At 67.1% G+C, this 55,401-nt stretch carries 53 protein-coding genes and 3 pseudogenes (2 of these 56 cut by a window edge); 34 read left to right on the top strand and 22 right to left on the bottom strand.

Annotated elements, in window-relative coordinates; all coding sequences use genetic code 11:
- Positions 1-476, top strand: partial view of an NADPH-dependent 7-cyano-7-deazaguanine reductase QueF gene (queF, locus tag SK095_RS06680; protein WP_320548350.1) — the 3' portion only. It extends 355 nt beyond the left edge of the window; only the last 476 of its 831 coding nucleotides appear in the window; the start codon falls outside the window, past its left edge; its stop codon occupies positions 474-476.
- A 54-nt stretch (positions 477-530) separates the two neighbouring features.
- On the opposite strand, the gene SK095_RS06675 is transcribed toward queF, so the two are convergent.
- Entirely contained in the window at positions 531-797 is a 267-nt protein-coding gene (locus SK095_RS06675) for a DUF4404 family protein (protein WP_320548349.1), read from the bottom strand.
- Between the two features lie 208 nt (positions 798-1,005).
- Here SK095_RS06675 and SK095_RS06670 point away from each other — a divergent pair, with 208 nt between their 5' ends.
- From SK095_RS06670 to rssC, 3 genes are all read left to right on the top strand, one after another.
- On the top strand, positions 1,006-1,707 hold the full coding sequence (locus SK095_RS06670) for a VacJ family lipoprotein (RefSeq protein ID WP_136490057.1): 702 nt from the start codon (positions 1,006-1,008) through the stop codon (positions 1,705-1,707).
- 191 nt (positions 1,708-1,898) lie between these two features.
- Entirely contained in the window at positions 1,899-3,089 is a 1,191-nt protein-coding gene (gene rssB / locus SK095_RS06665; protein ID WP_136490058.1) for a two-component system response regulator RssB, read from the top strand.
- A complete protein-coding gene (gene rssC, locus SK095_RS06660; protein ID WP_136490059.1) occupies positions 3,086-3,568 on the top strand; it encodes an anti-sigma factor antagonist RssC in 483 nt (160 codons plus the stop codon). The genes rssB and rssC overlap by 4 nt, the downstream gene beginning before the upstream one ends.
- Before the next feature lie 59 nt (positions 3,569-3,627).
- Here rssC and tal read toward each other — a convergent pair whose 3' ends face one another.
- From tal to SK095_RS06645, 3 genes and pseudogenes are all read right to left on the bottom strand, one after another.
- Positions 3,628-4,557, bottom strand: a complete 930-nt coding sequence (gene tal / locus SK095_RS06655; protein WP_320548348.1) for a transaldolase — start codon at positions 4,555-4,557, stop codon at positions 3,628-3,630.
- 118 nt (positions 4,558-4,675) lie between these two features.
- Complete coding sequence (dusA, locus tag SK095_RS06650) at positions 4,676-5,680, bottom strand: tRNA dihydrouridine(20/20a) synthase DusA (RefSeq protein ID WP_320548347.1); 1,005 nt, start codon at positions 5,678-5,680, stop codon at positions 4,676-4,678.
- A 312-nt stretch (positions 5,681-5,992) separates the two neighbouring features.
- Positions 5,993-6,474 (bottom strand): annotated as a pseudogene (locus SK095_RS06645) (redoxin domain-containing protein); the annotation flags it as partial.
- A 119-nt stretch (positions 6,475-6,593) separates the two neighbouring features.
- On the opposite strand from SK095_RS06645, the gene SK095_RS06640 reads away from it, so the two are divergent.
- A complete protein-coding gene (locus tag SK095_RS06640) occupies positions 6,594-7,592 on the top strand; it encodes a sulfate ABC transporter substrate-binding protein (protein ID WP_320548346.1) in 999 nt (332 codons plus the stop codon).
- Positions 7,593-7,759: 167 nt separating this feature from the next.
- On the opposite strand, the gene SK095_RS06635 is transcribed toward SK095_RS06640, so the two are convergent.
- From SK095_RS06635 to SK095_RS06620, 4 genes and pseudogenes are all read right to left on the bottom strand, one after another.
- Positions 7,760-9,082 carry an OprD family porin gene (locus SK095_RS06635; protein ID WP_320548345.1) on the bottom strand — a complete coding sequence of 441 codons (1,323 nt, stop codon included), beginning with the start codon at positions 9,080-9,082 and terminating at the stop codon, positions 7,760-7,762.
- A 271-nt stretch (positions 9,083-9,353) separates the two neighbouring features.
- Positions 9,354-9,461, bottom strand: a pseudogene (locus SK095_RS06630) (nitrate ABC transporter); the annotation flags it as partial.
- Positions 9,462-9,629: 168 nt separating this feature from the next.
- On the bottom strand, positions 9,630-10,364 hold the full coding sequence (locus tag SK095_RS06625) for a sulfite exporter TauE/SafE family protein (RefSeq protein ID WP_320548344.1): 735 nt from the start codon (positions 10,362-10,364) through the stop codon (positions 9,630-9,632).
- 180 nt (positions 10,365-10,544) lie between these two features.
- Positions 10,545-11,621, bottom strand: coding sequence for an ABC transporter substrate-binding protein (locus SK095_RS06620; protein ID WP_320548343.1), 1,077 nt, complete (start codon positions 11,619-11,621; stop codon positions 10,545-10,547).
- Positions 11,622-12,008: 387 nt separating this feature from the next.
- Between SK095_RS06620 and SK095_RS06615 the strand changes: the two genes are divergently transcribed.
- Entirely contained in the window at positions 12,009-13,370 is a 1,362-nt protein-coding gene (locus tag SK095_RS06615) for an LLM class flavin-dependent oxidoreductase (RefSeq protein ID WP_320548342.1), read from the top strand.
- Positions 13,371-13,429: 59 nt separating this feature from the next.
- Complete coding sequence (locus SK095_RS06610) at positions 13,430-14,383, top strand: TauD/TfdA dioxygenase family protein (RefSeq protein WP_320548341.1); 954 nt, start codon at positions 13,430-13,432, stop codon at positions 14,381-14,383.
- Between the two features lie 39 nt (positions 14,384-14,422).
- Here SK095_RS06610 and SK095_RS06605 read toward each other — a convergent pair whose 3' ends face one another.
- Complete coding sequence (locus SK095_RS06605) at positions 14,423-15,529, bottom strand: sigma-54 dependent transcriptional regulator (protein ID WP_320548340.1); 1,107 nt, start codon at positions 15,527-15,529, stop codon at positions 14,423-14,425.
- 316 nt (positions 15,530-15,845) lie between these two features.
- Between SK095_RS06605 and SK095_RS06600 the strand changes: the two genes are divergently transcribed.
- From SK095_RS06600 to SK095_RS06550, 11 genes are all read left to right on the top strand, one after another.
- Complete coding sequence (locus tag SK095_RS06600; protein ID WP_320548339.1) at positions 15,846-16,760, top strand: TauD/TfdA family dioxygenase; 915 nt, start codon at positions 15,846-15,848, stop codon at positions 16,758-16,760.
- A 148-nt stretch (positions 16,761-16,908) separates the two neighbouring features.
- Positions 16,909-17,529 (top strand): glutathione S-transferase C-terminal domain-containing protein, encoded by a 621-nt coding sequence (locus tag SK095_RS06595; protein ID WP_320548338.1) that lies wholly within the window; start codon positions 16,909-16,911, stop codon positions 17,527-17,529.
- A gap of 86 nt (positions 17,530-17,615) precedes the next feature.
- Positions 17,616-18,656: an NADP(H)-dependent aldo-keto reductase gene (locus tag SK095_RS06590; protein ID WP_320548337.1), complete on the top strand. Its 1,041-nt coding sequence runs from the start codon at positions 17,616-17,618 to the stop codon at positions 18,654-18,656.
- A gap of 259 nt (positions 18,657-18,915) precedes the next feature.
- A complete protein-coding gene (locus SK095_RS06585; protein ID WP_320548336.1) occupies positions 18,916-19,812 on the top strand; it encodes a TauD/TfdA family dioxygenase in 897 nt (298 codons plus the stop codon).
- Positions 19,813-19,904: 92 nt separating this feature from the next.
- Positions 19,905-20,948, top strand: coding sequence for an ABC transporter substrate-binding protein (locus SK095_RS06580; RefSeq protein ID WP_320548335.1), 1,044 nt, complete (start codon positions 19,905-19,907; stop codon positions 20,946-20,948).
- Between the two features lie 4 nt (positions 20,949-20,952).
- Positions 20,953-21,816: an ABC transporter ATP-binding protein gene (locus SK095_RS06575; RefSeq protein WP_320548334.1), complete on the top strand. Its 864-nt coding sequence runs from the start codon at positions 20,953-20,955 to the stop codon at positions 21,814-21,816.
- Positions 21,817-21,848: 32 nt separating this feature from the next.
- Positions 21,849-22,721 (top strand): ABC transporter permease, encoded by an 873-nt coding sequence (locus SK095_RS06570; protein WP_320548333.1) that lies wholly within the window; start codon positions 21,849-21,851, stop codon positions 22,719-22,721.
- 46 nt (positions 22,722-22,767) lie between these two features.
- Positions 22,768-23,526: an SDR family NAD(P)-dependent oxidoreductase gene (locus tag SK095_RS06565; RefSeq protein WP_320548332.1), complete on the top strand. Its 759-nt coding sequence runs from the start codon at positions 22,768-22,770 to the stop codon at positions 23,524-23,526.
- 77 nt (positions 23,527-23,603) lie between these two features.
- The gene (locus SK095_RS06560; protein WP_320548331.1) at positions 23,604-24,575 is read left to right on the top strand and encodes a D-glycerate dehydrogenase; all 972 of its coding nucleotides are present in this window, start codon (positions 23,604-23,606) and stop codon (positions 24,573-24,575) included.
- A 938-nt stretch (positions 24,576-25,513) separates the two neighbouring features.
- The gene (locus SK095_RS06555) at positions 25,514-25,858 is read left to right on the top strand and encodes a hypothetical protein (RefSeq protein ID WP_320548330.1); all 345 of its coding nucleotides are present in this window, start codon (positions 25,514-25,516) and stop codon (positions 25,856-25,858) included.
- A 94-nt stretch (positions 25,859-25,952) separates the two neighbouring features.
- The gene (locus tag SK095_RS06550) at positions 25,953-26,750 is read left to right on the top strand and encodes a toll/interleukin-1 receptor domain-containing protein (protein ID WP_320548329.1); all 798 of its coding nucleotides are present in this window, start codon (positions 25,953-25,955) and stop codon (positions 26,748-26,750) included.
- A gap of 266 nt (positions 26,751-27,016) precedes the next feature.
- Here the strand turns inward: SK095_RS06550 and SK095_RS06545 are convergent.
- The 9 genes and pseudogenes from SK095_RS06545 to SK095_RS06505 form a co-directional block, all read right to left on the bottom strand.
- Positions 27,017-27,256: pseudogene (locus SK095_RS06545) on the bottom strand (IS110 family transposase); the annotation flags it as partial.
- Positions 27,257-27,307: 51 nt separating this feature from the next.
- Positions 27,308-27,901, bottom strand: coding sequence for a nitroreductase family protein (locus SK095_RS06540; protein ID WP_320548328.1), 594 nt, complete (start codon positions 27,899-27,901; stop codon positions 27,308-27,310).
- A 118-nt stretch (positions 27,902-28,019) separates the two neighbouring features.
- The gene (locus SK095_RS06535; protein WP_320548327.1) at positions 28,020-29,411 is read right to left on the bottom strand and encodes an LLM class flavin-dependent oxidoreductase; all 1,392 of its coding nucleotides are present in this window, start codon (positions 29,409-29,411) and stop codon (positions 28,020-28,022) included.
- Between the two features lie 2 nt (positions 29,412-29,413).
- The gene (locus tag SK095_RS06530; protein ID WP_320548326.1) at positions 29,414-30,643 is read right to left on the bottom strand and encodes an SfnB family sulfur acquisition oxidoreductase; all 1,230 of its coding nucleotides are present in this window, start codon (positions 30,641-30,643) and stop codon (positions 29,414-29,416) included.
- Positions 30,644-30,653: 10 nt separating this feature from the next.
- A complete protein-coding gene (locus SK095_RS06525) occupies positions 30,654-31,928 on the bottom strand; it encodes an SfnB family sulfur acquisition oxidoreductase (protein WP_320548325.1) in 1,275 nt (424 codons plus the stop codon).
- A gap of 52 nt (positions 31,929-31,980) precedes the next feature.
- On the bottom strand, positions 31,981-32,634 hold the full coding sequence (locus SK095_RS06520) for a methionine ABC transporter permease (protein WP_320548324.1): 654 nt from the start codon (positions 32,632-32,634) through the stop codon (positions 31,981-31,983).
- Positions 32,618-33,694: a methionine ABC transporter ATP-binding protein gene (locus tag SK095_RS06515; protein ID WP_320548323.1), complete on the bottom strand. Its 1,077-nt coding sequence runs from the start codon at positions 33,692-33,694 to the stop codon at positions 32,618-32,620. Before SK095_RS06515 ends, SK095_RS06520 begins: the two co-directional genes overlap by 17 nt.
- Before the next feature lie 4 nt (positions 33,695-33,698).
- A complete protein-coding gene (locus SK095_RS06510; RefSeq protein WP_320548322.1) occupies positions 33,699-34,532 on the bottom strand; it encodes a MetQ/NlpA family ABC transporter substrate-binding protein in 834 nt (277 codons plus the stop codon).
- Positions 34,487-34,939, bottom strand: a complete 453-nt coding sequence (locus SK095_RS06505; protein ID WP_320548321.1) for a hypothetical protein — start codon at positions 34,937-34,939, stop codon at positions 34,487-34,489. Before SK095_RS06505 ends, SK095_RS06510 begins: the two co-directional genes overlap by 46 nt.
- A 51-nt stretch (positions 34,940-34,990) precedes the next feature.
- Here SK095_RS06505 and SK095_RS06500 point away from each other — a divergent pair, with 51 nt between their 5' ends.
- From SK095_RS06500 to chrA, 10 genes are all read left to right on the top strand, one after another.
- Positions 34,991-36,028, top strand: a complete 1,038-nt coding sequence (locus SK095_RS06500) for an ABC transporter substrate-binding protein (protein WP_320548320.1) — start codon at positions 34,991-34,993, stop codon at positions 36,026-36,028.
- A gap of 10 nt (positions 36,029-36,038) precedes the next feature.
- Entirely contained in the window at positions 36,039-36,902 is an 864-nt protein-coding gene (locus tag SK095_RS06495; protein ID WP_320548319.1) for an ABC transporter ATP-binding protein, read from the top strand.
- 2 nt (positions 36,903-36,904) lie between these two features.
- A complete protein-coding gene (locus SK095_RS06490; protein WP_320548318.1) occupies positions 36,905-37,684 on the top strand; it encodes an ABC transporter permease in 780 nt (259 codons plus the stop codon).
- Entirely contained in the window at positions 37,677-38,615 is a 939-nt protein-coding gene (locus tag SK095_RS06485) for a transporter substrate-binding domain-containing protein (RefSeq protein WP_320548317.1), read from the top strand. Before SK095_RS06490 ends, SK095_RS06485 begins: the two co-directional genes overlap by 8 nt.
- Before the next feature lie 52 nt (positions 38,616-38,667).
- Positions 38,668-39,819 (top strand): acyl-CoA dehydrogenase family protein, encoded by a 1,152-nt coding sequence (locus tag SK095_RS06480; RefSeq protein ID WP_320548316.1) that lies wholly within the window; start codon positions 38,668-38,670, stop codon positions 39,817-39,819.
- 33 nt (positions 39,820-39,852) lie between these two features.
- A complete protein-coding gene (locus tag SK095_RS06475) occupies positions 39,853-41,106 on the top strand; it encodes an acyl-CoA dehydrogenase family protein (protein WP_320548315.1) in 1,254 nt (417 codons plus the stop codon).
- A gap of 126 nt (positions 41,107-41,232) precedes the next feature.
- Positions 41,233-42,012 (top strand): ABC transporter ATP-binding protein, encoded by a 780-nt coding sequence (locus SK095_RS06470; RefSeq protein ID WP_320548314.1) that lies wholly within the window; start codon positions 41,233-41,235, stop codon positions 42,010-42,012.
- 177 nt (positions 42,013-42,189) lie between these two features.
- Positions 42,190-43,431, top strand: a complete 1,242-nt coding sequence (locus tag SK095_RS06465) for a bifunctional 3,4-dihydroxy-2-butanone-4-phosphate synthase/GTP cyclohydrolase II (protein ID WP_320548313.1) — start codon at positions 42,190-42,192, stop codon at positions 43,429-43,431.
- Positions 43,432-43,526: 95 nt separating this feature from the next.
- Positions 43,527-44,465 carry a chromate resistance protein ChrB domain-containing protein gene (locus SK095_RS06460; protein WP_320548312.1) on the top strand — a complete coding sequence of 313 codons (939 nt, stop codon included), beginning with the start codon at positions 43,527-43,529 and terminating at the stop codon, positions 44,463-44,465.
- Positions 44,462-45,823, top strand: a complete 1,362-nt coding sequence (chrA, locus tag SK095_RS06455) for a chromate efflux transporter (RefSeq protein WP_320548311.1) — start codon at positions 44,462-44,464, stop codon at positions 45,821-45,823. Before SK095_RS06460 ends, chrA begins: the two co-directional genes overlap by 4 nt.
- 100 nt (positions 45,824-45,923) lie before the next feature.
- Here chrA and SK095_RS06450 read toward each other — a convergent pair whose 3' ends face one another.
- From SK095_RS06450 to SK095_RS06435, 4 genes are all read right to left on the bottom strand, one after another.
- Entirely contained in the window at positions 45,924-47,165 is a 1,242-nt protein-coding gene (locus tag SK095_RS06450; RefSeq protein WP_320548310.1) for an SfnB family sulfur acquisition oxidoreductase, read from the bottom strand.
- Positions 47,166-47,202: 37 nt separating this feature from the next.
- Complete coding sequence (locus tag SK095_RS06445; RefSeq protein ID WP_320548309.1) at positions 47,203-47,808, bottom strand: OmpW/AlkL family protein; 606 nt, start codon at positions 47,806-47,808, stop codon at positions 47,203-47,205.
- 300 nt (positions 47,809-48,108) lie between these two features.
- The gene (locus tag SK095_RS06440) at positions 48,109-48,255 is read right to left on the bottom strand and encodes a hypothetical protein (protein WP_320548308.1); all 147 of its coding nucleotides are present in this window, start codon (positions 48,253-48,255) and stop codon (positions 48,109-48,111) included.
- Between the two features lie 14 nt (positions 48,256-48,269).
- The gene (locus tag SK095_RS06435) at positions 48,270-49,511 is read right to left on the bottom strand and encodes an acyl-CoA dehydrogenase family protein (protein WP_320548307.1); all 1,242 of its coding nucleotides are present in this window, start codon (positions 49,509-49,511) and stop codon (positions 48,270-48,272) included.
- Positions 49,512-49,915: 404 nt separating this feature from the next.
- Between SK095_RS06435 and msuE the strand changes: the two genes are divergently transcribed.
- From msuE to SK095_RS06405, 6 genes are all read left to right on the top strand, one after another.
- The gene (msuE, locus tag SK095_RS06430; RefSeq protein ID WP_320548306.1) at positions 49,916-50,482 is read left to right on the top strand and encodes an FMN reductase; all 567 of its coding nucleotides are present in this window, start codon (positions 49,916-49,918) and stop codon (positions 50,480-50,482) included.
- Between the two features lie 41 nt (positions 50,483-50,523).
- Positions 50,524-51,612: a dimethylsulfone monooxygenase SfnG gene (sfnG, locus tag SK095_RS06425; protein WP_320548305.1), complete on the top strand. Its 1,089-nt coding sequence runs from the start codon at positions 50,524-50,526 to the stop codon at positions 51,610-51,612.
- 10 nt (positions 51,613-51,622) lie between these two features.
- Entirely contained in the window at positions 51,623-52,780 is a 1,158-nt protein-coding gene (locus SK095_RS06420; RefSeq protein WP_320548304.1) for an AMP-binding protein, read from the top strand.
- Between the two features lie 15 nt (positions 52,781-52,795).
- Positions 52,796-53,566, top strand: coding sequence for an ABC transporter ATP-binding protein (locus SK095_RS06415; RefSeq protein WP_320548303.1), 771 nt, complete (start codon positions 52,796-52,798; stop codon positions 53,564-53,566).
- 169 nt (positions 53,567-53,735) lie between these two features.
- Positions 53,736-54,617 (top strand): branched-chain amino acid ABC transporter permease, encoded by an 882-nt coding sequence (locus tag SK095_RS06410; RefSeq protein WP_320548302.1) that lies wholly within the window; start codon positions 53,736-53,738, stop codon positions 54,615-54,617.
- A 12-nt stretch (positions 54,618-54,629) separates the two neighbouring features.
- On the top strand, positions 54,630-55,401 hold the 5' portion of the coding sequence (locus tag SK095_RS06405) for a branched-chain amino acid ABC transporter permease (RefSeq protein WP_320548301.1). The gene runs 296 nt beyond the window's last position; only the first 772 of its 1,068 coding nucleotides appear in the window; the start codon lies at positions 54,630-54,632; its stop codon lies off the right edge, out of view.

Below are 55,401 nucleotides of genomic sequence, written 5' to 3'. Positions count from 1 at the left end.
GCGCATCGGTGGCGGTGCGCGTGCGCACGCTGGACGAGGTGGCGGAGGAGGGCGTGGCACGCCCCGCCGGCGAATGCCTCGACGAGCTGGACGTGGCCATCGACTGCTACGGCCCGCCGGATGCCGGACTGCTGGCCTGCGATCGTGCGCAGGTGGTCAGCGAGACGCTGTACAGCCACCTGCTCAAGTCCAACTGCCCGGTCACCGGCCAGCCTGATTGGGGCACGGTGGTGATCGACTATCGCGGTCCGGCACTGGATCGCGCCGCGCTGCTGGCCTACGTGGTGTCGCTGCGCATGCACGGCGATTTCCACGAGCAATGCGTCGAGCGCATCTACCTCGACCTCAAGGCACTGCTCGCGCCAGAGCATCTCTGCGTGCATGCCCGCTACGTACGCCGCGGCGGCCTGGACATCAACCCCTACCGCAGCACCCATCCGGTCAATCCTGACAACCGCCGGCTGGTGCGCCAGTAGCCGGACAGGCGAAAGCCGACCGGTACGAGTCGGCCTCGTCGTCCTGTCGCCGGCTCAGATGCCCATGTTGGCCAGGGTCTGCAGGATCGAGCGCAGGCTGCCGGCCAGGGTGGGATGGCTGGCCTCGAAGCGCTCCACCGCCAGGTTGACCCCGTCCACCAGGCTGGCGTCCGGCTCGCTGGCGATCTCGCGAGCCAGCTGCACTTCGATTTCGCTCATCAGCTCGATCAGTGCGGCCCTGTCCTCATCGTTCAGAGGCGGATCTTCGGCCAGATGGTCGCGCAGGTCTTGCAGTTGCTGCTGGAGTTGGCGTGCGGGCATGACGTGGTTCCTTTTGCGGTGGAGGGGTGGCGACACTGCGGCCGCCCCCGTGTTTTCAAGACTAACCCACCGCGCGAGCTCGTGGGTGATCGGCGTCAAGCGCCGCGGGTCGGCAGTGGCTGCAAGAAATCGCGGCAGGCGTATACTGCGCGGATAGTAAGTGGCCGGCCAAGAGGGCTGGTCGTGTGGAAGCACGAGGAGAAGGTACATGCGCGATCGTTGCGCTCGTTGGCTGAGTCGTTCGGCCGGTCTGCTGGCTGTGGCCGGCCTGGCGCTGCTGCCTGCCGTCACCCAGGCCAGCGAGGAAGATCCCTGGGAGGCTTTCAACCGCCCGGTCTTCGTGTTCAACGATACCCTCGACATCTGGGCGCTCAAGCCGCTGGCGCGGGGCTACCAGGCCGTGACGCCGCAGTTTCTCGAGGACGGTATCGGCAACGTGTTCGCCAACCTCGGCGAGGTCGGCAACTTCGCCAACAACAGCCTGCAGGGCAAGTTCCACGCTGCTGGTGTCGACACCGCGCGTTTCCTGATCAATACCACCGTCGGCGTGGGTGGCTTCTTCGACGTGGCCCGCCACGCCGGCCTGCTGCGCAACGACGAGGACTTCGGCCAGACCCTGGGTGCCTGGGGCGTTTCCTCCGGCCCCTATCTGGTGCTGCCGTTCTTCGGCCCGAGCTCGCCGCGCGATGCTTCCGGGCTGGCGGTGGACAGCCTGCACTCGTTCTATCGGGCCATCGACCATGTGCCGACGCGCAACACCACCCGTGCCGTCGACGTGGTGGATACCCGCGCCGAGCTGCTGTCGGCCGAGAAGGTCGTCACCGGCGACAAGTACGTGTTCATTCGCAACGCCTACCTGCAGAACCGCGAGTTCAAGGTCCAGGATGGCCAGGTCGAGGACGACTTCTGAACCTGGCTGCCTGACGGGAGCTGTCGCCGTGCGGCATCGGGCCGCTGCAAGCAGCCATGTCGGCAGCCGGCCCCCGGCTTGAACCCCGCAGCCGATGCGAGTAGTGTCGCGCCATAGATCGGCGGCCCCGGCCGCCGCTGTGATCAAACCGAGTTTCGAGCCGCCCGCGGCGCCGTTTGCCTGGATGATTCATGCACACAATCAGTGCCAAGCTGCTGGTCATTGATGACGACGACGAGGTTCGTGCCAGCCTGCACAGCTACCTCGAGGATGCCGGATTCTGTGTACTGCAGGCTGCCACTGGCAGTGCCGGTCTGCAGTTGCTCGAACTCGAGCGCCCCGATCTGGTGATATGCGACCTGGCCACGCCGCAGCTCGACGGGCTGGAAATGATCCGCCAGATCGCCGAGCGCGACTGCGAGGTGCCGGTCATCGTCATTTCCGCCGCCGGGGTGATGAGCGACGCTCTCGAGGCCCTGCGCCGCGGCGCGGCCGACTATCTGGTCAAGCCGCTGGACGATCTGGTCATGCTCGAGCATTCGGTGCGCCGCGCGCTCGACCGCGCGCGCCTGCGCCAGGAGAATCGCCGCTACCGCGAGCGTCTGGAGGCTACCAACCGCGAGCTGCAGGCCAGCCTGAGTCTTCTCCAGGAGGACCAGAACGCCGGGCGCCACGTGCAGATGAACATGCTGCCGGTGACGCCCTGGGAGGCCGGCGAATTCCACTTCGCCCACCAGATCATCCCGTCGCTCTACCTGTCCGGCGACTTCGTCGACTACTTTCGGGTCGATGAACGGCGGATCGGCTTCTATCTGGCCGACGTCTCCGGGCATGGCGCCTCCTCGGCCTTCGTCACCGTGCTGCTCAAGTTCATGACCACGCGCCTGCTCTACGAGTCGCGCCGTCACCGCAACCGTCCGCTGCCCGAGTTCCGTCCTTCCGACGTGCTCGGCCACATCAACCGCGGTTTGATCAACTGCAAGCTGGGCAAGCACGTGACCATGCTCGGCGGGGTGATCGACGAAAGCACCAACACCCTGACCTACAGCGTCGGTGGCCACCTGCCGCTGCCGGTGCTCTACTGCGATGGTCAGGCGCGCTACCTGGAAGGGCGAGGCCTGCCGGTCGGCCTGTTCGAGGAGGCCACCTTCGAGGATCGCGAGCTGCAGCTGCCCGAGCGCTTCAGCCTGACCCTGTTCTCCGATGGCATCCTCGATCTGCTGCCGGGCGACACGCTCAAGGCCAAGGAAGCCATCCTGCCGCTGATGGTCGGCCAGGCCGGCGGCAGTCTGGAAGGGCTGCGCCAGGTGTTCGGGCTGGCCAACCTCGGCGAGATGCCGGATGATATCGCCTTGCTGGTGCTGAGCAGGAAGTTTGCATGAGTACGGGTAAGATCCAGTTTGCCGAGCAGGATGGCACCTTCGTTCTCAAGTTTGTCGGTGAAGTGCGTCTGACCCTGTGCTCGGCGCTGGATGCGACCATCGAGAAGATTTTCGGGGCGCGCAATTTCTCGTCGATCGTCATCGATCTGACGGAAACCTCGAGCATCGACAGCACCACCCTCGGCCTGCTGGCCAAGCTGTCGATCCTCTCGCGGCAGAAGGTCGGCCTGCTGCCGGCGCTGGTGACCACCAATCCGGACATCACCCGCCTGCTCGAGTCCATGGGCTTCGACCAGGTGTTCAACATCCTCGGTACCCCGGTGCCCTGCCCGGACTGCCTGAGCGACCTGCCGGCGCAGGATGTTTCCGAGGAGCTGGTCAAGGCCAAGGTGCTCGAAGCACACCGCATCCTCATGGGGCTCAACGAGCACAACCGCGAGGCCTTCCGCGACCTGGTGACGGCGCTGGAGCGACACTGATCCGGCCGTGAATGAAAAAGCCGACCTGAACAGGTCGGCTTTTTTCGTTGCAGGGGGACTCAGGCCTTGCTGGCCAGCAGCGCCTCCAGCTTCTCCTGGTCGCGGGCGAACAGGCGGATGCCCTCGGCCAGCTTCTCGGTGGCCATGGCGTCCTCGTTCATCTTCCAGCGGAAGGCGCGCTCGTCGAGGCTCTCGCGGGCTTCGCCTGCGGCGCCCTCGGCGCAGAGATGGCGGGGCAGTTCGCCCTGGTCGTCGGCCAGCTGCTGCATCAGCTCGGGGCTGATGGTCAGGCGGTCGCAGCCGGCCAGCTGCTCGATCTGGCCGATGTTGCGGAAGCTGGCGCCCATCACCACGGTCGCGTAGCCATTGGCCTTGTAGTAGTTGTAGATGCGCGTCACCGAGCGCACGCCGGGATCCTCGGCGCCGACGAAATCGCGGCCCTCGGCCTTCTTGTACCAGTCGTAGATGCGGCCGACGAAGGGCGAGATGAGGAACACCCCGGCATCGGCGCAGGCCTGGGCCTGAGCGAAGGAGAACAGCAGGGTCAGGTTGGTCTGGATGCCCTCGCGCTCGAGCTGCTCGGCGGCGCGGATGCCTTCCCAGGTCGAGGCGACCTTGATCAGCACTCGTTCGCGGCCGATGCCGGCGGTCTCGTACAGGCCGATCAGGCGCCTGGCGCGCTCGATGGTGGCGGCGCTGTCGAAGGACAGCCGCGAATCCACCTCGGTGGATACCCGGCCGGGGATGATCTGCAGGATCTCGCTGCCCACCGCCACCGCAAAGCGGTCGCAGGCCAGGCCCAGGTCCTGCCCGGCGCCGGCGATGGCCGTCTTGAGCTGACCCTCGTAGCGGGGCAGGGCGGCGGCCTTGAGCAGCAGCGACGGGTTGGTGGTGGCGTCCACCGGCTGCAGGCGGGCGATGGCGTCGAAGTCGCCGGTATCGGCGACCACGGTGGTGTACTGCTTGAGTTGCTCCAGCTTGGATGACATCAGACGAAACCCTGTCGTTACAGATCATCCGACATTAACCGAGCTGAGCCCCTGTGCTCAACGCCATTTCGGTGACGCCGGGCAAGGCGCAGGCGTATTTTCGCCGGTGCGCAGTTGGTCAGTGGCTGCCGAGCAATTCGATGGCGTGGTCGAAGACCCCGAGCGGATCGTCGCTCTTGTGCACGTCCACCGACAGCACCTGGCGGAAACGCCGCGCCCCCGGGAAGCCCTGGGCCAGGCCGAGCACGTGGCGGGTGATGTGGTGCATGGCGCCGCCCGCGGCCATGTGCCGCTCGATGTAGGGGCGCAGCTGGCGCAGCACCTCGCCGCGGCTGGGCACCGGGCGTTCGATGCCGAACAGCTGCTGGTCGACGCGAGCCAGCAGGTAGGGGTTGTGGTAGGCCTCGCGGCCGAGCATCACGCCGTCGAAGGTCTGCAGATGGGTCTGGCACTCCTCCAGCGTCTTGATCCCGCCGTTGAGGACGAACTCCAGGTCGGGGAAGTCGCGCTTGAGCTGCGCCGCCACTTCGTAGCGCAGCGGCGGCACCTCGCGGTTCTCCTTGGGCGACAGGCCCTCGAGGATGGCGATGCGCGCATGCACGGTGAAGCTGCGGCAGCCGGCCTCGGCCACCTGGCCGACGAAATCGCACAGCTCGGCATAGCTGTCGCGGCCGTTGATGCCGATGCGGTGCTTGACCGTCACCGGGATGCTCACCGCATCCAGCATGGCCTTCACGCAGTCGGCGACCAGCGCCGGATGGCCCATCAGGCAGGCGCCGATCATGTTGTGCTGCACCCGGTCGCTCGGGCAGCCGACGTTGAGGTTCACCTCGTCGTAGCCCCATTCCTCGGCCAGCCTGGCACAGGCCGCCAGCTCGACCGGCACGCTGCCGCCGAGCTGCAGCGCCAGTGGATGCTCGCTCTGGTCGTAGCCGAGGAAGCGCTGGCGATCACCATGCAGCAGCGCGCCAGTGGTGACCATCTCGGTGTAGAGCAGAGTGTTCCGGGAGAGCAGGCGCAGGAAGTAGCGGCAGTGGCGGTCGGTCCAGTCCATCATCGGCGCAACGGAAAAGCGGCGGGACGGCTCGGGGCGCGTGGTTACTGGGTTAGAGCTTGATTTCATCGGGGTCTCAGTGGTGCGCGTTTCCGGGTTTTTTCGGGTGTTTCCGGGCATTTTTCAAATTTCAAAGATCGGTGGTAAAAATTACCACCTCGAAAATCAGATTTACCACCGACCTCAAGTGCTTACCACCATGGCCACCATCCGTACCCGGAAGAACAAGGACGGCTCTGTGATGTACACCGCGCAGTTTAGTGGTCCGTTGGCGGACGAGTGAGGACTTTTACTGCCCCTTCCCGTATGGGCGGGGCGGAAAAGAGGGGGCTGCTCAGCCAAGCAGGCCCCAAACCCCATGCGTGGCTTAAGGGCTGAAACTCAGCGGTTCGGCTGCGGGGTCAGGCGCAGATAGGGCTTGACCGCGCGGTAGCATTTCGGGAGCGCTGGCGGATCTCTTCCTCGTCCTTGAGCGAGGGCACGATCACCCCCTCGTCGCCGTCCTGCCAGTTGGCCGGGGTAGCAACCTTGTGGTTGTCGGTCAGCTGCAGCGAATCGATCACCCGCAGGACCTCGTGGAAGTCGCGCCTGGTGCTGGCCGGGTAGGTGATGATCAGGCGCACCTTCTTGCCCGGGTCGATGATGAACAGCGAGCGCACTGTTAGGGTGTCGCTGGCATTCGGGTGTATCAGGTCGTAGAGGTCGGACACTTTGCGGTCGGCGTCGGCGAGGATCGGGAAATTGACCTGGGTGTCCTGGGTCTCCTCGATGTCCTCGATCCACTTCAGATGCGAGTCCGCCGGGTCGACCGACAGGGCGATGGCCTTGACACCGCGCTGGGCGAATTCGTGCTTGAGCTTGGCTCAGTGCTCGCTCTGTTTATTCTCGAAATGACTATCTCAGTAACCAAATATTCTTTTATGGAATAAAAGGGATTTCCTATAGTCCAGCTTTCTTGTGTCCAGACTCCAGGGATTGCCCGATGAAGCGACTGCTTACTTCTTCCCTGCTGGCGGCCAGCGTGGCGCTGGCCTCCGGCGCCGCCCAGGCCGCCAGCCTGCTCAACGTCTCCTACGACGTGATGCGCGACTTCTACAAGGAGTACAACGTCGCCTTCCAGAAGCACTGGCAGGCTGCGGGCAACCCGCCGCTGCAGATCCAGATGTCCCATGGCGGCTCCAGCAAGCAGGCGCGCGCGGTGATCGACGGCCTGCCTGCCGACGTGATCACCATGAACATGGCCACCGACATCAACGCCCTGCACGACCACGGCCAGCTGCTGCCGCAGGACTGGGCCGCACGTTTGCCGGACCACAGCGCACCCTTCACCTCGGCCACCGTGTTCATCGTCCGCAAGGGCAACCCCAAGGGCCTGCAGGACTGGCCGGACCTGCTCAAGGACGGCGTCGAGGTAGTGGTGCCCAACCCGAAGACCTCGGGCAACGGCCGCTACACCTATCTGTCGGCCTGGGGCTATGTGCTCAAGAAGGGCGGCGACGAGGCCGCGGCGCGCGATTTCGTCGGCAAGCTGTTCAAGCAGGCGCCGGTGCTGGATACCGGCGGCCGCGCGGCGACCACCACCTTCATGCAGAACCAGATTGGCGACGTGCTGGTGACCTTCGAGAACGAGGCGGAGATGATCGCCCGCGAGTTCGGTCGCGGCGAGTTCGAGGTGGTCTACCCGAGCGTGTCGGTGCAGGCCGAGCCGCCGGTGGCGGTGGTCGACAAGGTGGTCGACAGGAAGGGCACCCGCGCCGAGGCCGAGGCCTACCTGAAGTACCTGTGGTCGGACGAAGGCCAGCGCATCGCCGCCGCCAACTACCTGCGCCCGCGCAACCCGGCGATCCTCAAGGAGTTCGCCGACCGTTTCCCGCAGGTCGAGCTGCTCGATGCGGTGCAGACCTTCGGCGAGTGGCCGCAGATCCAGAAGATCCACTTCAACGATGGTGGCGTGTTCGACCAGGCCTACGGCGCGCAGTAAGGCAGCAGCAAGGCAAGCAGCCCGGCGGGGTCACCCGGCCGGGCTTTTTGTTGTCTGCATGGCCGGGTGGAGCCCTGCTTCCCGGGCACGATAAAAAGCCCTGCGGCAGCGCTCGCAGGGCTTTCGGTGTGCGACGGGGCGGCAGTTGCCTGCCGCCCGCAAGCGCATTACAGCAGCGGCAGGGTGTAGCTGACGATCAGGCGATTCTCGTCGAGGTCGGTGCTGTCGTTGCCGCGCAGCGAGGCGTTGCGCCAGGTGAAGCCCAGGCCCTTGAGTGCGCCGTCCTGCAGGACGTAGTCGAGGCGCAGGTCGCGTTCCCACTCCTTGTTGTCACCGCTGGCCGCGTCGATGTTGTCGCCGCTCAGGTACAACGCGCTGGCCTTGAGGCCCGGGACGCCGAGCTTGGCGAAGTCGTAGGCGTAACCGGCCAGCCAGGTGCGCTCGCCGGCGCTGGCGAACTTGTTGATCTGCACGTCGGTGATCAGGTAGCTGGAGGAGCCGTCGCCCTGGTTGAGGAACGGGAAGTCGCTGTTGCCGTCGACCTGCTGGTAGCCCGCGCTCAGCGCATGTCCGCCCAGGGTGTAGGTGAACAGGGCGCTCCAGGTCTGGTTGTCGACCTCACCGCGGTTGGCGTCGCCGGCCTTCCAGAAACCGTTGCTGCTATAGCCATCCAGGCGCCCGGCGGTGCTGGCGTTCTTGCCGTCGGAGCTGCTGTCGAAGTAGCGCAGGTCGGTCTTCAGCGCACCGACCGGTAGTGCCCAATTGTGCACCAGGCCGAGGAAGTGCTGATCGTAGAAGTTCTCGAGATTGCCGAAGTAGTACTGCGCGGTCAGATCCTTGGTCAGCTTGTAGTCGCCGCCGGCGTAGTAGAACTTGTTCGAGTCGGCGTCGTTGGTGGCGCCGGCAATGCGCAGGCCGGTGCTGTCGGTGGAGCTGCGGCCTTTCGCATGCTCCAGCTGGCCGGCGGTCAGGGTCAGACCGTCGATCTCGCCGGAGGTGATCTGGCCGCCCTCGAACAGTTGCGGCAGCAGGCGACCGTCGTTGAAGTTCACCACCGGCAGCTTGGGCTGCAGGGTGCCGAGGCGCAGTTCGGTGTTGGACACCTTGGCCTTGGCGGTCAGGCCGGCCTTGCTGTACTCGTCCACCGCGCTGCCGTCACTCTCAAGGGGGAACAGCTGCCCCGGACGGCGATCGCGCCCGGCCTTGTTATCACGGCCACCGGAGTCCAGCTTGACGCCGAGCAGGCCCACGGCGTCGACGCCGAAGCCCACGGTGCCTTCGGTGTAGCCGGAGGCATAGTTGAAGATGAAGCCCTGGCCCCACTCGCTGGCCTCGCTGTTGTTGTTGGCGGTGTTCTTGTCGTTGCGGTCGTAATAGAAGTTGCGCAGGGTCAGGCTGGCCTTGCTGTCTTCGACAAAGGCGGCCTGGGCGGTGCTGGTCAGAGCCAGGGTGCCGGCGATGACCGCGAGGGCCAGGGGGGACTTGTTCATTGCGTGATTCTCCGTGAGTACATGGCTGCACAGCGGCGGGTTTTGGCGTGCTTCCCGTCGGGGGGGCGCACGGCAAGATGACCGCTATATGTCAGGCGGAGAGGGTATGACAGGATTTATAAATCAAAAAAGAATAATTAATTATTTTTAAATTCTATCCTGGAATATGACATGCAGCATGTCACTCGTGTTGCAAGCACCGGAAAGAGCCGATCCAGACACTCAGGCAGGCCGGCAGCGCATTTGTCGCACACTGCCTGCTTTCGGTCAGAACCGCGGCAGGCAGGTCGCCCTGCCAGGCGAAGTCGAGCGGCTTGTTGTCCAGCGCCTCGTTGAATGCCGGGCCGGCGCCCTTGAAGTAGGCCCACTCGACCTTGATGCCATCGGCTTCCAGCTCCTTCTAAACAAGCCGGGAGGCGCCCAGCTGCAGCGCTTCGCCTCTGCTGTTGCAGGAGCCGCTGCGCAGGCAAGCGGCGAGGCGGGCAGGGCCTCGGAGAGGGATCGCACAGCGCTGCGGACGATCTGTGGAAAAGGCCACAGTGGTGATTCAGGCGAGGCTGGACAGGCTGAGCACCAGCCCCGAGGCCAGCAGCAGCCACAGCACCAGATAGCGGAACTGCTGGTCGTTGACCCGACCGTACAGGCGCAGGCCCAGCCTAGTGCCCAGCAAGGTCGCGGGCAGGCAGAGCAGGCTCAGTTCCCAGACACGCGGCGTCAGCAGGCCCTGGCTGGCGTAGATACCCAGGGCGATGCTCAGCACGATCAGGTTGTAGGGCTGATAGATCCCGCGCTGGCGGTCGGCGCTCCAGCCGCGCAGGCCGCACCAGATGCTCATCAGCACGCCCGACAGGCCGGCGATGCCGCCCAGCACGCCGCCGCTGGTGCCGACCAGGCCGTCGGCCAGCCGGCCGCCCCAGTGGCTCACGGTTGGCAACTGGCGCAGGGTGAGCATCAGGCCGGTATAGCCGACCAGGAAGAGGCCGAGGGCGGACTTGAGCGTCTGCGCATCGATGATCTTCAGCGCCAGCACACCGGCGGGCACGCCCAGCAGGCCGCCGAGCAGGAACGGCCAGGCCAGCGTCCAGCTGACGGCACGGCGCACCCTGCACAGCGATTGCAGCTGGCCGACCACCGAGCAGATCACCACCAGCGCGGCGGCAATGGCGGGGTCCACGACATACAGCCAGAACCCCAGGGCGGTCAGGGCGGTGCCGAAGCCGGCCAGGCCGGTGACGACGCCGCCGCTCAAGGCGCCGGCCACGATGATCGCTTCGGTAAGCATGTTGTTGTGGTCTCCGTGAACGCAGTAGGCCGGCCGTTGCCGCCGGCTGCGCAGGTAATCGCCGCGAGGGGCGGAGGAATGACAAACGCTCCGGGACCTCCGGGCGATGGCCCGGGCGGTTCTCCAGAGCGTGGTTGTGAAGGGGGCGCAGGTATGCTCACCTGCGCTGGGGGCGGGGAATCAGCGACTGACCACGCGGTTGTCGGCGTCGTACAGCGGCCACAGCGCCTGCAGGCCGAGCCGTTCGATGGCGCGCTCGACGTACTTGGGCTCGACCCACTGCTCGACGTCGACGTCGTTGCGGATCAGGCCGAGTTCCTTGGATTCCTTGACCGTGGTGCGGTAACGGTCGATGAAGAACTGGTCGATGCGTGGCGAGTAGCGGCGAGCGAACGACTGGCCCTCCTGCTCGGCGCGCAGCGAGGACTCGGCGGTGCCGGAGTTGGCCCACAGCTTGTAGACCGCGTCCTGGTTGCCATCCTGGGTGGCCCAGGCGGCGGTCTTGACCAGCGCGTCGGCCACCTTCTGCACCAGCTCCGGGTGCTGGCGCTCGAACTCGCCGCGCACCAGTACGTGGGCTTGGCGGGTCAGCTTGGCGTCGGCGGCGCGGGAGTCGTAGATGATCCGGCCGACCCCGGAGGCCTGCAGGTCGAAGGCCGTCTGGTGGAACCAGGCGCCGTCGATGTCCTTGGAGGCCAGCGCGGCGGACATGGTGGCGAAGTCCATGTTGACGTGGCGGAAGTCACGCTCGCGGAAACCCTCGTGCTGCAGGGCGCGGAGGATCGCCAGGTGCAGGTTGGTGCCCTTGAACAGCGCCACCTTCTTGCCCTTGAGATCGGCCAGGGTCTTGACCGGCGAGTCGGCGGGGACCACCAGATAGGTGGAGCTGAGCAGGCTGTCGGTGGCGATCAGCCGGGTATCCAGGCCGCCGGCCTTGCCGACCACCGCCGGCAGGTCGCCCTGGGTGGCGAAGTCCAGCTGCTGGTTGGCCAGCGCCTCGTTGACCGCCGGGCCGGCGCCCTTGAAGTAGTGCCATTCGACCTTGATGTCGTGGCCTTCGAGTTCCTTCTGGATGGCCTTGCGCTGGTCGGCCAGGCCGGCGATACCGCCGTTGGAGTAGGGCACGCCGCCCTTGCCGACCTGGGCTACGCCGAAGCGGATGACCGTGGGTTCTTCAGCGGCCAGCAGGGCCGTGCTCGGCAACAGGCTGCCGCTCAGCAGGCCGAACAACGTGGCGGCCAACAGTTTCTTCTTCATCGCAATTTCCTTTTCAGAGGCACACAGGGCTGGAGCAGGCGGGCTGCCCGTTAAATACGGAAAAGCAATTGATGTGCCTTTTTTGAAAATAAAAATGCATATGTATATGCGCGGCAGCCGTCGCCAGCCAAGGTGTGGTCTGACGGGCGGAGCAGCCGCTGGCGTATGTGTGAAACGCCGAGTCCGGACGCGGAAGGTGCTGCGGGATACGCCACAGTCCTGCAGCGCTTTGCCGAAAAAACGACAGTTGCACCGGATGGGCTGGCGCGCTTGGGCGGGGAGAGTGGCGGGCGGCAAGGCTTGGTGGACGTTGGCATGGCGGCTGCAAAGGGCTGAGTCAACCACGAGGCGGCAGGCAAGCCGCCCGATCTGCCAAGAGGAATCCCCATGAGTCAGCGCCAACTAGCCCTGAACGCCTTCATCCTGCCCACCGGCCACCACATCGCCGCCTGGCGGCGCGCCGACGTGCCCGAGCACGCCAACCACGACTTCGCCGAGTACGTGCGGGTGGCCAAGGCCGCCGAGGCGGCCAAGTTCGACGCGGTGTTCGTCTCCGATTCGGTGGCGGCGGCCTCGGGCAACGGCGGCAGCAGCCTGGAGGAGCTGGCGCTGACCGCCCGCGGCACCCGCCTGGAGCCGTTCACCCTGCTTTCGGCGCTTGCCGCAGTGACCGAGCGCATCGGCCTGATCGGCACGGTGAGCACCACCTACAACGAGCCCTACCACCTGGCGCGCAAGTTCGCCTCGCTGGACTGGATTTCCGGTGGGCGCGCCGGCTGGAACCTGGTGACTTCCTCGGCGCCCGCCGAGGCGCTCAACTTCAACCAGGAGGCGCTGCCCGAGCACGGCGAGCGCTACCGGCGCGCCGAGGAGTTCCTCTCCGTGGCACAGGGGCTGTGGGACAGCTGGGAGGACGATGCCTTCGTCCACGACAAGGCCAGCGGCCAGTTCTTCGACCCGGCCAAGCTGCACGTGCTCAACCACCAGGGCCCGTACTACAAGGTCAAGGGCCCGCTGAACGTGGCGCGCTCGCCGCAGGGCTATCCGGTGCTGGTGCAGGCCGGCTCCTCCGAGCCGGGCAGGGAGATCGCCGCGCGCAGCGCCGAGGCGATCTTCACCGCCCACCAGACCCTGGAGAGCGCCCAGGCCTTCTACGCCGACGTGAAGGGACGCCTGGCCAAGTACGGCCGCAGCCCGGATGAGCTGAAGATCCTGCCGGGCATCTTCCCGGTGGTCGGCCGCACCGAGGAGGAGGCGCAGGCCAAGTACCGCGAGCTGCAGGAGCTGATCGACCCGCGGGTCGGCGTCAACCTGCTCAGCGCGCTGATCGGCGCCGACCTGTCCGGCCACGACATCGACGGCCCGCTGCCGCCCCTGGCGGTCACCAACCAGAACCAGAGCCGCCAGGCGCTGGTGCAGGAGCTGGCCCAGCGCGAGAAGCTGAGCATCCGCGAGCTGTACCTGCGCATCGCCGGCGCCCGCGGCCACTGGACGGTGGTGGGCAGCGCCGAGCAGATCGCCGACCAGATCCAGCTGTGGTTCGAGAACGGCGCCGCCGACGGCTTCAACGTGCTGGCGCCCTGGCTGCCGGGCGGGCTGGACGAGTTCATCGAGCTGGTGGTGCCGGAGCTGCGCCGCCGCGGTCTGTTCCGCGAGGAATACAGCGGCAGCACCCTGCGCGAGCACTTCGGCCTGGCCCGGCCGGACAACCAGTACGTGGTGCAGCGCCAGCAGCGCGCCGCGGGCTGAGGCGCTTTCCCATCCTCCGGGCGGCCGCACCAGCGGCTGCCCCAGCACAGGAGCCGCCCATGCCAGCCAGCCAACTGCGTCACCCCGAAGTCCCTTCCGCGGCAGGGCTGTCGGTCACCCCGCTGTCCATCCACATCGGCGCACGCATCGACGGCGTCGACCTCAAGCGCCCGCTGTCCGCCGCGCAGCGCGAGGCGATCCACGCCGCGCTGCTGCGCTGGAAGGTGCTGTTCTTCCACGACCAGCACCTCGACCACGCCCAGCAGGTGGCCCTCGGCCGCCAGTTCGGCGAGCTGACCATCGGCCATCCGGTATTCGGCTACGTCGAGGGCCATCCCGAGGTCTATTCGGTCGGCCGCGACCGTTTCACCAGCCGTTTCAGTGAGGAACGACTGGTGCGGCCATGGAGCGGCTGGCACACCGACGTCACCGCGGCGGTCAACCCGCCGGCGGCGGCGATCCTGCGCGGGGTGGACATCCCGCCTTACGGCGGCGACACCCAGTGGACCAACCTGGTGGCCGCCTACCAGGGGCTGTCGCCGACCCTGCGCGCCTTCGTCGACACCCTGCGCGGCGAGCACCGCTTCACCCCGCCGGAAGGGAGCGTGGCGCGCCAGGGCTTCATCGACCCGCTGGCGGCGACCCCGCTGGTCAGCGAGCACCCGCTGGTGCGCGTGCATCCGCTGACCGGCGAAAAGGCGCTGTTCGTCAGCCCGGCCTTCCTCAAGCGCATCGTCGGCCTGAGCCTGCGCGAGAGCGAGCAACTGCTGGCTCTGCTGTTCGAGCACGCCATCCGTCCCGAGTACACGGTGCGCTTCAAGTGGCAGGCGGGCGACGTGGCGTTCTGGGACAACCGCGCCACCGCCCACCTGCCGCCAGAGGACATCTATGCCAGCGACTTCGCCCGCCAGCTGTACCGCGTCACCCTGGTCGGCGAGGTGCCGGTCGGCCCGGACGGACGTGAGTCGACCGCCATCGAGGGCCGGCCGGTGCTGGCGCATACGCGGGAGTAGAGGAAATCAAGAACCCCGCCGGCAACGACGGGGGCTCGCTCAGCCGGCGTTGCTGTAGCGCGCGCCGGTCGGCGGCGGCAGCAGATCGTAACGTTTCATCAGGGTGCGCAGCGCATGGCGGCTGATGCCCAGGCGGTCGGCGCTGTGCACCTGGTTGAAGTGGTGGCGGGCGAGGGTGGTCTCCACCAGCAGCTCCTCCCAGCGCGCCAGCAGCTCCGGGTGCTCGTGGTCGAGCAGCTCCTGCAGCTGCTGGCGGATGCCCTGCCAGAGCGGGTCGGTCGGCGCGCCCGCATTGTTAGGCGGCGCACCAGCGGTCGTGGTCGGAGCCGGGGCAGGCGCAGCCCGGCGGCTGAATTGCAGGTGGCGTCCCTCGATCAGCGGCCCGCCGGCCAGCAGGGCGGCGGACAGCAGGGTGTTCTCCAGCTCGCGGATGTTGCCGGGCCAGCTGTGCGCCAGCAGGCGCTGCACGGCGTCGGCGTTCAGCTCGGGCAGCGGGCGGGCGTGTTCGCGGGCGAACTGGCCGAGGAAGTGCCGGGCCAGCGGCAGGATGTCGCCGGGGCGGTCGCGCAGCGGCGGGATGCGCAGGGTGACAATATTCAGCCGGTAGTAGAGATCTTCGCGGAAGCGCCCGGCGGTGATCGCCGACTGCAGGTCGACGTGGGTGGCGGTGACGATGCGCACGTCGATGGGAATCGGCTTGCGTCCGCCGACGCGCACCACCTCGCGCTCCTGCAGCACGCGCAGCAGCTTGACCTGCAGCGCCAGCGGCAGGTCGCCGATCTCGTCGAGGAACAGGGTGCCGCCCTGGGCGGCCTCGAACCAGCCCTCGCGGCGGCCGTTGGCGCCGGTGAAGGCGCCGGCCTCGTGGCCGAAGAATTCGCTCTCGGCCAGGCTTTCGTTGATCGCCGCGCCGTTCACCGCCACGAACGGCCCCTTGCGGCCGCTGCGCTTGTGCAGGTGACGGGCCAGCAGTTCCTTGCCGGTGCCGGTTTCGCCGTGGATCAGCACGGGCACGGGGCTGGCGGCGACCAGCTCGGCCTGTTCCAGCAGTTGCTGGGAGCGGATGTCGGCGAACAGCAGCGCCTTGGCCCGGATTTCCTCGCGGCTGTTCTCATGGGGAGCCAGAGTCAGGACGGGTGCGTTCATGGCGGCCTCGCTTGCTACGGGTTCTCGATCCGGCAGGACTGTAGCGGCACATGCTTATATTTAAAAATAATCGAATTTACTTTAGATATTCTTTTTTTGTTTTTATCCGGGCGATCAGGGCGGCTGCTGGAAAATCGGCAGAACGCGGATTTCTCTGCGCAAAATCCAACATCTATACGTCATCGCTGGGCAAAACACGCGAAATTGCGGGATTTGATGGGTTGGCACGCTTGCTGCAATCGCTCTGGCAGCGCCGCAACGGGCGGCGACTGGATTGCCAACGAGATCGGCGGCATCACCGCCAGGGATAACCGACATGAGCCTGAACATCCAACCCATCACCGGCCGCATCGGCGCCACCGTCAGCGGCGTGCGCGTGACCGACCTCAGCGACGCGCAGTTCGCCGAGCTGAATCAGGCGCTGCTCAAGCACAAAGCGCTGTTCTTCCCCGAGCAGCACCTCAGTGATGCCGAGCAGGAAGCCTTCGCCAGCCGTTTCGGCGACCTGGTGGTTCACCCGACCACGCCGTCCGAGGCCAACACTGCCGGCATCCTCGAGGTCGACTCCGAGCGTTCGCGCGCCAACTCCTGGCATACCGACATCAGCTTCGTGGTCGACTACCCGAAGATCACCTTCCTGCGCGGCGAGGTGATTCCCGAGTTCGGCGGCGACACCGTGTTTGCCAACACCGCCAGCGCCTACCAGGACCTGCCCGAACCGCTCCAGCAGCTGGCCGACCGCCTTTGGGTGCGCCACACCAATGACTACGACTACGCCGCGCCCAAGCAGATCGAGGCGGTGGTCAACAAGCGCTTCCGCGAGCAGTTCACCTCCACCGTCTACGAGAGCGAGCACCCGCTGGTGCGCGTGCATCCGGAAACCGGCGAGAAGGCGCTGCTGCTCGGCCACTTCGCCGACCGCATCGTCGGCCTCAACTCGCGCGACTCGCGCGCGCTGCTCGACCTGTTCCAGGCGCACATCGTCAAGCTGGAGAACATCGTGCGCTGGCGCTGGAGCCAGGGCGACCTGGCGGTGTGGGACAACCGCGCCACCCAGCACATCGCCGTCGACGACTATGGCAGCGCCCGCCGCATCGTGCGCCGCAGCACCGTGCACGGCGAGATCCCGGTCTCGGTGAGCGGCGAAACCAGCCGCGCCATCAAACCCAGCGCCGACACCCGCACGCCGCTGACCGAGGCCGACAAGCTGGCGCTAAAGCAGGCCAGCTGAGTTCGCCGCCCCCCTGAAATGAGACAGGCGCAGGGAAGCGCCGAGGCAGGAAGCCCAGCGTGCCGGCGGGCATCAGGAAGATCCCCGCCGCACATCCATTCCCGGATACCCCGCAGCCTGTGCGGGCGTCCCTTCCATGAGGTATTCGATGAGCGTTCTTTACGTTGCCCCCGGCGCCTGTTCGCTGGCCGCCCACAGCCTGGTCCACGAGCTGGAGCTGCCGATCCAGGTCGAGGTGGTCGCCCTGCGCACCCCCGATTCGCCGATCCACCGCATCAACCCGCTGGGCCGGGTGCCGGCGCTGTCGCTGGACGACGGCACGCTGATCACCGAGAACAGCGCGATCCTGCCGTATCTGGCCGACCTCAAGCCCGAGGCCGGGCTGTTCGCCCCGGCCGGTAGCGCCGAGCGTGCGCAGATCCAGAGCTGGATCGGCTACCTGACCTCCGAGGTGCACGTCGGCGGCTTCCGCCCGCTCAACCGTCCGGAGCGCTACTCGGCCGACGAGGCGGCCCATCCAGGCATCCGCGCCCAGGCTGCCGAGCAGCTGCACCAGGCGCTGGCGCATGTCGATCGCCACCTTGAAGGCCGCCAGTGGCTGGTGGGCGAGCGCTACAGCATCGCCGACGCCTACCTCGGCGTGTTCGCCGGCTGGCTGCCGCGTCTCGGCGAGCGCTTCGCCGATCTGGCCAACCTGGCCCGCGCCCGCGAGGCGTTCCAGTCCCGCCTGGCCACGCAGCAGGCGCTGGCGGCCGAAGGCCAGCGCTAGCCGCCGCGCTGACCCGCGGTCCTCACCCATCCAGCCCGCCGTCACCCCTGTGGCGGCGTTTTTGCTTTTTTCTGCAGGAGATACCGATGATTTACCGCCCACTCGGCAAAACCGACATCCAGGTCAGCGCATTGGCGCTCGGCAGCATGACCTGGGGCGAGCAGAACAGCGAAGCCGAGGGCTTCGCGCAGATCGACCGCGCGCGGGCCGCCGGGATCAACTTCATCGACACCGCGGAGATGTATCCGGTACCGCCGAAGGCGGAAACCGCCGGCGCCACCGAGACCATCATCGGCAACTACTTCAGGCGCCACGGCGGGCGCAGCGACTGGATCGTCGCCAGCAAGGCGGCCGCGCCGGGCAACGGCATCACTCACATCCGCGGCGGGCGCAACCACTTCGACCGCGCCAACCTGGTCGCTGCGGTGGAGGGCAGCCTCAAGCGCCTGCACACCGACTACATCGACCTCTACCAGCTGCACTGGCCGGATCGGCAGACCAACTTCTTCGGCCAGCTCGGCTACCAGCATGACCCCGACGCGCACCTCACCCCCATCGAGGAGACCCTCGAAGTGCTCGACGAGCTGGTCAGGAGCGGCAAGATCCGCCACATCGGCCTGTCCAACGAGACGCCCTGGGGCGTGCACCGCTTCCTGCAGCTGGCCGAGACCCGCGGCTGGCCGCGCCCGGTGTCGATCCAGAACCCCTACAACCTGGTCAACCGCAGCTTCGAGGTGGGCCTGGCGGAAATCGCCATCCGCGAGCAGGTCGGCCTGCTCGCCTACTCGCCGCTGGCCTTCGGCCTGCTGTCCGGCAAGTACGAGAACGGCGACCAGCCGGAGCGGGCGCGGCTGACCCTGTTCGAGCGCTTCCAGCGCTACAACAGCCCGCAGACGCGCAGCGCCGCCAGCGCCTACATCGCCCTGGCCCGCGAGCACGGCGTCGACCCGGCGCAGCTGGCGCTGGCCTGGGTGACCAGCCGGCCATTCGTGACCAGCAACATCATCGGCGCCACCAGCCTCGAGCAGCTGGACAGCAACCTGGCGAGCCTCGAGCTCAAGCTCACTGACGAGCTGCTGGCCGGCATCGAGCGCATCCATACCGAACAGCCCAACCCTGCGCCCTGAGTGATCGCACTTGGCAGCGTCGCCCGGCGCTGCCTCGGCAAGCCCATTGCAGAGCCTCCGCGGGCGGGTTTCGAGCGACAGGAACGGCCATATGCTTAATCGTAAAAGTTATTTAATTTAATTTTTATATTCCCATATAGTCATTTTGCCGCGTACTTATAGGCCAACCGTTGAGCCGCGCATGAATCGGATGGACGCACCACCCGCGTCCCGAATCGAACCCCGCGTTACCCACGCGACCATGCGAATGGAGTCCCTCATGTCTGCGGCCGAAGCCCTGCTGTCCGTTTCCGAAGTCCCCTCCCAGTCCTTCGACGTGCGTCCGCTGGATGCGCCCCTCGGCGCCGAGATCCTCGGCCTCGACCTGTCCCGTCCGCTCAATGCGCAGGACTTCGCCCGGGTCCACCGTGCCCACCTCGATCACGGTCTGTTGGTGTTCCGCGACCAGCACATCACGCCCGAGCAGCACATCGCCTTCAGCCGCCGTTTCGGTGAGTTGCAGATCCATGTGCTCAAGCAGTTCCTGCTCGCCGGCCATCCGGAGATCTTCATCATCTCCAACATCGTCGAGAACGGTCAGCCGATCGGCCTGGGCGATGCCGGCAAGTTCTGGCACTCGGATCTGTCCTACAAGGAGCTGCCCAGTCTCGGCTCGATGCTCTATGCCCAGGAGCTGCCGGAGGAGGGCGGCGACACCCTGTTCGCCAGCCAGCAGCTGGCCTGGGAAACCCTGCCGGCCGAGCTGCGCCAGGCCATCGAAGGCAAGCGCGCCGCGCATTCCTACACCGCGCGCTATGCCGACGAGGTGTTCGCCGGCATCCAGCGCCCGACGCTGACCGCCGCGCAGATCGCCGAGGTCAAGGCGGTGGTCCATCCGGTGGTGCGCACCCACCCGGAAACCGGGCGCAAGGGACTGTTCGTCAACGAGAACTTCACCACCCATATCCTCGACATTCCCGAGGACGAGAGCCGGCAGATCCTCGCCGAGCTGTTCGCCCACAGCGCGCGCCCCGAGTTCGTCTATCGCCACCAGTGGCAGCCCCACGACCTGCTGTTCTGGGACAACCGTGCGCTGATCCACCTGGCCACCGGCTGCCCATCGCACCTGCGCAGGCGCATGCACCGCACCACCATCCAGGGCGACGCGCCGTTCTGATTTCCCGTTTCCAGTGCAGTTCTGCCATAGCCGCCGTGCCCGCCGGGTACGGCCGTGGCTGCACGCATTCGCCATCTTTCAAGGAGTTCGCCATGACCCACAAGAAACGCTTCCCCGGCCTGTCCCGTTTCGGCCGCCTGGCCGGCGGTGTCGGCCTGTCCCTGAGCCTGCTGGCCGGCAGCCTGGCGGTCCCGACCGCCGCCCACGCTGAGGGCGAGATCCGCATCGCCGAGCAGTTCGGCATCGTCTACCTGCTGCTCAACGTGGTGCGCGACCAGCAACTGATCGAGAAGCACGGCAAGGAGGCCGGCCTCGACATCAAGGTCGACTGGACCCAGCTGTCCGGCGGCGCGGCGGTCAACGACGCGCTGCTGTCCGGCTCCATCGACATCGCCGGCGCCGGCATCGGCCCGCTGCTGACCGTATGGGACCGCACCCACGGCAAGCAGAACGTCAAGGGCGTGGCTTCGCTGGGCAACTTCCCGTACTACCTGCTGAGCAACAACCCCAAGGTCAAGACCATCGCCGACTTCACTGACAAGGACCGCATCGCCGTGCCGGCGGTAGGCGTCTCGATCCAGTCGCGCTTCCTGCAGTACGCCGCCGCCAAGCAGTGGGGCGACAAGGAATACAACCGCCTGGACAAGTACACCGTCGCGCTGCCGCACCCGGAGGCCACCTCGGCGCTGACCAGCGGCGCAACCGAGCTGACCGGGCATTTCTCCAACCCGCCGTTCCAGAACCAGGCGCTGGACAACCCCAACGTGCACGTGGTGCTCGACACCTACCAGCTGCTCGGCCCGAACTCGCCGGTGGTGCTGTACACCACCGAGAAGTTCCGCGAGGAAAACCCGAAGACCTACCAGGCCTTCGTCGCCGCGCTGGCCGAGGCCGCCGAGTTCGCCCAGAACGACAAGGCCGCGGCCGCCGACACCTACATCCGCGTGACCAAGGCCAACATCAGCAAGGAAGCCCTGCTGAAGATCATCGACAACGAGCAGTTCCAGTTCAGCGTGACGCCGACCGGCACCTTCCAGCTGGCCGAGTTCCTGCACCGCGTCGGCGCCCTGAAGAACAAGCCGGCCTCCTGGCAGGACTACTTCTTCGCCGATCCGCGCCTGGGCCAGGGGAGCTGATGCGATGAACGCTCCGTTGCCAGGCCACACGGTCAGCAATCTGGACTCCGCGGCGCCCGTGCGGGCGCTGCTGGAGGTGGACAAGGTCAGCCTCGAATACCGCACCCCGCAGCGCGTGGTGCGCGCCACCCACGAGGTCAGCTTCGCGGTCGACCCGGCCGACCGCTTCGTCCTGCTCGGCCCGTCCGGCTGCGGCAAGTCGACCCTGCTCAAGGCGGCGGCCGGTTTCATCGCCCCGAGTGCCGGCGAGATCCGTCTCGACGGCGTGCCGGTCAGCGAGCCGGGCCCGGACCGCATCGTGGTGTTCCAGGAGTTCGACCAGCTGCCGCCGTGGAAGACGGTCAAACAGAACGTGATGTTCCCGCTGCTGGCCTCGCGCACCCTCGGCCGCCAGGAGGCCGAGCAGCGCGCCCTGCACTACCTGGACAAGGTCGGCCTGGCGGCCTTCGCCGACGCCTACCCGCACACCCTGTCCGGCGGCATGAAGGCGCGGGTGGCGATCGCCCGCGCCCTGGCCATGCAGCCGAAGATCCTGCTGATGGACGAGCCGTTCGCCGCGCTCGACGCGCTGACCCGGCGCAAGATGCAGGAGGAGCTGCTGGCGCTGTGGGAGGAGGTGCGCTTCACCCTGCTGTTCGTCACCCACTCCATCGAGGAGGCGCTGGTGGTCGGCAACCGCATCCTGCTGCTGTCGCCGCACCCGGGGCGGGTGCGCGCCGAGGTGCACAGCCACCAGTTCGGCCTGCACAGCCTGGGCGGCGTGGCCTTCCAGCAGACCGCGCAGCGTATCCATCGCCTGCTGTTCGACGAGCAGCCGGATCAGGTGCCGCTGGATCTGCGCTTCCAGGACATCCGTCTGTCCTGCTGACTTCTCGCACCCTCCGTTACAGGAAATCCGCCATGAGCCTTCCATCATCGCCGGTGCGCCGGGAAGAATACGAAATCGACCTGCCGCCGCTGACCGACGCGCCGCTGGAGCGCGAGCTGCCGCTGGCCACCCGCCTGTGGCAACAGGGCTGGCTGCGCAAGGGCCTGATCCTGCTGCTGCTCGCGCTGGTCTGGGAGCTGGCCGCGCGTTACCAGGGCAACGACCTGCTGCTGCCGAGCTTCCTGCAGACCGCCCGCGCCTTCGCCGAGGGCGTCGCCAGCGGCGAGCTGCTGGAAAAGGTGGCCATCTCGCTGGGCGTGCTGCTCAAGGGCTACCTGCTCGGCATCGTGCTGGCCTTCGCCCTCACCACCCTGGCGGTGTCGACCCAACTGGGCCGCGACCTGCTGTCCACCCTGACCGCGATGTTCAACCCGCTGCCGGCCATCGCCCTGCTGCCGCTGGCGCTGCTCTGGTTCGGCCTGGGCGAGGGCAGCCTGATCTTCGTGCTGGTGCACTCGGTGCTGTGGGCGCTGGCGCTCAACACCTACGCCGGCTTTCTCGGCGTCGCCGAATCCCAGCGCATGGCCGGGCGCAACTACGGCCTGCGCGGCCTGCGCTTCGTCGCCCTGATCCTGATCCCGGCGGCGCTGCCGTCGATTCTCTCCGGCCTCAAGGTCGGCTGGGCCTTCGCCTGGCGCACCCTGATCGCCGCCGAGCTGGTGTTCGGCGCCAGCTCCGGGCAGGGTGGCCTCGGTTGGTACATCTTCCAGAACCGCAACGAGCTGTACACCGACAAGGTGTTCGCCGGCCTGGCCGTGGTCATCCTGATCGGCCTGCTGGTGGAGAACCTGGTGTTCAGTCTTATCGAGCGGGTTACCGTCAAGCGCTGGGGCATGCAGCGCTGACAACCCGCGCCGTTCAATTCATGTAGTCGCAACAGGAGCTTTGCAGATGGGCAAGATCGTCTTCATCACCGGCGCCACCTCCGGTTTCGGCCGCGCCGCGGCGCGGCGTTTCGCTGCCGACGGCTGGGCGCTGGTGCTCACCGGGCGCCGCCTGGAACGCCTGCAGGCATTGCAGGACGAGCTGGCCCGCCAGGTGCCGGTGCACATCGCCGCGCTGGACGTGCGCGACGCCGAGGCGGTGCAGCAGGTGGTCTCCGGGCTGCCGGAAGGCTTCCGCCAGGTGCACGCGCTGATCAACAACGCCGGCCTGGCGCTTGCGCCGCAGGCCGCGCAGAGCGTCGATCTGGCCGACTGGCACACCATGATCGACACCAACATCAAGGGCCTGGTCAACGTCACCCACGCGCTGCTGCCGACCCTGATCGCCAGCGGCCGCGGCGCCAGCATCGTCAACCTCGGCTCGGTCGCCGGCCAGTGGCCCTACCCGGGCAGCCACGTCTACGGCGGGACCAAGGCCTTCGTCCAGCAGTTCAGCTACAACCTGCGCTGCGACCTGCAGGGCACCGGCGTGCGGGTCACCGACATCGCCCCGGGCATGGCCGAAACCGAGTTCACCCTGGTGCGCACCAAGGGCGACCAGGCGGCCTCGGATCGCCTGTACCGAGGCACCGAGCCGCTGTCCGCCGAGGACATCGCCGAGCAGATCTTCTACGTCGCGACCCTGCCGGAGCACATCAACATCAACCGCCTGGAGGTCATGCCGACCCGCCAGGCCTGGTCGCCGTTCGCCGTGGATCGCGACTGATAGTCCGGTTGCCCGGCCGCCGTGGCCGGGCAACCCTTGCTGCCTTCCCATTCACGGATCAGCCGCGCAGGAGCGCCATGAAAAAGAACGTCTTCGTCTTCAGCCGCCTCAGCCCCGAGCATCAGCAGCGCCTGCGGCAGAACTTCAACGTCACTGTGCTCGACCCGGCCGGCGACATCGACGCCCAGTATGCCGCGGCGCTGCCCGAAGCCCACGGCCTGCTCGGCGTCGGCCGGCCGTTCGGCCGCGCCCAGCTGGCACAGGCCGAGCAGCTGGAAGTCATCTCGACCATCTCGGTGGGCTACGACAACTACGACCTCGCCTATCTGAACGAGCGCGGCATCCTGCTCGCCAACACCCCGGACGTGCTCACCGAAACCACCGCCGACCTCGGCTTCACCCTGCTGATGGCGGCGGCGCGGCGGGTGCCGGAGCTGGACGCCTGGGTCAAGGCCGGCCACTGGCAGGCGCCGGTGGGACCGGCGCAGTTCGGCTGCGACGTGCACGGCAAGACCCTGGGCATCCTGGGCCTCGGCAACATCGGCGCGGCCATCGCCCGACGCGGCCGCTTCGGTTTCAACATGGAGGTGCTGTACAGCGGCAACAGCCGCAAGCCGCAACTGGAACAGGAACTGGACGCGCGCTACTGCGGCTTCGACGAGCTGCTCGGCGCGGCCGACTTCGTGGTGCTGGTGGTGCCGCTCAGCGAGCAGACCCGCCACCTGATCGGCCGCCGCGAGCTGGCGCTGATGAAGCCGGGCGCCATCCTGGTCAACGTCGCCCGCGGCCCGGTGGTGGACGAGGCGGCGCTGATCGAGGCGCTGCAGAACGGCCAGCTGCGCGCCGCCGGCCTCGACGTCTACGAGAAGGAACCGCTGCGCCAGTCGCCGCTGTTCGCCCTGCCCAACGTGGTGACCCTGCCGCACGTGGGCTCGGCGACCCACGAGACGCGCCAGGCGATGGCCGAGCTGGCGCTGGACAACCTGGAACGCGCGCTGCTCGGCGGCACGCCGCGGCACGTGGTCAATCCGCAGGTGCGGGTAGGGTAGGGCGCTTTCGTCCCCGTCCCCGCCCGTGGCCATGGGCGGGGACTTCCTCGGGTTGTACTGATCTCGTCCCCCGCGCTACTCTCGACGCCTGCCATCGGCATATACAAAGGGACTTGGCGCCATGGTGCATAACCTGCCTTCACCACCATCACTCTTGTCAAAGCTGCGTCTCAGAGCGGTTTTCCGTTTCTCTGGCGGAGTTTTATCCACCAGTCCCGCTCGGGGTGTTATGCACCAGTTGGTGCCTATTTATAGTTATTCAACAATATCCACCATTGGCTCACGGAAACTGTAAATGACAAGGAATCCGGCTGGACGAAAAGCGAAAAATCAGCTAATACGCTGTAGGCGCTCCTGGCGGGGCATAACGAAGTTAATGCCCCGCCAGGAGCGCCTACAGCGGTGGAAAAGCCGTTTTTCGATTTTCCGTTCGCCCGAGCATCCATTGCATTTACAGCTCTGCTTCGCAGAGCGGTGTGTATTGTCGAATAACTACTCGCCGGAGCACACACCCACGCTGCGCGTGGGCGGTGCTCAGCTCGAACCTTGTTAGAGCGCACATGCCTGAACAACGAAATCATTGCTCATACTGCAACGTGGTTAACAAGGTTTGTTTTTGGGGGCCGCGCCCTGAAGCCACCTGGAAACGACCTGTTCTTATTTTGTGCGCTCTGCCATTCGCCTTCGGTATCCCTGCTTTGTTGTGGCATTTCTGGGGCCGTCCTGACAGCGTATTGCTTTGGTTATTGGGCATCCCATTATTCCTGCTCGCCATCCTCGGCCTGCTTGTTGGTGTTAATGGGTGCAGTGCTTGTGTCTCTCGGCTTTTCGGGGAGCTCTAACATGGCGCTCAACCTCGCTCCCTTCGGTCGCTGGACTCGCCAAAGCTGCGCTTTGGCGAGCCGGTTAGCTCTACGTTATGCATTAAAGGACAACACATGATTCCCATTCAGGAAATTCAGATTTCAACCAGTGGCAATGCGTTGCACACAATCCACATTATTCAGCCCAGCCAAAGCACAACCTTTGGTGCGGAAGTGATCGTTTACGATCCTCAGTTCAATACCAGCTACTCATCGCTAGTGCCAATTAGTGGGAGCTTTCCCACTGCATCGGATGCTTTTGAGGCTGCGTTCAAATGGGTCAATGGTTGGCTTCAGGCAAAGAGCCAGACAGCATCTAAAATCAACAATCCGTGCAATTGCGAGTTCTTGTCTGCAACTGACCAAGAGTCTATCATCCGGCAGTGCGGTATTCAGATAACTGTTGAAGTTAATGCATAACAAGTCCGTCAACCGGGCCGTCAAAAAGCTGCGCTTTTTGTCGTCCGGTTACGTCCAGCGTTATGGGTACGCGTACATACGGAGTTCGCAAATTATGAGCCAGGCACTACTATTCCTTTCTCATATCCATGAAGAAAAAGACCTTGCTGCAATTATAAAGTCAGCCATAGAAAACGAGTTCGCTGGATTTGTTGAGGTTTTTGTATCCTCTGACGGAGTAAGCATCCCTGCAGGCGCAAATTTTTTAAAAAGAATAGAAGACGGATTGGTAAATTGTATAGGCGCACTATATTTAATAAGTCCAAACTCAATAAATCGCAACTGGATAAATTTTGAGCTTGGTGCGATATGGATAAGAAACGCAATCAGTATTCGCGCCTCAGAGCCTGAAATTCCATTACTACCTCTATGCCACTCGGGTATTGCGCCAAGCGAATTACCTCAGCCCGCCAATAATCTCAATGCAATAATTGCCAGCCAATCGTCTCAATTGGAGTTCGCATTCCGATCAATTCAAAGCGCGGTTGGCGGCAAAGGCACACTTCGAACAGACTTTGATTCTTTAGCGCAAGAAGTCATACAGTTCGAACGAAAGTATACGCTGATCAAGAGCATCGGGGAGGTACTGAGGTTATTAGAATTAAACAACGAGGAATTCAAGAGCTTCTGCCTGCAGGAGCCACGACATCCAATCGTAACGATTGCCCCAAGCTATGTATCAGCTGAAACCATAAAGGCACTAAAAATATATGAAAGCAAGCTTAATGGCTCCTTCTCCATTGCCGTAAACGCCGAGTCGGGGCTGGCTTTTAACAAAGAGACTGGCGAGACAGGACAGCAGGCTACAATTACTTTAAATAGAGCAGCCGTTATTGAAGCAATGTCCCCATAACAAATGGTATGTGGACTCTCCCCGCAAGTAGTGAGCAACCCTGTTCCAACCCTGTCGTCAGTGCGGTTGCATTCGTATATCCGGCCTTCGCTGGGCGTTACCGTCCGGGCCACGCTGTAGTTCGCGCAACGGGGCCAAGCGTTCAATCGATCACGGGGATCATGATTGTTATCGGCCTTGTTCCGTTGCAGGACTCGCCTGTTCCGACAGTGTCGCTGTTCACCACAACCACAAGAAAACCTGCTCCTGCCTACTCCGGCCCGCCGTCAGGCGGGCTTGCTGCTCTGCCAGTCGCCGCAGAAGCGCCGCTCGTGACACCACACTGCCCAGCAGATCCGTACCAGCTTGTTTGCCAGCGCCACCGCGGCCTTGTTGTGGCCGATCCGCGCGGCGGTTTCCACCGCCCAGCGTTGCAGGCGGGTCAGGCGTTCCGGCGTATTGGCCTGGCAACGCTGCGCCGCCAGCAGGGCCGCTCGCGCGCCGTGGATCAGCAGGGTGCATACGTGGCGAAGACACGCAATCGAGGTCTTCGCCCCTGTACTTTCCGGGTCAGGGCTTTACCAGCCGAACTCGCCCTCGGCAGCGATGGCCTCCAGCGCCAGGCGCGGGCTGGGTGTCTCGCGGGCCTGCAGGGCCTCGGGCAGGCTGGTGGCGTCGCCGCGCTTGCCGACGGCGACCATGGCCTGGACCTCGTAGCCGTCCGGGATCTTCAGCTCGCGGCGCGCCAGTTCCTTGTCGAAGCCGGTCATGGCGTGGGTGTGCCAGCCGGCCAGGTGCGCCTGCAGGGCGAAGAAGCCCCAGGCCGCGCCGGTGTCGAAGGCGTGCGAGGGGGCGGGTTGTTCCTCGCTCTTGCCCGGCGGCACGAAGGTGGTTTTCGAGACGATCACCAGCAGCGCCGAGGCGTGCTGCGCCCAGCCGCGGTTGAACTCGATCAGCAAGCTCAGGTAGCGCTGCCAGTCGGCGCTGTCGCGGCGCGCGTAGAGGAAGCGCCAGGGCTGCGAGTTGTAGGCCGAGGGCGCCCAGCGCGCGGCCTCGATGAAGCCGAGCAGGGTGGCCTCGGGGATGCTCTCGCCGGTGAAGGCGCGTGGCGACCAGCGTTCGAGGAACTGGGCATCGACGGCGTGGGTAGCGACGCGGGGGTTATTGCTCATGGGGTCTCCTTGGTGGGTTAAGCCCGGATCGTACAGGGGGCCTGGGTGTGTTGCCTTTATCGGCGCGTCGTGCCCATGGCAATCGCCGGAACGCCCGAGTTCCTCAGGGTACGCCGCTTCATGCCGGTTCTCCCTGGCGGAGCGGGGTGGCGGACGGGACATGGCGTTGAGCGGCCGCCGGGTGGCGCGCCGGCAGGCGGTCGCCTTCGCCGAACAGCTTGTGGCGCAGGCTGCCCTCGGCGTAGGCGGTCTTGTACGAGCCGCGGCTCTGCAGCTCGGGGATCACCAGGTCGATGAAGTCCTCGTAGCTTTCCGGGGTGACGGTGCGCGACAGGTTGAAGCCGTCGACGCCGACGTCGTTGGCCCAGGATTCCAGCTCGTCGGCGACGTAGTTGGCGTCGCCGACCAGGGTCGGGTAGCGGCTGCCGAGGCGGAAGCGTTCGAGCAGCTTGCGCCGGGTCAGGGCGTTGGCCTGGGCGGTCTGCGCCGCCGACTCGATGGCGTTGCCGCCGCGGTAGTCGATCGGCTCGTCGAGGCCGTAGCGGGCGAAGTCGACGTTGACGCTGCTGGCGAAGTGGGCGAGGCCGGCTTCGGCGCTGGCGTAGTGCCAGTAGTCGTCGAACTTCTCCTGCGCCTCGCGCCGGGTCTGGCCGACCACCGCGGCGATGCCGACGAAGATCTTCAGGTCCTCCGGCCGGCGTCCGGCGGCCACCGCCTGGGCGCGCAGCTCCTGCACCACCTTGCGGGTGGCGGCCTTGTCCTGGGCGCTGATGAAGATCGCCTCGGCATGCCGGGCGGCGAACTGCTGGCCGCGCGGCGAGGTGCCGGCCTGGAACAGCAGCGGCGTGCGCTGGATTGACGGCTCGCACAGGTGGTAGCCGTCGAGCTGGTAGTACGGCCCCTGGTGCCGGATGCGGTGCACTTTCGCCGGGTCGGCGAACACCCGCGCGGCCTTGTCGCGGCGCACCGCGCCGTCCTCCCAGCTGCCTTCCCAGAGCTTGTAGACCAGCTCCAGGTAGTCTTCGGCGCGCTCGTAGCGCTGGTCGTGGGCGGTCAGGCCGTCCAGGCCCATGGCTTTGGCGCCGCTCTCCAGGTAGCCGGTGACGATGTTCCAGCCGATGCGCCCGCGGGTCAGGTGATCCAGCGTCGACATGCGCCGGGCGAACAGGTAGGGCGGCTCGTAGCTGAGGTTGGAGGTGATGCTGAAGCCCAGGTGCCGGGTCGCCGCGGCCATCGCCGAGACCAGCAGCAGCGGGTCGTTGACCGGCAGCTGGATCGACTCGCGCAGGGTCAGGTCGATGGAGCGCTGGTAGACGTCGTAGACGCCGATGATGTCGGCGATGAACAGGCCGTCGAACAGCCCGCGCTCCAGGGTTTTGGCCAGCTCGGTCCAGTACTCGAGGGTGTTGTAGTCGACCGAGTTGTCGCGCGGGTGGGTCCACAGGCCGTGGTTGATGTGGCCGACGCAGTTCATGTTGAACGCGTTGAGCAGGATCTGCTTCTTCGCCATGGTCAGAGCGCTCCGTGCCGCGGGGGCAGCGTGTCGTTGAGGTAGTAGTTGCCGATGGCGTGGAACTTCCAGCGCACCGGGTCGTGCAGGGTGTGGGTGCGCGCGTTGCGCCAGAAGCGGTCGAGGTTGTGCTCGGCGAGGCTGGCGCCGCTGCCGCCCAGCTCGAACAGCTTCGAGCCGGCCTTGAGGGCGATTTCGGTGGTCAGCACGCGGGCCTCGGCCACCGCCACGGAGGCAGCGGCCACGCTGCGCTCGTCCGGCGCCGCCTGGCTGGCGTCGAGCACCCTTCCTGCGCGGCGCAGCAGCGCCTCGGCGGCGCTCAGGCGCACCGAGAGCTCGCCGACCCGCTCGATCAGCAGCGGATCGTCGCTGGCGCGCGCCACTCCGGAGTCGATCCAGGCCCGGCTGTGCTGGCGCACGAAGTCGAGGGCGGCGGCGTAGGCACCCTTGGCGATACCGAGGTCGAGGGCGGCGTGGATGATCTGCGCCAGCGGGCCGATGGTGGTCGGGCGGTCGAACGACGCGGTGAACGGCACCACCCAGTCGTCCTGCACCGGCACGTCGGCGAAGATCACCGAACCGCTGCCGGTGACGCGCTGGCCGAAGCCGTCCCAGTCGTCGACCACGGTGACGCCGTAGCTCTGCCGCGGCACGAACACCAGCCAGCCGCTGCCCTCGTCGTCGACCGCCAGGGTGGGGATCCAGTGGGCGAACAGCGAGCCGGTGCAGTAGTACTTGCGCCCGTCGATGCGTAGCCGTCCCTCGGCGTCGCGCGACAGCCGGGTGCGACGCTTGAAGTCCTTGTGGCCGATCTCCGCCAGGGCGTTGCCGAAGCGCTGGCCCTGCAGCGCCTGGGCGTAGAAGAAGCGCTTCTGCGCCTTGCTGCCGCCGACGCGCAGCACCTCCAGCGAGTAGAAGTGGTTCTGCGGGATGTGGGCGATGGAGCTGTCGGCGGCGGCGAGGATCGCCGTCACCTCGGCGAGGGTGACGTTGGACACGCCGGCGCCGCCGTACTCCTTCGGCACGCTGATGCCCCACAGGCCGCTGCGCGAGAAGCGCTCGACTTCTTCCCAGGGCAAGCGTCGCTGGCGGTCGCGCTCGGCGGCGCCGGCGGCGAATTCGGCGGCCAGCTCGCGTGCCACGGCGATGGCCTCGGCGTCGTCGCGGAGGATGGCGACGCTGCCGCTGGGCGGGCTGACGTAGGGCGTGGCGATGGTCTCGAAATGGGTCATGTCAGCCTCCTCAGTTCCACTGGTGACGTTTGGGCAGCACGCCGTTGAGGGCGTAGTTGCCGAGCAGGTGGTACTTCCAGCGCACCGGATCGTGCAGGGTGTGGGTGCGCGCGTTGCGCCAGTGGCGGTCGAGGTTGTGCTCGCTGCGGGTGGCTGCGGTGCCGGCCAGCTCGAACAGCTTCTCGCTGGCCTCCAGGGCGATCTCGGTGGTGAGGATCTTCGCCGCGGCGATGGCCAGCGAGGCCTCGGCGCTGGACTCGGCGGTGACCGGCGCGGCCGCGATGCGGTCGAGGGTCGCGGCGGTCTCGCGCAGCACTTCGTTGGCGGCGTGCAGGTCGATCTGCAGGCGGCCGACCGCCTGGATGATGTAGGGGTCGTCGCTGGCGCGCTCGCCGCCGAAGTCGGTCCATGGTCGCGAGCGCTCGCGCACGAAGCGCAGGGTGTCGTCGATGGCGGCCTGGGCGATGCCGGCGTCGATGGCCGCCTGGATCAGCTGCGAAGCCGGCCCGCTGAGGCCCGGGCGGTCGATCAGCTGCCAGGCCGGCAGCACGTCCTCGGGGGCGATGGCCACCGCGGCGAAGTGCACGGTGCCGCTGGCGGTGGTGCGCTGGCCGATGCCCGACCAGTCGTCGACCACCTGCACGCCCTCGGCGTGGCGCGGGGCGAACACCAGCACGGTGCGGCCCTGCTCGTCCTCGGCGCGGCTGGGAATCCAGTGGGCGAACAGCGCTCCGGTGGAGTAGAAGCGCGTGCCGGAGAGGCGCAGGCTGCCGTCCTCGCGGTGCAGGCGGGTGGTCTGCGCCAGCATGCTGGCGGTGCCGCGCGCCGGACCAGCGTTGCCGAAGCGCTCGCCGGCCAGGATGCGACCGTACAGGCGCTGTTTCTGTTCGTCGCTGGCCAGCTCGTGCACGGCGAACAGCACGCCGAACTGGTTCTGCGGGATCTGCCCGAGCGCCGGGTCGGCGGCGCACAGCAGGCGGAACACCTCGGCAATGGTGACGAAGGAGGCGCCGGCGCCACCGTAGGCCTTCGGCACGGCGATGCCGCCCAGGCCGCTGGCGGTGTAGTGGTCCAGCTCGTCCCAGGGCAGGCGGCGCTCGCGGTCGCGCTCGGCGGCGCCGCTAGCGAATTCGACTGCCAGGGCCTGGGCGACCTCGATGGCTTCGGCATCGCTGTGGATCACCCGCACCTGGCTCGGATCGAGCGGCAGCGGGCGCGGATCGCGGGAGCGGGGCGCAGCCGGCCCCGGCGCCGCGCTGGCGCGGCGTTGAAGATTTTCGGACATGGGGTACTCCTGCCGGGTGGCCGCCAGCGGCGGCGCCCGGGCGTCGAATGGGTTACTTGCGTTTGTTGAGGGCGTGGGCGAGGCGGTCGCCGCCGAACTGGATCAGGGTCACCAGCAGCACCAGCAGGACGATCACGGTGACCATCACCTGGGTGTCGAAGCGCTGGTAGCCGTAGCGGTAGGCCAGGTCGCCGAGGCCGCCGGCACCGATGGCGCCGGCTACCGCCGAGGCGTTGATCATGCTCACCAGGGTGATGGTGAAGCCGGCGACGATGCCCGGCCGCGCCTCGGGCAGCAGCACGTGCCAGACGATGTGCCAGCGCCGGCAGCCCATGGCCTGCGCCGCCTCGATCAGGCCGCGGTCCACCTCGCGCAGGCTGACCTCGGCGATGCGCGCGAAGAACGGTATGCAGGCCACGGTCAGCGGCACCACCGCCGCCCACACGCCGTAGCTGGTGCCGACGATCAGGCGGGTGAAGGGGATCAGCGCCACCATCAGGATCAGGAAGGGGATCGAGCGCAGCACGTTGACCACGCTGCCGATGGCACCGTTGGCCCAGCGCGCCTCGAAGATGCCGCCGCGTGCGCTGGTGACCAGGAACAGCGCCAGCGGGATGCCGAGCAGCAGGGTGATCAGCGACGAGACGCCGATCATCAGCAGGGTGTCGAGGGTGCCCTGCAGCAGGCGGTCAAGCAGCAGCGACATAGCCGAGCCCTCCCACGTGATCGGCCAGGCCCCTGGCCCGTTCGAGGATTGCCGCCTGCGGCTCGTGCGAGCGAACGCCGACCAGCAGGTGGCCGAGGGCGCGGCCCTGGATGCGGTCGATGCCACCGTGCACCAGGCGCGTCTGCGCGCCCAGCGTCTGGCCGATGGCCAGCAGGTCCGGCTCGCGCAGGCTGGCGCCGGTGAAGTGCAGATCGAGCAGGAACAGGCTGTGCTCGCCCTGCGGCTGCGGGCGGATGCGCCCGACCAGGTCTTCAGGCAGGTCGTGCTGGCGGGTACCGAGCAGGGTGCGGGTGACCTCGTGCTGCGGATTGCCGAATACCTGCCACACCGGGCCTTCCTCGACGATGCGGCCGCGCTCGAGCACCACCACGCGGTGGCAGATCTCGTGGATCACCTCCATCTCGTGGGTGATCAGCACGATGGTCAGGCCGAGTCGGCGGTTGATGTCGCGCAGCAGGGCGAGGATCGCCTGGGTACTCTCCGGGTCGAGCGCCGAGGTGGCCTCGTCGCACAGCAGGATCTGCGGCTCGTGGACCAGCGCGCGGGCGATGCCGACGCGCTGCTTCTGCCCGCCGGACAGCTGTGCCGGGTAGATGTCGCGCTTATCACTGAGACCGACCAGTTGCAGCAGTTCGCTGACCCGCTGCTCGATCTCGAAGGGCCGCTTGCCGGCGACCCGCAGTGGCAGCGCGACGTTTTCCCAGACGGTCTTCGCCGACATCAGGTTGAAGTGCTGGAAGATCATGCCGACCCTCCGGCGCAGGGAGACAAGTTGGTCTTCGTCCAGGCTGCCGATGTCGACGCCGTCGATGCGCACCCGGCCGCCAGTCGGCCGCTCCAGACGGTTGAGGGTGCGAATCAGCGACGATTTGCCGGCGCCGCTGCGTCCGATGATCCCGAAGATCTCGCCGCGGCGGATGTTCAGATCGATGTCGTCGAGTGCCTGCACCACGCCCTGGCCGCCGGTGTAGGTCTTGCTCAGCCCTTCAAGGCGGATGTGACTGATGGCCTGCTCGATGTCGGATTCGTAGCGGCTCATGGCATCAGTTCTCCCAACCCGGCGAGTAGAGCTTGCCCTGGGTGCGGTCGAGGGCCGCGCGGACCACCGGCGAGTTCTGGTAGACCTTGATGAAACTGTGCAGACGCTCGTCGTTCTGGCCTTCCGCACGGGTCACGAACTGGATGGCATAGATCTTCTGCTCCTGGCCGTCGAAGATCAGCGCGCTTTCCGGGTCGATGGTGCCGGCCAGGCGCAGGTAGTGCGGCATGCCCTGGGCCAGATCGACGTCGTCCAGGGTGCGCGCCAACTGCACTGCTTCCAGCTCGATGATCTGCAGCTTCTTCGGATTGTCGACGATGTCGGCCACGGTGGTCTGGTAGCCGGTGCCGGGCTTCAGCTTGATCAGCCCGGCCTTCTCCAGCAGCTGCAGGCCGCGCGCGCCGTTGACCGCGTCGCCGGCGATGGCCACCTTGGCACCTTCAGGCAGCTCGGCCAGGCTCTTGTACTTCTTCGAGTACAGGCCGACGTTGTTGATCACCCCGGGGGCGACCGCCTTGAGGTCGAAGCCGCCTTCCTTGTTGGCGTTGGTCAGGAAGGGGATGTGCTGGAAATAGTTGGCGTCGATGTCGCCGTGGGCCAGGGTGACGTTGGGCGTCTTCCAGTCGCTGAACTCGACCAGCTCGACCTTGACGCCCTGCTTGGCGGCTTCCTCGGCGGCGACTTCCAGCACCGGCACGAAGGCGGCGGTGGTGCCGAGTTTCAGCGGCTGGTCGCTGGCGGCGTGGGCGACGCCCAGTGCCGAAGTGGCGGCGGCCGCCAGGGTCAGCGACTTCAGCCACTTGCTGACGGCGCGGGAAAGGGAAGTTGGCTTGGACATATAGGACTCCTGAATCCGGATTCGCATTGATTTGGCGAGCGCTTGATGCGCCGTGAATTCCACAGGAGCAAGTTGGATGCCAGTTCTTCGATGGCGCGTCGAATATGAGGTTCGGCATTGCTTTTAAATACTCCGCTGTTGGAGTTTTCGCTGAACTGTTTGCCAACTGTTGTCTGGCAGACAGTTTTCCAGATCAACAGAGCCTGCATTCCTGAGCGGCTGAGCGTGAACTTCAAATGCCGGGAGATTTCCGGCTGCAGGCGCAGTTGAAAGCACTGCTGGATATTCAACAGTTCGTGCGGGTGACTGTTGGCATTTGCGCAGCTTCGCCCGATTGCAATGATTTTTCCTCCATGAATCAGCGGGTTGAAGCTGTTTGATGGGCTGGCACAGCTATTGCTGAGCACTTGGCATTCGATTCGGGCTGAATTCAGCCAAGCGTGCCAAGGAAAAAACAGATGAGCGTAAACATCAGTCGCAGATCGGCCCTCAGAACCCTCGCCCTGTTCGGCGGCGCCGGCGCCGCCAGTCTTGTCCTGCCCGGATGCTGGGAAAAGGAGGGCGCCAAGAGCGCCGCCGCCCCCGCCGTGGTGAAGAGCGTCGGCGACAAGGTGGTGGAGTTCAAATACCCGGATAACCCGTCGTTCGACCTGATCTATCTGGCCGAGGAACTGGGTTATTTCGAGGGCACCCTGGCGCGGCCGAAATATGTCGGCAAGATTGCCGCGCCGCAGCTGATCCCGCTGGTCGGTACCGGCGAGATCGACTTCGGCATGCGCATGGTGCCGCTGGTGATTTCCGCGATCGCCAGCGGCCTGGACCTCAAGGTGGTGTCCGCCGGTGGCAAGACCCTGGAAGAGGCGCCGCACATGAAGTACTTCGTGCGCAAGGACTCCGGCATCCGCACGCCCAAGGACCTCGAGGGCAAGACCATCGGCTTCAACAGCTTCGGCGCCTGCGCCGAGTTCGTCACCAAGACCTACCTGCGCCAGCACGGCGTCGACGTCGACAAGATCAACTGGCTGGTGGTGCCGGACAACCAGGGCGAGCAGACGGTGGAAACCGGCAACATCGACCTGGCGATCATCCATCCGCCGCATTCCGGCGGCGCCGAGCAGAACCCGGCGCTGCTGCGCCTGTGGAGCGACTATGACCTCGACCGCGGCCTGGGTGGCATGGCGCCGTACAGCGCGCACGGCCGGTTCATCCGCGAGCATCCCGAGGCGACCCGCGATGTGGTGCGGGCCATCGCCCGCGCCGGCAACTGGGTCAATGCCAATCCGGAGGAGGCGCGCAAGATCACCGCCAGACGCATCGGCATGGACCTCGGCAAGGTGGAGCGCTACGCCTACGTGGAGAACCTGGTGGTCACCGAGCCGCCGATCCAGTACTACATCGACATCCTCGAGAACGAGGGCAAGATCCCGCGCGGCAAGGTGCAGGTGAAGGACGTCTACACCAACGAGTTCAACCCCTTCGCCGGCCAGAAGGCCTGAGGTGCGCAGCGTGAGCGGCAAGATCGTGGCGCGCGACCTGCGCATGGAGTTCAGCACCAGGAACGAACACGGCCAGGCCGAGCGGGTGGTCGCCCTGCAGGACTTCGATCTGGAGATCCGCGAGGGCGAGTTCCTCTCGGTGCTCGGTCCCTCGGGCTGCGGCAAGTCGACCTTCCTCAGCATCCTCGCCGGGCTGGCCGACAAGAGCGGTGGCAGCATCCACATCGACGGCCGGCCCCTGCAGGGCATCAACGCCAACCAGGGCGTGGTGTTCCAGGGCTATGCGCTGTTTCCCTGGCGCACCGTGCTGGAAAACATCGAGGTGGGTCTAGAGATCCGCGGCGTCGGCAAGGCCGAGCGCCGCGAGCGGGCCCGCGAGTACCTGGAGCTGGTCGGGCTGCACGGCTTCGGCGCGCGCTACCCGCACGAGATTTCCGGCGGCATGAAGCAGCGGGTGGCCATCGCCCGTTCGCTGGTCTACGAGCCGGACGTCCTGCTGATGGACGAGCCGTTCGCCGCGCTGGACGCACAGACCCGCGAGATCCTCCAGGGCGAGCTGCTGCGCATCTGGGATCAGCGCAAGAAGACCATCGTGTTCATCACCCACAGCCTCGACGAGGCGATCTTCCTCTCCGACCGCATCGCGGTGATGACCCACCGCCCAGGCCGGGTCAAGGAGATCATCGAGGTGCCGCTGGCGCGGCCGCGATTGGCCGAAGTGCGCAACTCCGAGGAATTCGTGCACCTGCGCCAGCGCGCCTGGGAGGTGCTCAAGGACGAGGTGCGCTTCGCCTCGGCGCCGGTGCCGGCGCCGACCTCGATACGCGCGGCCGACTGGCCGGCCAGCGCGCAGACCGCCGAGATCAAGGGGTAGTCATGAAACTTTCGCTGAATCTGGCCGGGCTGTTCGAGCGCAGCCTGGGCGTCCTCGTCTTCGTGCTGCTCTGGGAGCTGCTGCCGCGCCTGGGGCTGGTCAATCCGGGCTACCTCAGTCCGCCGTCGGCGGTGCTGCAGGCAATCTGGGAGCTGGCGCACAACGGCGCGCTGCTCAAGCATCTGGCGGCCAGCCTGCAGCGCTCGCTGGCCGGCCTGCTGCTGGCCATCGCCAGCGGGGTGAGCCTGGGCCTCTTGATGGGCTGGTTCGCCCGCCTGGAGGCCTTCGTCGACCCATTGCTGCAGTTCTTCCGGCAGACCTCGGCGCTGGCGCTGTTCCCGGTGTTCATCCTGTTCTTCGGCATCGGCGAGCTGTCCAAGGTGGCGATCATCTTCTGGGCTTCGTTCTGGCCGATCCTGCTCAGCTCCATCAGCGGGGTGAAGCAGGTCGACAAGCTGCTGATCGACTCGGCCCGCTCGATGGGCGCCTCGCGCGGCTTCCTGTTCGCCAGGGTGGTGCTGCCGGCGGCCGCGCCGTCGATCTTCACCGGCATCCGCCTGGCCGGCGCCTACTGCGTCACCGCGCTGGTGGCGGCGGAGATGATCGGCGCGCACTCCGGACTGGGCTTTCTGACCATCAACTCGCAGGAAGTCTTCCAGGTGCCGAGCATGTACGCCGGGATCCTGCTGCTGGCGCTGGTCGGCCTGTTGCTCAACCTCATCCTCGCGCTGATCGAGCGGCGCCTGACCCGCTGGCGCAAGGGACTGAGCCACAATGCCTGAGCTGCTGTTGCCGGCCTACCTGGGCGAGTTGCGCCCGTTGCGCGAGGCCGAGCCGCCCCGTCAGCCGCTGCCCCCTGGCGTGCGGCTGACGCTAGTAGTAGTGGCGGCCGGGCTGATCCTGGCCGCCTTGCTCGGTGGCAACTGGCCCAGCGCCTGGTGGGCGCCGCATCCCGCTGACCTGCCGCCGGGGCCACTGCTGGCGCAGGCTCAGGAACGCGGCAAGCTGCTGGTCGGGGTGCGTGAGTATCAGCGGCCGGCGCTCCCCGGCGCGCCGGTGCAGGCCGAACCGGATCTCGTCGATGCAGCGCTGGCCAGGACTCTTGGCGATTACCTGAACCTGCCGGTCGAGCTGGTCGGCCTGCCACCCGCGCAGCGCGAGGTGGCGCTGGTCGAGGGGCGGGTCGATCTGCTGATCGCTGGTAGCACAACACGACCGGCGCTGGGCACCCATCTGGTCCTGCCAGCGTCGGCGCGTCACGACGAGGGGGCGCTGCTGGTCCTGCGCGGCCGGCCTCTTTCGGCCGGAGCACCGCTGCGTGGGCGCAGCGTGTGCCTGGCCGAGGGCAGTCCCTACCACCAAGAACTGACCAGAGAACACGGCGCCGAAGCGCACAGCTATCCATCGGCGGTGCAGGCCATCGCCGCCTTCCAGGCCGGCGAGTGCGCCGTGCTGGCGGAGGAGGCCAGCCTGGTCGCCTGGCTGTTGCAGCAACCCGACTGGCGCTTCTACCGGCGCTTACCCATCACCCTGCGCGCTGCGGACGGCGGCCATGTGCGCCTGCCTGCCAGCGAGCCGCAGAGCCGTGCCTGGCTGGCCGCCGCGCTGGCCGACTGGCGGCGACGCGGCGGCCAGGATGCCGCACTGGCGCACTGGATAGGCGAGCTGAGCGTCGACGTGCTCAAGCTTGAACAGGGGCTGATCTGCCACTGACCTGATCTGCCGATGAAATGTCCCGAACCACGACCAATAGAGTCCATCTGCAATGAATCTGCCCCTGGATACCCTGCTTGCGCGCATCAAGGCCACTGCGGTGGAGCGCGATGCCCGTGGCGGCCATGCCGCCGAAGAGAAGGCGCTGCTGCGCGATGCCGGCCTGCTCAACCTGTCGATCCCGCGCGCCTACGGCAGCGATGAGCGCCCCTGGCCGGAGATCTACGCGCTGGTACGGCGCATCGCGGCGGTCGACAGCTCGCTGGCCCATGTATTCGCCTTCCACCATCTGCAGGTCGCCACCGTGCTGATCTACGGCAGCGAGGAACAGCAGGAGCGCCTGCTGCGCCAGACCATCGAGCGCCAGCTGTGGTGGGGCAATGGCATGAACCCGCTGGACCGTCGGTTGGTGGCGCGACAAACCGCCAGCGGGCTGCTGCTCGATGGCGTGAAGTCGTTCTGCTCGGGGATTGTCGGCTCGCAGTTGATGACTCTCTCGGCGGTGCTCGATGAGGCCGCCCAGCCGCTGCTGGCCGTGGTGCCGGTCGAGCAGCCCGGCGTGCGCATACTCGACGACTGGGACCCCATCGGCCAGCGGCAGACCGACAGCAACTCGGTCAGCTTCGCGCAGGTTCCGCTGGCCGAGCGCGACGTGCTGCGCGCCCCGGAAGTGCCGCCGACGCCGTTCCATACCCTGCGCAACTGCTTCGCCCAGCTGGTGCTGGTCAACCTGTACCTGGGCATCGCCGAGGGCGCCCTGGCCGAGGCGCGCGACTACGCGCACACCCAGGCGCGCCCGTGGCTGACCTCGCAGGCCGATCACGCCACCGACGACCTGTTTACCCAGAACCGCTTCGGCGAGATGCACGTGCAGATCGCCGCCGCCCGCGCCCTGGCCGACCGCGCCGCGGAGCAGGTCGCCGAGGCCTTCACCCGCGGCCCGGCGCTGACGGCCGGCGAGCGCGCCGAGGTCGCGGTGGCGGTGGCCGAGGCCAAGGTGCTCAGCCACCGCGCCGGACTGTTCGCCAGCCAGGAGCTGTTCGAGGTGGTCGGCGCGCGCGGCACCAAGGCCGCGCTGGGCTTCGACCGCTTCTGGCGCAACGTGCGCACCCACACGTTGCACGACCCCATCGACTACAAACTCAACACCCTCGGCCGCTGGGCCCTGAAGGGCGAGGCACCTGATCCGCTGAACTATTCGTGAGCAGCGCAGACATCCATCATAGGGAGCACGACCATGACGACTGACCAGGCCCGCCTGCGGGTGGTCGACAACGAGCTCGAGCTGGCCAGCACGGCGCGGGCGTTGCGCGATCTGGTGACGCCCGGAAGCGCCGAGCTAGAGTGGCTGCTCGCCGCCATCGCCCGGGATGCCGAGGCGCGCCGCCAGCCGGGGCAGGAGGGCCATCCGTGGCGGACCATGGAACTGGTCCGCCTGGCACGGCTGGGCGCCTTGCGCCTGCCCAGGGAAAGCGGCGGCGCCGGCGCCAGCCTGCGCGAACTGTTCCAGGTGCTGATCCGCCTGGCCGAGGCCGACCCGGACGTGGCGCACATCCTGCGCGCCCACTACCTGCTGGTCGACGAGCTGTTGCGCGCACCCGCCGACCCGCTGCGCGACGCCCGCCTGCAGCGCGTGGTGAACGGGGAGATCTTCGGCAACGCCTTCACCGAGCAGTCCGCGCGGGCGGTGGGCGACTACCGCTTCGAGACCACTCTCAGCGTGGAGGGCGACGGCTACCGGCTCAACGGTACCAAGTACTTCAGCACCGGCACCCTGTATTCCGACTGGGTGCTGGTCTCGGCCAGCGATCCGGATGGCAGTGCCCTCAGCGCGCTGATCCCGACCGACCGGGAAGGCGTGCAGGTCTTCGACGACTGGGATGGCATCGGCCAGCAGTACACCGGCAGTGGCACCACCCGCTTCGCCAACGTGCGCGTCGAGCGCGACGAGGTGATCCGCCGCGATACGGCGACCAAGTCCAACGCGCTGCCGCAGTTGTATCTGCACGCCATCATCGCCGGCATCCTGCGCAGCGTGGTCAGCGATGCGGTGGTCTTGCTGCAGGGCCGTGCGCGCAGCTTCAGCCACGCCGTGGCGGAGCGGCCGGCGGACGATCCCCAGTTGCTACAGGTGGTCGGCCAACTCTCCAGCAGCGCCTTCGCCGCCGAGGCCATCGTGCTGGCGGCGGCCGAGGCCCTGGACCGCGCCTTCCTCGCCGCGGCAGCGGGGGAGGACGCTGCGGCGCTCAACCTGGAGGCCTCGCTGCGCGCCGCCCAGGCCAAGGTGGTGGTGGACGAGCTGGCGCTCAAGGCGGCCAGCGACCTGTTCGAGGTGGGCGGCGCCTCGGCGGCCCGCCGTTCGGCGCACCTCGACCGCCACTGGCGCAACATCCGTACCCTGGCCTCGCACAACCCGGCCGCCTACAAGGCACGGGCCATCGGCGACCTGCTGGTGAACGGCACCGAACTGCCGCGCAACGCCTACTTCTGACTGAACATCTCCGCTGCGGACCTACATCGCCGTGCACGCTTGGCCGAAGCGGTCAGAGCGCAGGGGTTTCCGCTGCGCTAGGCACCGCCTTCTCCCCACCCACCATCCATCCTCAAGGACACTCCCATGAGCAACCACCCCCAACCCGTCGCCGCTCCCGCTGAGCTGCTGGCCGTCGACGACATCGAGGTGATCTACGACGGCGCCATCCTCGCCGTCGGCGGCGTGTCGCTGCGCGTCGAGCAGGGCGGCATCGTCGCCCTGCTCGGTGCCAACGGCGCCGGCAAGAGCACCACCCTCAAGGCCATCTCCGGGCTGGTGCAGGCCGAGCGCGCCGAGGTCAGCCGCGGCAGCATCCGCTTCCTCGGCGCGGACACCGCCGGGGTGGCGGCCAACGTGCTGGCACGGCGCGGCATCGTCCACGTCCTCGAAGGGCGCCACGTGTTCGCCCACCTGACCGTCGAGGAGAACCTGCGCAGTGGCGGCTTCCTGCGCGGACCGAGCCGCCGCGAGCTGGAGCAGGATCTGGAGCGCATCTACGCCTGGTTCCCGCGCCTGAAGACCAAGCGCAGGACCCAGGCCGGGCTGACCTCCGGCGGCGAGCAGCAGATGCTGGCCATCGGCCGCGCGCTGATGACCAAGCCCAAGCTGGTGCTGCTCGACGAGCCGTCGATGGGTCTGGCGCCGATCATCGTCGAGGAGATCTTCGATATCGTCGCCCAGCTCAACGCGAAGGAGGGCATGAGCTTCCTGGTCGCCGAGCAGAACATCAACGTCGCCCTGCGCCACGCCGACTACGCCTACATCCTGGAGAACGGTCACGTGGTGGGCGAGGGCGCGGCGCAGGAGCTGGCGGCGCGCGAGGACATCCAGCATTTCTACCTGGGGGGCAAGGCGAGCGATTGAACCGCTGTTGATCCGGCAACAGTTCGCGGGACAACTGTTGCCGGGCCAGCAGCGTGATCATCCATGACCCGCTTGCAGGCCCGGAAATCGCGGTGTTGCGGGCTGGCACGCAATCTGCTGAGTCAAGGTACCTGCGCCTCGGGGCGCGCCCATTTCTTCAGTACAGGTTCACCCGCCATGCCCGCACTTGCCGACGCCGCCTTCGACACCGTCGAGACCGCCCTTGCCGCCATCGCCCGCGGCGAATTCGTCGTCGTGGTCGACGACACCGATCGCGAGAACGAAGGCGATCTGATCATCGCCGCCGATGCCATCACGCCCGCGCAGATGGCCTTTCTGGTCCGCCACAGCAGCGGCCTGGTCTGTGTCGCACTGCCCGGCGAGCGCCTCGATGCGCTCGAGCTGCCGCTGATGGTCAAGGCCAATACCGAGTCGCACCAGACCGCCTTCACCGTCAGCGTCGACTACCGCCACGGCACCAGTACCGGCATCTCCGCCGCCGACCGCGCGGCGACCCTCAATGCCCTGGCCGACCCGGATTCGCAGCCGGACGACTTCGCCCGTCCCGGCCATATCTTCCCGCTGCGCGCCCGAGCCGGCGGCGTGCTCGAGCGCCCCGGGCATACCGAGGCGGCGCTGGATCTGGCCGTGCTCGCCGGGCGCCGGCCGGCGGGCGTGCTTTGCGAGATCGTCAACGACGACGGCAGCATGGCGCGCCGCCCCGAACTGCTGGCCTTCGCCCGCGAGCACGGCCTGCCGATCATCACCATCGAGCAGCTGATCGCCTACCGCCACGCACTGGCCCCGGAACCGGCACCGCGACTGCTTGCCGAGACCCGCCTGCCGACCCGCCACGGCGAGTTCCGTTTGCACCTGTACGCCTTCGCGGGCGGCGAATACCCGGTGCTGCTGGCTGGTGAAGTGGCCGGCGATGGGTTGTTGACCCGGCTGCACTCCGAATGCCTGACCGGCGACGTGCTCGGCTCGCTGCGCTGCGACTGCGGCGAGCAGTTAGACCTCGCCCTGGCGCGCATCGCCCGCGAAGGGCGCGGGGCGCTGCTCTACCTGAGCGGCCATGAGGGCCGCGGCATCGGCCTGGCCAACAAGTTGCGCGCCTACGCCCTGCAGGACATGGGGCTGGATACCGTGGAGGCCAACCAGGCGCTCGGCCTGCCGGTGGACGCCCGCGACTACCGCGCTGCCGCCGCCATCCTCCGCCACCTGGGCGTGCGCTCGGTGCAGTTGCTCAGCAACAACCCGGCCAAGGCGCGCGCCCTGCAGGCGCTGGGCATCGGCGTGCAGCGGCAGCTTGGCCACGAGGTGCCGGCCAACCCCGCCAACCACCACTACCTCGCCACCAAGCGCGAGCGCCTGGGCCATCGCCTGGTGCTGCCGGTGGTGGTGCAGGGCAGGGGGTGAGCGGTGGCAAGTAACGGCTTCGACGTGATGCGCCGATAACGTGCCGCTCCTTTATTGTGATAACTTTTCTACAAATTTGTAGAAAGGTAATCACAATGACCTGGTTGGCTCTCGTCATCAGCCTGCCTACGGAAAACGCCGCCCTGCGCCAGCGGATCTGGCGCGCCCTCAAGGCCTCCGGCGCGGCCACGTTGCGCGATGGCGTCTACCTGTTGCCGGACCGCGAGGACTGTCGGGGCATCCTCGATGGGTTGGGGGCGCTGGTGCGGGAGGGGGGCGGCACCGCCCGGCTGCTTGGCGTCTGCTCGCCTGAGCAGGAGGACTTTCGGGCGCTTTTCGATCGCAGCGAGCAGTATGCGGCTTTGCTCGCCGAGGTCGTGCAGGCACAGGCAGCGCTTGGCCCCGATAGCGTGAGCGATACGCTCAGGCAGGCGCGCAAGCTGCGCAAGGCATTCGCCAGCTTGTCCGCCATCGACTTCTTTCCCGGGGAGCCGCAACGCCAGCTCGACGCCGCACTGCAGGCGCTCGAGTTGGCCTGTGCGCGCACCCTGTCCCCGGACGAGCCCAGTGCCTTGTCCGGCGAGATCGGCACGCGCAACCCTGGCGATTACCAGGGGCGGGTCTGGGCAACACGGCAGCGTCCCTGGGTGGACCGCCTGGCCAGCGCCTGGCTGATTCGCCGCTTCATCGATGCCCGGGCGCGGATTCTCTGGCTGCCGAGCCCGGAGGAGTGCCCGCCGGATGCCTTGGGTTTCGATTTCGACGGCGCCACCTTCAGCCACGTCGGCAACCGCGTCACCTTCGAGGTACTGACCGCCAGTTTCGGCCTGGAGCGGCCGGCGCTGGCACGCCTGGGCCTGATTGTGCACGGCCTCGACGTCGGCGGCATCCAGCCGCCGGAGGCGACCGGAGTGGAGAGCGTGCTGGCCGGCCTGCGCACGACCATCGACGACGACGATCTCCTGCTGGATGCCGCCTGCGCGGTATTCGACGCGCTGTTGGCCAGTTTCGAGAAGGGAGGACCCACACCATGACCCAGACCACCACACCGCATTCCGAGGCCGTCTCGGCCACGCCCCCGGTCAGCTTCTGGCAGGCCTTCGCCTTCTGGCTCAAGCTCGGCTTCATCAGTTTCGGCGGACCCGCCGGGCAGATCTCGATCATGCATCAGGAACTGGTCGAGCGGCGGCGCTGGATATCGGAGCGGCGCTTCCTGCATGCGCTCAATTACTGCATGGTCCTGCCCGGTCCGGAGGCCCAGCAGTTGGCCACCTATATCGGCTGGCTGATGCACCGCAGCTGGGGTGGCATAGTCGCCGGGGCGCTGTTCGTGCTGCCCTCGCTGCTGATCCTGATTGTCCTGTCGTGGGTCTATATCGCCTTCGGTGACGTCCCCGTGGTGGCCGGACTGTTCTACGGTATCAAGCCAGCGGTGACCGCCATCGTCGTGCAGGCGGCCCACCGCATCGGTTCGCGGGCGCTGAAGAACGAATGGCTGTGGGCGATTGCCGCGGCCTCCTTCGTGGCCATCTTCGCCCTGAAGGTGCCGTTTCCGGCCATCGTGGTGGCGGCGGCACTGCTCGGCTACATCGGCGGGCGCCTGGCCCCGGAAAAGTTCAGGGTCGGCGGCGGTCATGGGCAGTCCGACAAGGCGTTCGGCCCCGCCCTGATCGACGACCACACCCCGCCGCCGGAGCATGTCCGTTTCCGCTGGAGACGCCTGGCGCAGGTGGCGCTGGTCGGTGGCCTGCTGTGGCTGGTGCCGATGGGCCTGTTGACGGCGTCGTTGGGCTGGAGCCACACGCTGACCCAGATGGGCTGGTTCTTCACCAAGGCGGCCCTGGTCACCTTCGGTGGCGCCTATGCGGTACTGCCCTATGTCTACCAGGGCGCGGTCGAGCGTTTCGGCTGGCTGAGTCCGACGCAGATGATCGACGGCCTGGCCCTGGGGGAGACCACGCCGGGACCGCTGATCATGGTGGTGGCCTTCGTCGGCTTCGTGGGCGGCTACCTGAAGGCCCTTTTCGGCCCCGATGCGCCGTTCCTCGCTGGCGCGGTTGCCGCCTGCCTGGTCACCTGGTTCACCTTCCTGCCGTCGTTCCTGTTCATCCTCGCCGGCGGGCCGCTGGTCGAGTCCACCCATGGCGACCTCAAGTTCACCGCGCCGCTGACCGCGATCACCGCGGCCGTGGTGGGGGTGATCCTCAATCTGGCGCTGTTCTTCGGTTATCACGTGCTGTGGCCGGAGGGCTTCGCCGGCCGTTTCGACTGGCCGTCGCTGCTGCTCGCGCTGGGCGCGGCAGTGGCGCTGTTCCGCTTCAGGTGCAACGTCATCCACGTCATCGCAGCATGCGCCGTGGCGGGGCTGGGTCTGCACATGCTCCTGCCGTGAGGGCGTACCCACCATCCCAGGTACTCGTGCCTGCTCATGCGAAAGCCCCGCTGCCTTTCGGCCGCGGGGCTTTCTTCACTCCGTAAAGCGGATCAGCGCGTCACAGCCACGGATGGCGCGGCGGCTTGATGCCGTTCAGGTAGTAGTTGCCCACCGCATGGAACTTCCAGCGCACCGGGTCGTGCAGGGTGTGGGTGCGCGCGTTGCGCCAGTGGCGGTCGAGGTTGTACTCCTCGAGGGTGGAGCGGGTGCCGATCAGTTCGAACAGCTTGTTGGTCGCCTGGATGGCGACCTCGGTGGTCAGCACCTTGGCTTCGGCGACCAGGATGGAGGCTTCGGCGACAGTGTCCTCGTTGGGGGTATCGACGGCGATCTGGATCTGGTCGGCGGCCAGGTCGAGCACCGCCTCGGCGGCGCGCTGGCGGATCTGCAGGTCGCCGACCGCCTGGATGCTGTACGGGTCCTGGTGGGCGAACTCGAGGCCCGAGTCGATCCAGGCACGGGCGTTGCGGCGCACCTGGGCGATGGTCTCGGCCAGCGCGCCGCGGGCGATGCCGGCGTCGATGGCGGCCTGCAGGAACTGCGAGATCGGGCCGGCGGCGGTGGGGTTGGCGAAGGCGTTGTAGACCGGCACTACGTGTGAGGCCGGAACCGTGACGTTCTCGATCAGCACGGTGCCGCTGGCGGTGGTGCGCTGGCCGAAGCCGGACCAGTCGTTGATCACCCGCAGATTCTCGGTGTCGCGCGGGATGAAGGCCAGGTGCGGGCGCTTCTCGGCGTCCACGGCAACGGTGGGCACCCAGTGGGCGAGCAGGGCGCCGCTGGAATAGAACTTCTGACCGTTGACGCGGAAGCCGTCGCCTTCCGGCTCGATGCGCGTCTCGAAGTCGGCCACGGTACGGCTGTTGCGCTCGGAGAAGGCGTTGCCGAAGCGCACGCCGTCGAGCACCAGGCCGAAGAAGTGGCGCTTCTGTTCCTCGGTGCCGTCCAGGCGGATGTGGTCGACGATGACCAGGTGGTTCTGCGGCAGCTGGGCCAGCGAGGGGTCGGCGGCGGCGATGGTCTTGATCACTTCGGCGACGGTGCGATAGCTCACCTCGGCGCCGCCGTAGGCCCTGGGCACGGTGATGCCCCACAGGCCGCTCTGCGAGAAGGCGTTGAGTTCGTCGATCGGCAGGCGGCGCTCGCGGTCGCGCTGGGCGGCCTCACGGGCGAAGTCGGCGGCCAGGGCGCGGGCAATCTCGATGGCCTCGGCATCGCTCCGGATGCGGTGCGCCGGTCGGGTCGGCAGCGGTTGCAGGTAGGGGTCGACGACGCGGTCGGCAATTTGCTGTTCGCTCATGGCGGGTTTCCTTGTGCTGGGTAGGGGGGGAGGGAGTTCAGAAGCGGTAGCCGAGATTGAGGCTGTACACCGTGGGGTCGACGGCGACGCTGCCGACCTTGACGCCGTCGACCTTCACGGTGCTGTCGATATCGGCGTAGCGCACGTCGCCGCCGACGCTCCAGTTGTCGTCGAGGGCGAAATCGAGGCCGACCTGGAAGGCGGCGCCCCAGGAGTCGGAGAGTTCGAGGTCGGCGCCGTTGTCCAGCTTCTCGTCGTAGAAGTACGTGTAGTTGAGGCCGACGCCGACGAAGGGGCGCAGGCGCGCCTCGGGGGCGAAGTGGTACTGCAGCGAGACGATCGGCGGCAGCTGCTTGGTGCTGCCGATCTTGCTGCCGTTGAGCTTGATGTCGTGCTTGAACGGCAGGCCGCCGAGCACGTCGATGGCCAGGTTGGGGGTGAGGAAGTAGGCCAGGTTGAAGGTCGGGCCGGTGTCGCTGTCGATGTCCACCTCGCCGGGCAGGATGCTGCCGGAGTCGGAGGTGGGGACGATCTTGCTGACGCCGATCCGCGCCTGCCAGGGGCTGTCGGTAGCGTGGGCGCCGAGGCTGCCGGCGAGGAGCAGTGCGCCGAGGGTGGCATGGCTGAGCCAGTGCAGTGACATGCGGTATTTCCTTGTACGTGCTGTTGTGCGAATGCGGCGCAGGGCCGCGCTACGGGGCGCTCCACGCGTCCGTACGTCCGGTCGGCAGGGGTTGCACAAGGACTAGAGCAGGCTTCGTGCCATATTCTTAAGTGATTGTTTTTAAAGGACTTTTAAGGATTTTTTGGCTGGCGGGGCTGTGTGCCGGAAAACAGCGCTGATGAACCGCTGTTGGTGGCGGAACACCGGCTGCAGCGGGGCAATTGCCGATGCAAAAAGGCCAGCGCAAGCGCTGGCCTCGGGGCAGGGGGGATGGGGCGCTCAGTCGCGCGGGAGCGGCGGGCAATGGCTGATGCGGCAGTCGACTAGCGCCAGGTACTGCTCCTCGGCCGCCATGGCGGGCTGCTCGATGCTGCCGCGCAGCAGCAGGGCGAGGCCTTCGAAGCACAGTTGCAGGAATTTCGGCATGGCGGCGCTCCCGGTCACTTGGCGGCGGAAGGGCCGCTGCCGATCTGCCAGACGTAGGGCGGCTCGCTGCCGTTGACTTCCCAGTCGCCGATGATGCGCTCCTTGTAGATCAGCGGGTTGTGCGAGGCGGCGGTGCGCGCGTTGCGCCAGTGGCGGTCGAGCTGCTTCTTCTCGCTGGTCGCCGAGGCACCCAGGGTGTTGAACAGGTCGGTGGTGACGCGCAGCGCCAGGTCGGCGATCACCACCTGGGCCTGCGCCGACTCCAGTTCGGCGGCGACGTTGGCGGCATGCTCGGCGGCCGCGTCGTTGCCGAAGCGCGCCTCGTAGGCGCGCTGCGCCGGAATGGCTGCACGCAGGGCGGTGGCCTCGGCGGCGTAGACCTGGGCCGAGGCCTTGCCGATCACCTGCAGCACCTGGGCGTCCTGGCTGACCCGCGGGGCGTTGCCGGTGCTGAAGATGCGCGTGCGCTCGCGTACCTCGCGGGAGAAGTCGCGCAGCGCGGCGCGGCCGCTGCCGGCCAGCACGGCGATCAGCACCAGCTGGTAGAAGGCGGTCTGGTATTTGAAGCGGGTGTCGAAGTCGAGGAGGTTCTCCTCCTCGACCACGGCATCGGTGAATACCGAGGTGCCGCTGCCGGTGGTGCGCTGGCCGAAGCCGTCCCAGTCGTCGCTCTGCTGCACGCCGCCCTGGTGGGTGCTGACCGCGGCGATCACGTTGCGGCCGTTGTCGTCGCGCTGGGCGAACAGGTCGATCCAGTCGGCGAAGATGCTCCCGGTGCTGTAGTACTTGGTGCCGTTGACCACCCACTTGCCGTCCTTCTGGCTGACCCGGGTGCCGACTTCGCCGATCTTCACCGCGCCGACCTCGGTCCAGGCGTTGCCGACCAGCTCGCCGGCGACGAAACGGGCGAACCACTTGTCCTGCGGCACGCTGGCGTGGGCGTTGAGGCGGTCCTCGACGAAGGCGAAGTGGCCGCGCAGGGCCTGCGGCACGCTGGAGTCGGCTTCGGCCAGCTCGATCAGCAGCTGGAACAGCTGCGGCAGCGAGGCGCCGGCGCCGCCGTAGGCCACCGGCACGCGCACGGCGCCGAAGCCGGCTTCCTTCAGCCACTGGATCGGCTCGAAGGGCAGGCTGCGGCTGCGCTCGCGCTCGACGGCGCCTGCGGCGATGCGCGCGAAGATCGGCCGGAAGCGCGCGGCCAGTTGTTCGTAGTCGGCGCCGGTGGAAAGCGTATTCAGTTGTTGCTGGGCAGTCATGACAGGGCTCCTGTGAACGGTCTGCTGGGGCGGCCTGGATGGCCGCGGGTGCCGTTGACAGATGCATGGCACAGCGCGTGCCAAGTGCTGCAGGCCAGTATTCATGCGGCCTCCAGCGTTTCGATAGGGAATGTGCGCTGTTGGCTTCGGGGCAGGTTGCTGGCCGACTGCTGCTCAGGCAACAGTGGCTGCCCGCCGGGAGAGCCCGGTTTCTGCGGACTGTTCTCCTTCCAGCTGTGCGCCAGGCAACAGCTGTTCAGCAGCCTGCTCGGATCGGGACACTGCGCAGAATCCCTGATATCAATCTAAATCATTGATATTAAAAGGATTTTATAAGTGGCACGGTTGCTGCTCTAGGTCTCTTGCGGGTGCCGCTCCGGCGCCCTTGGCAACGAGGCTGAGCGATGAGCAAGAAACTGAAGGTGGTCGCGGTGTCCGGCAGCGTGCAGCAGCCATCGCGCACCCTGGTGCTGGTCAAGGCGCTGCTGGCGCAACTGCAGCAGGCGCTGCCGATCGAGGTGCGCCTGGTCGAGCTGGCAGAGGTCGGCCCGCAGTTCGCCGGGGTGCTCAAGCGCGAGCAACTGCCGCAGTCCGTGCGCGACGACCTGCTGGCCATCGAGAACGCCGACCTGCTGATCGCCGCCAGCCCGATCTACCGCGCCTCCTACACCGGCCTGTTCAAGCACCTGTTCGACTTCGTCGACCACCAGGCGCTGGAGGGCGTGCCGGTGCTGCTCGCCGCCACCGGCGGCAGCGACCGCCATGCGCTGGCCATCGACCACCAGCTGCGCCCGCTGTTCGCCTTCTTCCAGGCGCAGACCCTGCCGATCGGCGTGTACGGCGCCGAAACCGATTTCGACAACTACCGCATCGCCACCCCGGCGCTGCACGAACGCATTGCGCTCGCCGTCGAGCGCGCCCTGCCGTCCCTTGCCTTGCGTGCACACCCGGCCCGCCTCGGCGTGGCCTGATCCCAGCCATTCCCTTACCGATTCCGATACGGAGAAACGAAATGAGCCAGAACAACATCAAATTCGCCTACTGGGTACCCAACGTCAGCGGCGGCCTGGTGGTCAGCAAGATCGAGCAGCGCACCAGCTGGGACATCGACTACAACCGCAAGCTGGCCCAGATCGCCGAGAACGCCGGCTTCGAGTATGCCCTGTCGCAGATCCGCTTCACCGCCGGCTACGGCGCCGAATTCCAGCACGAGTCGGTGTCCATCAGCCACGCGCTGCTGGCTTCGACCGAGAAGCTGCGGGTGATCGCCGCGATCCTGCCGGGGCCGTGGCATCCGGCGGTGCTGGCCAAGCAGATCGCCACCATTTCCGAGCTGACCAACGGCCGCATCGCGGTGAACATCGTTTCCGGCTGGTTCCGCGGCGAATTCACCGCCATCGGCGAACCATGGCTGGAGCACGACGAGCGCTATCGCCGCTCCGAGGAGTTCATCGACGTGCTGCGCGGCATCTGGACCCGCGACGATTTCACCTACAAGGGCGACTTCTACCGCTTCCACAACTACAGCCTGAAACCCAAGCCGGCACGGGTTCCGGAGATCTTCCAGGGCGGCAGCTCGCGCGCTGCGCGTGACATGGCTTCGCGTGCCTCCGACTGGTACTTCACCAACGGCAATACTGTCGAGGGCATCAAGGCCCAGGTCGACGATATCCGCGCCAAGGCCGCGGCCAACAACCACCAGGTCAAGGTCGGTGTGAACGCCTTCATCATCGCCCGCGACACCGAGGAAGAGGCCAAGGCCGTGCTCGCCGAGATCATCGCCAAGGCCGATTTCGAGGCGGTCAACGCCTTCGGTCATGAGGTCAAGCAGGCCGGTGCGGCCAGTCCGGAAGGCGACGGCAACTGGGCCAAGTCCACCTTCGAGGACCTGGTGCAGTACAACGACGGCTTCAAGACCAACCTGATCGGCACCCCGCAGCAGATCGCCGAGCGCATCGTCGCCCTCAAGGAGGTCGGCGTCGACCTGATCCTCAGCGGCTTCCTGCACTTCCAGGAAGAGGTCGCCTACTTCGGCGAGAAGGTGCTGCCGCTGGTGCGCGAGCTGGAAGCCCGGCGCGCCGCCGAAAAAGCCGCGGCATAAGGAGCTGAGCATGGTTCGGTTCGCGGACAGCGGGGCGGGCAGCCCCGCCACCCTGCCCGAGTGGTTGCAGTGGCAGGCGCGCCAGCAGGACGCGGGCATCGCCCTGCGCCACAAGCGTCTGGGCGTCTGGCAGGTGCGCCGCTGGGCGCAGGTCGCCGCCGAGGTGAGCACGCTGGCCGGCGCCCTGCAGGCGCGCGGCTTCGCCAGCGGCTCGACCCTGGCGATCCTCAGCCGGCCGCGCCCGGAGGCGCTGCTGGCGGCGCTGGCCGCGCAATGGCTGGGCGGGGTGGCGGCGCTGTTCGATCCGCTGGAGGCGGCGGGCGATCAGCTCGAGCTGCTGCGCGAACTGCAACCGGAGTTCGTCTTCGCCGAGGGCCTGGAGGAGCTGCAGCGCCTGCGTGCCGCGGCGCTCGCCCCGCGTCTGGCGTTCTACGCCGACGGCCGCGGGGTGAGCGAGGAGGAGGGCGGGGCGCAGGCCTACGCCCGCCTGCTCGCCGAAGCCTCGGCGTACCAGACAGCGCCGCAGGCGCATGCCGAGCGCAGCGCCTTTGCCTTCTACCGGCGCGGCGCCGACGGCGGTCACGAGCAGCAGCGCATCAGCCATGCCGAGCTGCTCCGCGAGGGGCGCCGGCTGGTGGACGTCGAGCAGCTCGGCCCTCGTGAGGAGGCGCTGGCGGCGCGCGCCTTCGCCGCCGGCGGCCAGGCGCGCTACCTGCTGGCGCCCTGGCTGATCGCCGGCTTCCGCCTGAACTTCCCGGAGAGCCTGGCCACCCGCGACAACGACCGTCGCGAGCTGGGCCCGACCCTGGTGGCCGGCACCCGCGAGACCTACGGCCGCCTCTACGAACTGGCGCTGGCCCGCCTGCCGCAGCCGGGCACGCTGCAGCGCCGCCTGGTGGACTGGGCGCTGGCGCGCCGTCCCGGCCTGCTGCGCCGCACGCTCGGCCACGCCCTGGTGTGCCGGCCGCTGCGCGACGTGCTGGGTTTCTCGCGCACCCACGCGCCGCTGCTGGTGGGCGAACCGCTGGCCGAGGAGGCGCAGCAGTTCTTCGCCGGGCTGGGCGTCGTGGTACGCACCTGGCCCGACCCCGCCGAGTGGCAGCGCCCGCCGCAGCGCCCGGTTCCGGCCGTGAGCGGCTGGATCGACGGCAGCTCGCAACTGGCCTGACGAGGAGAAGCACCGATGTCGCAACCACTGCTCGAGCTGGAGCACATTTCCCTGTCGTTCAAGGGCGTCAAGGCGATCACCGACCTCAGCTTCGCCGTCGCCCCCGGCGAGATCTGCGCGCTGATCGGCCCCAATGGCGCGGGCAAGAGTTCGCTGCTGAACATCATCAATGGCGTGTACCGGCCACAGTCGGGCCGGATCCGTTTCGACCGGGTGGAGCGCAACAGCATGCGCCCGCACGCCGCCGCCGAGCTGGGTATCGCCCGCACCTTCCAGAACATCGCGCTGTTCAAGGGCATGAGCGTGCTCGACAACGTGCTCACCGGGCGCAACCTCAAGCGCCGCAGCAGCTGGCTTGAGCAGGCGCTGCGCATCGGCCGCGCGGCCGGCGAGGACGACCGCCAGCGCGCGGCGGCCGAGCGGGTCATCGAGTTCCTGCGCATCCAGCCGTGGCGCGAGGCCATCGTCGGCCGGCTGCCCTACGGCCTGCAGAAGCGCGTCGAGCTGGCCCGTGCACTGGCCGCCGAGCCGCGCCTGCTGCTGCTCGATGAGCCGATGGCGGGGATGAATGCCGAGGAGAAGGCCGAGATGAGCCGCTTCATCGTCGAGGTCAACCGCGAGTTCGGTACCACGGTGGTGCTGATCGAACACGACATCGGCGTGGTGATGGGCATCTCCGACCATGTGGTGGTGCTCGACTACGGGCGCAAGATCGGCGACGGCCCGCCGGAGCAGGTGCGCCGCGATCCCGAGGTGATCGCCGCCTATCTGGGCACCCGGCACTAGATGGCAGCGTAGGGTGGGAAACTCGCGCAGCGATTTCCCACCGGGTGGCCAGCCACCGCCGGTGGGCAAGGCTGCGCCGTTGCCCACCCTACAAAAAAACCGCAATCGACAACGCCCGCCTGCGCGCAGGCGGCCAGGGCGCCTTGCGCCCGCAAACGGGAAATCCAACATGGAATTCTTCTTCGAAGTGCTGATCGGCGGGCTGCTGGCGGGGGTGATGTACTCGCTGGTCGCCATCGGCTTCGTGCTGATCTACAAGGCCTCGGGCGTGTTCAACTTCGCCCAGGGCGCGATGGTGCTGTTCGCCGCGCTGACCTTCGTCAGCCTGCTGGAGCGCGGCGTGCCGTTCTGGCTCGCCTTCCTGATCACCCTGGCAGCGATGGTGTTTCTGGCACTGCTGATCGAGCGCGCGGTGCTGCGCCCGCTGGTCAACCGCTCGCCGATCACCCTGTTCATGGCCACCCTCGGCCTGTCGTACATGATCGAGGGCTTCGCCCAGGCCCTGTGGGGCGCCCAGGTGCACGGTCTGGAGCTGGGCATCAACGACGCGCCGCTGGAGGTCGGCGGCCTGCTGCTGTCGCAGTTCGACCTGTTCGCCGCCGGCATCGCCGCCGCGCTGGTGGCGCTGCTCTCGCTGCTGTTCAACAAGACCCGCATCGGCCTGTCGCTGCGCGCGGTGGCCGACGATCCGCTGGCCGCGCTGACCGTGGGCATCCGCCTGCAGCGCATCTGGGCGGTGGTGTGGGCGGTGGCCGGCTTCGTCGGCCTGGTCGCCGGGCTGCTGTGGGGCGCGCGCCTCGGCGTGCAGTTCTCGCTGTCGCTGGTGGTGCTCAAGGCACTGCCGGTGCTGATCATCGGCGGCTTCACCTCGATCAGCGGCGCCATCGTCGGCGGCCTGATCGTCGGCGCCGCGGAAAAGCTCGCCGAGGTCTATCTCGGCCCCTTCGTCGGCGGCGGCATCGAAAACTGGTTCCCCTATGTGCTGGCCATGCTGTTCCTGCTGGTGCGCCCGGCGGGGCTGTTCGGCGAGCGCGCCATCGAGCGCGTGTAAGGAGATCGCGACATGCTCTATCAAGAAGCCGGTCAGTTCAGCACCCGCTACGCCGACGACCGCCGCCTGTTTCGCCTGCGCCAGGACCGCCTCGGCCTGGTCCTGCTGCTGGCCTTCGCCTTCGTCGTGGTGCCCTTCCTCGGCAACGACTACTGGTTCAGCGCCATCCTGATTCCGTTCCTGGTGCTGTCGCTGGCCGGGCTGGGGCTGAACCTCTTGACCGGCTACGCCGGCCAGTTGTCCCTCGGCTCGGCGGCGTTCATGGCGGTGGGCGCCTTCGCTGCCTACAACTTCGAGCTGCGCGTGCCGGGGCTGCCGCTGCCGCTCAGCCTGTTGCTCGGCGGGGTGGTCGCCGCCCTGGTGTCGCTGCTGTTCGGCCTGCCCAGTCTGCGCATCAAGGGTTTCTACCTGATCGTCTCGACCCTCGCTGCGCAGTTCTTCGTGCAGTGGGCGCTGACCAAGTTCGGCTGGTTCTCCAACGACAATCCGTCCGGGGTGATCAGCGCGCCCAAGCTGGAGATCCTCGGCGCCGACTTCGGTTCGCCGGACGGCCGCTACCTGCTGACCCTCGGCGTGGTGACGGCGCTGTTCTGGCTCGGCCACAACCTGGTGCGCAGCGAGCTGGGCCGCAACTGGATGGCGGTGCGCGACATGGATACCGCCGCCGCGGTGATCGGCATCCCGCTGGCGAAGACCAAGCTGCTGGCCTTCGCCATCAGCGGCTTTTTCCTCGGCATCGCCGGCGCGCTCTGGGCGTTCGCCTACCTGGGCACCGTGGAGCCGC

The sequence above is a fragment of the Pseudomonas sp. AN-1 genome, from assembly GCF_034057115.1.
GTDB lineage: Bacteria > Pseudomonadota > Gammaproteobacteria > Pseudomonadales > Pseudomonadaceae > Geopseudomonas.
The sequence above is the reverse complement of the archived record's forward strand: the minus strand, read 5'-3'. Positions and strand labels throughout refer to the sequence as shown.

Bases quoted from the DNA above. Each gene is read 5' to 3' on its own strand.
- SK095_RS06550 (WP_320548329.1), top strand. From the start codon at position 25,953: ATGAGCCAGGCACTACTATTCCTTTCTCATATCCATGAAGAAAAAGAC.
- SK095_RS06410 (WP_320548302.1), top strand. From the start codon at position 53,736: ATGGAATTCTTCTTCGAAGTGCTGATCGGCGGGCTGCTGGCGGGGGTG.
- SK095_RS06580 (WP_320548335.1), top strand. From the start codon at position 19,905: ATGACCCACAAGAAACGCTTCCCCGGCCTGTCCCGTTTCGGCCGCCTG.
- rssC (WP_136490059.1), top strand. From the start codon at position 3,086: ATGAGTACGGGTAAGATCCAGTTTGCCGAGCAGGATGGCACCTTCGTT.
- SK095_RS06535 (WP_320548327.1), bottom strand. From the start codon at position 29,411: ATGGCGAAGAAGCAGATCCTGCTCAACGCGTTCAACATGAACTGCGTC.
- dusA (WP_320548347.1), bottom strand. From the start codon at position 5,680: ATGAAATCAAGCTCTAACCCAGTAACCACGCGCCCCGAGCCGTCCCGC.
- SK095_RS06435 (WP_320548307.1), bottom strand. From the start codon at position 49,511: ATGACTGCCCAGCAACAACTGAATACGCTTTCCACCGGCGCCGACTAC.
- SK095_RS06635 (WP_320548345.1), bottom strand. From the start codon at position 9,082: ATGAACAAGTCCCCCCTGGCCCTCGCGGTCATCGCCGGCACCCTGGCT.
- sfnG (WP_320548305.1), top strand. From the start codon at position 50,524: ATGAGCCAGAACAACATCAAATTCGCCTACTGGGTACCCAACGTCAGC.
- SK095_RS06590 (WP_320548337.1), top strand. From the start codon at position 17,616: ATGATTTACCGCCCACTCGGCAAAACCGACATCCAGGTCAGCGCATTG.
- SK095_RS06490 (WP_320548318.1), top strand. From the start codon at position 36,905: ATGAAACTTTCGCTGAATCTGGCCGGGCTGTTCGAGCGCAGCCTGGGC.
- rssB (WP_136490058.1), top strand. From the start codon at position 1,899: ATGCACACAATCAGTGCCAAGCTGCTGGTCATTGATGACGACGACGAG.
- SK095_RS06565 (WP_320548332.1), top strand. From the start codon at position 22,768: ATGGGCAAGATCGTCTTCATCACCGGCGCCACCTCCGGTTTCGGCCGC.
- SK095_RS06540 (WP_320548328.1), bottom strand. From the start codon at position 27,901: ATGAGCAATAACCCCCGCGTCGCTACCCACGCCGTCGATGCCCAGTTC.
- SK095_RS06625 (WP_320548344.1), bottom strand. From the start codon at position 10,364: ATGCTTACCGAAGCGATCATCGTGGCCGGCGCCTTGAGCGGCGGCGTC.
- SK095_RS06480 (WP_320548316.1), top strand. From the start codon at position 38,668: ATGAATCTGCCCCTGGATACCCTGCTTGCGCGCATCAAGGCCACTGCG.
- SK095_RS06675 (WP_320548349.1), bottom strand. From the start codon at position 797: ATGCCCGCACGCCAACTCCAGCAGCAACTGCAAGACCTGCGCGACCAT.
- SK095_RS06555 (WP_320548330.1), top strand. From the start codon at position 25,514: ATGATTCCCATTCAGGAAATTCAGATTTCAACCAGTGGCAATGCGTTG.
- SK095_RS06560 (WP_320548331.1), top strand. From the start codon at position 23,604: ATGAAAAAGAACGTCTTCGTCTTCAGCCGCCTCAGCCCCGAGCATCAG.
- SK095_RS06415 (WP_320548303.1), top strand. From the start codon at position 52,796: ATGTCGCAACCACTGCTCGAGCTGGAGCACATTTCCCTGTCGTTCAAG.
- SK095_RS06515 (WP_320548323.1), bottom strand. From the start codon at position 33,694: ATGAGCCGCTACGAATCCGACATCGAGCAGGCCATCAGTCACATCCGC.
- SK095_RS06570 (WP_320548333.1), top strand. From the start codon at position 21,849: ATGAGCCTTCCATCATCGCCGGTGCGCCGGGAAGAATACGAAATCGAC.
- SK095_RS06500 (WP_320548320.1), top strand. From the start codon at position 34,991: ATGAGCGTAAACATCAGTCGCAGATCGGCCCTCAGAACCCTCGCCCTG.
- SK095_RS06525 (WP_320548325.1), bottom strand. From the start codon at position 31,928: ATGTCCGAAAATCTTCAACGCCGCGCCAGCGCGGCGCCGGGGCCGGCT.
- SK095_RS06595 (WP_320548338.1), top strand. From the start codon at position 16,909: ATGAGCGTTCTTTACGTTGCCCCCGGCGCCTGTTCGCTGGCCGCCCAC.
- SK095_RS06440 (WP_320548308.1), bottom strand. From the start codon at position 48,255: ATGCCGAAATTCCTGCAACTGTGCTTCGAAGGCCTCGCCCTGCTGCTG.
- SK095_RS06620 (WP_320548343.1), bottom strand. From the start codon at position 11,621: ATGAAGAAGAAACTGTTGGCCGCCACGTTGTTCGGCCTGCTGAGCGGC.
- SK095_RS06520 (WP_320548324.1), bottom strand. From the start codon at position 32,634: ATGTCGCTGCTGCTTGACCGCCTGCTGCAGGGCACCCTCGACACCCTG.
- SK095_RS06610 (WP_320548341.1), top strand. From the start codon at position 13,430: ATGCCAGCCAGCCAACTGCGTCACCCCGAAGTCCCTTCCGCGGCAGGG.
- SK095_RS06445 (WP_320548309.1), bottom strand. From the start codon at position 47,808: ATGTCACTGCACTGGCTCAGCCATGCCACCCTCGGCGCACTGCTCCTC.
- SK095_RS06600 (WP_320548339.1), top strand. From the start codon at position 15,846: ATGAGCCTGAACATCCAACCCATCACCGGCCGCATCGGCGCCACCGTC.
- chrA (WP_320548311.1), top strand. From the start codon at position 44,462: ATGACCCAGACCACCACACCGCATTCCGAGGCCGTCTCGGCCACGCCC.
- SK095_RS06485 (WP_320548317.1), top strand. From the start codon at position 37,677: ATGCCTGAGCTGCTGTTGCCGGCCTACCTGGGCGAGTTGCGCCCGTTG.
- SK095_RS06420 (WP_320548304.1), top strand. From the start codon at position 51,623: ATGGTTCGGTTCGCGGACAGCGGGGCGGGCAGCCCCGCCACCCTGCCC.
- SK095_RS06510 (WP_320548322.1), bottom strand. From the start codon at position 34,532: ATGTCCAAGCCAACTTCCCTTTCCCGCGCCGTCAGCAAGTGGCTGAAG.
- SK095_RS06605 (WP_320548340.1), bottom strand. From the start codon at position 15,529: ATGAACGCACCCGTCCTGACTCTGGCTCCCCATGAGAACAGCCGCGAG.
- SK095_RS06640 (WP_320548346.1), top strand. From the start codon at position 6,594: ATGAAGCGACTGCTTACTTCTTCCCTGCTGGCGGCCAGCGTGGCGCTG.
- SK095_RS06460 (WP_320548312.1), top strand. From the start codon at position 43,527: ATGACCTGGTTGGCTCTCGTCATCAGCCTGCCTACGGAAAACGCCGCC.
- SK095_RS06585 (WP_320548336.1), top strand. From the start codon at position 18,916: ATGTCTGCGGCCGAAGCCCTGCTGTCCGTTTCCGAAGTCCCCTCCCAG.
- SK095_RS06465 (WP_320548313.1), top strand. From the start codon at position 42,190: ATGCCCGCACTTGCCGACGCCGCCTTCGACACCGTCGAGACCGCCCTT.
- msuE (WP_320548306.1), top strand. From the start codon at position 49,916: ATGAGCAAGAAACTGAAGGTGGTCGCGGTGTCCGGCAGCGTGCAGCAG.
- SK095_RS06470 (WP_320548314.1), top strand. From the start codon at position 41,233: ATGAGCAACCACCCCCAACCCGTCGCCGCTCCCGCTGAGCTGCTGGCC.
- SK095_RS06615 (WP_320548342.1), top strand. From the start codon at position 12,009: ATGAGTCAGCGCCAACTAGCCCTGAACGCCTTCATCCTGCCCACCGGC.
- SK095_RS06530 (WP_320548326.1), bottom strand. From the start codon at position 30,643: ATGACCCATTTCGAGACCATCGCCACGCCCTACGTCAGCCCGCCCAGC.
- SK095_RS06575 (WP_320548334.1), top strand. From the start codon at position 20,953: ATGAACGCTCCGTTGCCAGGCCACACGGTCAGCAATCTGGACTCCGCG.
- tal (WP_320548348.1), bottom strand. From the start codon at position 4,557: ATGTCATCCAAGCTGGAGCAACTCAAGCAGTACACCACCGTGGTCGCC.
- SK095_RS06450 (WP_320548310.1), bottom strand. From the start codon at position 47,165: ATGAGCGAACAGCAAATTGCCGACCGCGTCGTCGACCCCTACCTGCAA.
- SK095_RS06475 (WP_320548315.1), top strand. From the start codon at position 39,853: ATGACGACTGACCAGGCCCGCCTGCGGGTGGTCGACAACGAGCTCGAG.
- SK095_RS06670 (WP_136490057.1), top strand. From the start codon at position 1,006: ATGCGCGATCGTTGCGCTCGTTGGCTGAGTCGTTCGGCCGGTCTGCTG.